Genomic DNA, 57,671 nt, shown 5'->3' with positions numbered 1-57,671 from the left:
TTTCTTTTTTATCCCTCACTGCCTTACACAATTCTTCAGCTGTATCCCAATTGGAAAACTTGTCTACAACTCTTTGAAATCTCCGTGTATTCATTAACTCTTAGGATTTATTCTCATGTTTTACCGAGCATGCAGGAAGAAGGAGTAAAAAATTTTGGTGAAAATATCTTTGGATAGCTAACGTTTGCAGAATGTTTGCATTTTATATCAAAAAGCCAAACAAATCTTGTATTAACAAGGTTTATTCACTTTAACATATGTTATCATGTATAATACATATGTTAAGTAAATTCAGAATAACGAGGCAAATATTATGGACTTTGTTTATATTAATCAAAACGTGTTAAATAATCTTCTATACATTCTATGTAGTATATTTGTTTTTTATTTCATATATGATAGCCGGCACTATTTAAAGAAATATAAAATACTACTGATTACCCTTTGTTCTAGTATTCCGCTTATTTTATGTATGCGATACCCTATCTATATGGATGAAAGTTGTATTCATGATTTAAGACAAATTCCGGTCATAATAGCTACGCTTTATGGTGGATTCCCTGTCGGTATCATATTGTTTACAATTTTATTAATTACAAGATTTATATTTTATGGATTTAATATGCTAACAGTCGTTGTTTACGGAATAATGTTCATCGTTACAGCACTCGCATCTTCAAAATTTAATACATATAATAGAAAACTTAAAGTAGCTTTTTCCATGTTTTTAACCTTTTTCCTAGCAATATTTACAACTTTAATTGTATTAACTTTATCAGATTTTGAAGTGAATAATTTGTATATTATTTATTTCATGGTATTACCGACTACTTTAATGTTATTTATTGTTTATATAAATGAAGTTATAAAGGATGCTGTATTAATGCGCTCTAAATTAATTAAAATGGAAAAAATGGAGATTGTTAGCCAACTCGCTGCAAGTATATCGCACGAAGTAAGGAATCCCTTAACGGTTGTAAAAGGATTTACACAGCTTTTAAAAACACAAAATTTAACTCCTGAATCAAGAGACGAATATATTAAACATATACTTGAAGAGTTAAATCGTGCCCAAGAAATTATCGATGATTACTTAACGTTTGCCAAACCTGCTCCAGAAAAATTAGATCAAATTTCAGTAAAACAAGAGTTAAATCGAGTTATTAATATGATATTGCCATTGTGTAATATGAATACGATACATATTACACAGGATTTTTCTGAGGCAACCATTGTTGGTAATAAACAGCACTTTCAACAATGTTTTTTAAACTTAATAAAAAACAGTATTGAAGCAATGCCTAATGGTGGTACCTTAAATATTTCCTCATCTATCAATAATAGTAAAGTTGAAATACGAATTGAAGATAGCGGAGTTGGAATGTCACAGGAGCAAATACATCGATTCGGTGAACCGTATTTTAGTACAAAAACAAAAGGAACTGGTTTAGGTACAATGGTTGCTGTTAAGATTATTGAGACGATGCATGGAAGTTTAAAAATCCGAAGTATCGTTAGTAAAGGAACGACTTTAACGATTACGTTCCCGAAATATAGTGAGAATACGCATTTAAACAAATAAAAAAGGAGCATAGTTGCTCCTTTTTTATTTGTTTCGATACATAAGTATCTTCAATGTTTTTTTAGTTTACATTTGTGAAGACTAATTAAAAATTAGTATCCTCCGCCCCAGCAGCTGCATCCTACAATTATTAATAGAATGAATAACACAACTAGTAAAGCGAAACCTCCACCAAAACCACAAGAACCACCGTAACTCATATTTTCTCCTCCTTTTGGTTTGAAAACTAATAGGTAGTTGATCATTTTAACTGGTTCGTATTATACATTATGTATATATCCCTTTTTTGAGCATGTCTACATAAAAATAAGTAAAAGCACTCGTTTAAAGAGTGCTTTAAAATGGATACCAAAAGTTTTGAAATACGTTTAATTTTAAATATACCGCAACAATAAATATGAAAATACCGGCAAATAAAGCGATGAAATCTTCACGTTTCGCCTTACTTGTATAAAACCATGTACGTTTATCCTTCTTTCCAAATCCTCTTAAATCCATTGCATTTGAAACCGTATCTATTCTTTCTAGAGAATGAATGATTAGTGGCCAGAAAATTAAAACACGGTTCTTCATACGAACCCATAAACTTGCTTCTCCTTTTTCAAAAGCCACTCCTCTCGCTTCTTGCGCGTGTTTAATAATTTTATACTCAGACTGGATGTCAGGAATATAACGTAGTGCAATATTTATTGCATATGTAATCTTATAATGAATACCAAGTTTACTTAAGCTACTTACAAATTCGCTTGGATCTGTCGTGTAAATAAAAAGAAGTGTAAATGGTAATAACGTAAAATACTTTAATGAAAGTGTAGCTGCATAAAATAATGTTTCATATGTAATCGTTGCATATCCAACATGTAAAAACGCGGTATATGATTCAGTTAATTCAGATCCATGAGTTGGTGTAATAAATAAAATCATGACAGAGTTTAATAAACTAAATGTAAATATGACACTAAAAACAATTAAAATTTTACGAAATGGAATTTTAGCAATGCTGAGTCCGATACACCCAATAATAAATAATATTAGCAACACCCGAAAATCAAAAAACAAAAAAGTAAGCGTCATACAAAAAATAAATAAAAACAATTTCACTACCCCATCCATACGATGAAAATATGTACTATGCACCTTCCTCCCTCCTATTACTGTCTAAATAAAGCTCCATAAATTTTTCTGGACATGCAATCCCACTAAATTTAATAAGCTTGGTTAAAGAACTCTCTCTTAAGTTGGCTCTTTGTAACGTTTCTTGATTGCCTAATACATCAAACACTGTATTATCCGCAATAATTTTCCCTTCATGTAGAACTACTGCACGGTCTGTATATTCTAGCGCGAGATTCATATCGTGAGTGATAACAACAAATGAAATTCCCTTTTTAGCTAGGTTTTTAATAAACGACATAAATTGTTTATAATGATAATAATCTTGTCCCGCTGTCGGTTCATCTAATATGATAAGCTTAGGATTTGTTGTTAATACAGATGCGATTGTTAGTCTCTTTTTTTGCCCATAGCTTAGTGCTTGAATTGGCCAATTACGAAATGGATATAAGCCACAAATTTTTAAAATCCCTTCTACTTTATTCTTAATTTCTTCCTTAGAAAAATTATGTAATGTTAATGTAAATGAAACTTCTTCAAAAACAGTAGGCTGTGTAATCATATGATTTGGATTTTGCATCACGTAAGATATGATTTCCCCACGTTTACGAATAGACCAAGAACTAATATCTTCACCTTTTAACGCAATTTTCCCATTTTTCATTTTGTTTATACCTATAAGACTATGAGCTAATGTTGATTTCCCTGCTCCATTATGTCCTAACAGTGCCACAATTTCTCCTTCATATATTAAAAGGTTTACATTTTCTAATACTTTTTGTTTATTAGGGTATGAAAATGATAAATTCTCCACTTTAAGTAATTCCTTGTTTTTAGCATTCCTTTCTAATATGACTTGTTTCTCCATCCACTCTTTTATAACGTTGCTTACCTTTTCTTTTTGAAGGTTTTCCATTGGATATATTACGTCATTATTACGATCAAAATGTAATCTCTTTAATGCTTCGATGTAAATAGGCTCTCTTAAGCCAATACGTGGTAATATATTTGACGCTAAGATTTCTTTTGGTGTTCCCATCGCAATGACTTTACCTTCATCAATTAATATAACTTTGTCTAAATCCAGTTTTAAAATTTCTTCTATCCTATGTTCGATAATAACAATCGTTTTATTATACTGCTCATGTATATCTTTCATAAGTTCTATCGTATGTATGGCGCTTAGTGGATCTAAGTTCGCTAATGGTTCATCGAACAATAATATATCCGCATTTGTTGTTAATAAACCAGCAAGAGAAACTGTTTGCTTTTGACCTCCTGATAATTCATGTGGACTTTGTTTATGAAACGTATGCATCTTCACCTTTCTTAATGAGTCCGAAACAATCTTTTTCATGTTATCTTGCTTTACACATTCATTTTCTAAATAAAAAGCTACATCTTCTTCTACTGTCAGACCAATAAATTGAGCATCTTGATCTTGTAAAATTGTTCCTACCTGTTTACTTTGTTCAAAAATACTTCCTTCCCTTGGGTCTTTACCGGCAATTAAAACGTTACCTGTGCTATTCCCTTCGTAAGAAAATGGGATTAGCCCATTTATACAATGAGCTAATGTCGACTTTCCTGAACCACTTCGTCCAGCAATTAGCACTTTTTCCCCAGGGTATATATGAAAGGTAATATCACTTAAAGTAGGCTGCGCAGCATGCCCATATTGAAAGGTGAATTGTTCAAACGAAATAATTGGTTGCATGTTAACATCCCTACTTTTCAATTTTTAAATGTGTATGTTTCTTATTGGATTTCGCCAAACCAATTGTAAGTGGCAATCCAAGTACTAAGAAAACAATGACATCGGAAATTGTTGCTCCTAATACTTGTATAACAATTTTGTCAAATGGTTCTCCCATCACAATAATATCGAATGCCCCAGCAAATATAATAGCAATGACAATACCAACTAGCCCAGTAATTGCTAAATAAGAAATATCCCCCTTGTTAAACGACCCGTTTTTCACACTAAAACCAACTCTTTTTTGAATAAGCCCCATTGAAAAACCAATAATTCCTGAACTAATAACCCATCCCCACCAAATACCCCATCCAGCAATCGTATCTGTTACGGTATGACCGATAAGTCCGATTAACAGTCCTGCCACTGGACCAAATAATGCTCCAAAAACAGTTAATATAGCTAATGCTGGTTTAATAAATGTATTCGGTGCAATAGAAAATCCCCAAAGTCCTAATATCCCGTATAATGCTGCTCCAATACCGATTGCTACTACTAACTTTGTTGATAATTTATTCATGACAATTCCCCTCTCATATTAGTCAACTTTTATTACTCTATATTTAATTTAAAAATGAATTATGCATCGACACTCCCTTTCCATACAACAAAAAAATGACCTCTTACATAAGAGGTCATTTTCTTTCACGTTCAAGAATCCTCTTATCTTTCAAAAAACACATCGTGTCCTCTGCGGAATTAGCACCTTCCTATAAAATTGCATAGGGGTTGCTGAGGTTTCTTAGGGCCGTTCCCTCCACCTCTCTGGATAAGTATTAATTTGTAATTCGTATTATGGCACTAAAGAATGTAAATTTCAACACTTTTCTTACTATTTTTATTTTTTATTAAATAGCACGTTTAAATCATTGTATTCTTATCGGAATTATGAAATAATGAATTCAAAATCGTTTCGGGAGGAATGCATTATGAAAGTTATTGGTTTGATTGGAGGATTAAGTTGGGAATCTACATCATTATACTATAAACATATTAATACACTTACACTCTCTCAATACGATCAAAATGCGAAGCTAATTTTATATAGTATGGACTTTGGTGAAGTAACTACTTTATTACAAAACCATCAATATGAAGAAGTGAAAAATGAACTAGTTACAGTTGCAAAGAAAGTTGAAAAATCTGGGGCTGAATGTTTATTAATGTGTTCAAATACTGTACATCTATTTGCCGAGGAGGTAGAACAAGCAATATCTATCCCGCTTCTTCACATTGGTGATGTAAGTGCTAAAGAAATGGTAGAACAGAATATAAAACGTATCGGACTATTAGGAACAAAACAAACGATGGAGCAAGATTTCTATAAATCACGATTAGCGAAATATAACATTGAGACAATTATCCCAAATGACGAGGAAAGAACTTTTATCCACCATGTCATATTAGATGAATTAAGTAGAGGGATCATTTCAGAAACATCTAAAAAAAGGTTATTACAAATTACAAAATCATTAATTCAAAACGGTGCTGAAGGTATATTATTAGGCTGCACTGAAATACCTTTACTCATCTCCCAAAATGATCTTACTGTTCCCGTTTTTGATACTGCTTTTTTACATGCAAATACTGCTGTACAATTTGCTGGATAAGAATACACAAGCATAAAGGTGAGAACCTCTATGCTTGTATACAGTTACGACTATTTATCCCGCTATTTGCAGGCAGTAAAGCCCCACCAATTAAAGTTTTACTTTATTTAAAAGAGATTCAATAACTGCAATCGCTTCTTTTGAACCACCACATTCTAAAAAGCTATCATTAAGTTTTCTTATACCATATTTATACTTTTCATTTGAAAGTACATCTGTTACGGCCTCTTTTAAAGTGTGTACATTAACATGTTCTTTCAATAGTCTATGTGCCGCTTCAAGCTCAGTTAATCTTTGCGCTATCATTGGCTGATCTTTATCATGCGGTATTATTACAAATGGGACATTATAATGAATGGCATCGTGTACACTATTCATACCACCATGTGTAATAAAAACATCTGCTTCATTTAATATTTCTGATTGAGGTACGTATGGAGCAATTATAAAATTATCTGGTGCTTCCTTAATTTTAGAAATATCATTTCTATCACCAATTGCCATTACAACTATCCCATCAAAATCTGAAAAAGTATCAATACAAGTATTAAAGAATGGTTCGAGTCCTTCAAGCAGTGTTCCCATTGAAATATAAATAACTTTCTTTTCTTTAAGTGATCCCAGTGGAAACTTTATATTTGTTTTACGCTTTGAAATACTCGGTCCAATAAAAATGTTATTTTCCCCGAACGATTCGCTATTAGGTTGGAAATAACGACTTGTGTATACGAGACAAACATCACCCTTATTATTCATAAATTGAAGATTATTCTTTGGTTTTACTCCAAATTTATGTTCCATCTGATTTAGTAATTTTTCAGAGATTTCCTCTGGTTGAAATGGCATATCTGCATTTGGATGAAAAGGTAATGTCTTCAAAAATTCTGGCGGAATTAAAAATATAGGTGAGGACACTACACCTGGAACTTGTAAATATTCCTTTACTAACTCTCCTGCGCCAAATATATCATAAATTACGAAATCAAAATTTATACTTTCATATAATTGTTTCGTAATTTCTAATATATATAAAGAAGTTTGAACATGCACATGAAAGAAAGCATTTAACCCAGATGAGGTTTCAGCATCAATAGAAATCTCTTTTAATAGATCCGGATGAGTATGTACAGTAGCTCCTAAATCTTCAATTCTATCCTTAAAGTTTGCCGTTGTAATATAATGTACGTTATCCCCTCGTTCAGTAAAGGCTTTTACTAAATTTAATGTAGGGTTTACATGCCCCTCTGCTGGAAAATTAACTACTAAAATATTTAGCACTTATTCCTCACTCCTTACATTTCACTGTTTTAATTAAGCATACTGTTATTTGTACAAGTAATCTTCCCCTAATAGTCCTAATATGCTTGCTACATTATATTGATAAATAATTTTCAGTCATCAACATAAAAAAAGCATCTACCTATGTAGATGCCTAACCGTGATAAGGAGTGTTCTGTGAGGTTAGAACAAGCGTTTCTGCTTGTCCTATGCTATCAATATATGATTTATTTTATAAAATGTGAATCGTTAATAGAATTATTTTATCCATTTTATATGATCAAATGGATAAAATACCATTTCTACTTTACCTATTATATTTGATTCATCAATAAGTCCAAGTGTATTCCTACTATCTTTACTATGATTACGATTATCACCTAACACAAATAATTTATGCGTAGGAACTTTTATTTCTCTAAAATTTGAAAAACGATTGGATACTTGTGACATATCTAAATGTATATACGACTCATCACGCTTTTTACCGTTAATAAATACCTCATCCTCTTTTAGTTGTATGTTATCCCCCGATAATCCAATAATTCGTTTCACATAGTAAGTAGGCGCGTCTTCTTTTTTTATAATGACAACATCTCCATGATGAAAAGACGATAAACAGACGTTTACCTTATTAACAAGTATATAATCTTTTTCATTCAAAGTAGGTTGCATCGAAATTCCTTCTACCATACAAAATAAAAAGGACTTATTAATAAAAATAACCCCTATTATAATGAATATGTAGCTACATATGTTCCTCCAATATTTTAGAATAAACAGCTTCATATATACCCCATTTCTAATCTATTCCCAGATAAAAACGCCTCTAGTTTACAGGAATGCTAGAGACGTTTCGTACATTTTAATTCTCTTTAGAGGCATCTGTTTTTGGCGCTTCACCAGTTAATCTCTTATTTTTCAAATCAAAATAAGCATCTAAAACTTCTTTTCCAATATCGGAGTTAATGCCCGATTTATCATTTTCAACCCATGGTACTACAACAGAAAATGCTACTTCTGGATCATCATATGGCGCATATCCAGCCAATGTTAAGTTATAACATTCTCTACGATCACCTTTCGCATTTCGCCCAATTTCATTTTCTCCACCATATACAGTTTGTGCGGTCCCTGTTTTACCAGCTGGTTTATATGGTGCTTTTTGGAATGCTCTTACTCCCGTTCCATCTCCCTCTTGAAATACTTTTCTAAATCCTTCTTTTACTTGATTAATATATTCTTGTTTCATATCGATTCTATTTAAAACAACGGGTTCTATTGATTGTACTACTTTACCAACCTCATCTTTTTGAACGGTTTGTTCTCTAATCTCTTGAACAATTTGTGGTTTCATTCGATACCCTCCATTTGCGATAGTCGAAATATATTGTGCAAGCTGAAGTGGTGTATACGTATCATATTGTCCAATAGAATAATCTAATAAGAAACCAGGCTGATTATCTTTTCTTCCAATTTGTCCTGCGGTTTCATTTGGTAAATCAATACCAGTTTGTACGCCTAGTCCAAATTGCCTGAAATAATACCTCATTTTATCAAAATATTCTTGTTTAATATCTAGTGAACTATTTTTCACATAACCCACGCCAGCAATTTTTAATGCTATATTAAACATATAAACGTTTGAAGAAACTTGTAACGCTCTTAGATCGTCTATATCACCAAAATTTTTCCAAGACTTCTTTTCCTTAGTTCCTTTAAATTTCATAGGTGCATCATAAAAATGTGTTCCAGGAGTTATTGCATTTGTTTCAAACCCTGTTAACACTGTCGCACCTTTAACCGTTGATCCAAGCTCATATGAACTTGTCAGCGTGCCTAAAGCATAATCTTCAACTTCCATTTTCCCGTCTTTTTCTACAAGCCTTTTCCCAGCCATTGATAATACTTGGCCATTTTTCGGATTCATCATCACTACGAAAGCACGGTCTAACATTGATTCTGATCCTTTATATTGTTTTAATATTTTTTCTATGCTCTCCTCTACTTTTTTTTGCAATTCCATATCTATTGTTAAAGTTAAATTTTTACCGCTTTTCCCTTCCGAAACCGTTTCCGTTCTAATAGTATTTCCTTGTTTATCAGCAATGCTTCTTACTTCTTTTTTTGTACCATGAAGTACATCTTCGTATTGCTGTTCGATATAACTTTTGCCCACCCTATCATTTCGGCTATAATCACGCACTAAATAATAATCTAATCGTTCACGTGGCAATCCTTCATCAGCATTTGAAACGTTACCAAGGACAGAACGGAATAATCCATCATTTACATAGATTCTCTCCCAATCAACTGATGCGTCTACTCCTGGAAGGTTCGCTAAATTTTCACTAATCACCGCATATTCCTGTTCACTAACGTCCTTTTTAATAATTTGAGGTGCCATTTGAAAACCTGAGGTCATTTTACTTTTAATAGCTAACACTTCTATATCTTTAGCCGTTAGTTCTTGAAGATTTTTATCTGTAACGCGTTTCCTTTTTAAATCTTCTATTTTTTTGTCTAGCTCTTTTCCGGTAATATCCTTATCTCGGAACTTATCTATTTCTGTTTTTGATACTAAGTCTTGAGCAAGTTCTGGATTTAATTGCATCCAAAAGTCTTTCTTATCAGTCTCAGTTAACTTATCTATATCTTCTTGTGGCATTTCAATAATATCTGCAAGTTGTCTTGCTGATTTTAATATTTCTTCTTGTTTTACACCTTTCACCTTTGTATATGTAATCGTACGTAAAGACTTATTATCAACTACTGGATTTCCTTCACGATCAAATATTTTCCCACGTGGTACAGAAAGGCCCACGGTTGCATTTTCTCTCTTCTCTACTTCATTTTTATATGTTTCTCCATCAAAAATTTGCACTTTCCCTAACTGAATAATAATGCCAGAAAATAATAAAAATACACAAAGGAATAAAATATTTAACCGGAGAGGTACTACTCTACCACTTTTCTTCTCTTGCTTTTTCACCTTGTCATAATCTCCTCCTTACAATATTTCAAATAATAATCACATTTCTATATTAAAAGTAATGTACAATTTCTATACATTGCTTTGTACAAATATTAATATAATGTTTAAAACTTAATAGAAATTAAAACAAAGGTAAAGAAAAGGTAAAGTTTACTAAATTAAATATAAAAAATACCCAATAACAAAAAGCTTAGTTTTCACTAATCGCTTTGTTATTGGGTATTAATTGATTTAAGAATTACTACTAGTGCGTATTGCTATACATTTGTCGTCACAATTAGAAAGAGATTGTTTACTTAGTACTTTCGGTAAGTAAATAGTTACTGTTGTCCCGACACCAACCTCGCTCATGATACTAATTGTCCCTCGATGACTTTCAATAATTTTATAACTTAACATTAATCCAATACCAGTCCCTTTTTCTTTCGTACTATAAAAAGGTTCACCTAATCTCTTAATTCTTTCTTCAGGTATTCCTATTCCTTCATCTATTACATGAATGATGACACCATCATCATTTATTTCTTTTATGTGAATTGAAATTTCCCCACCATTTGGCATAGCTTCGATTGAATTTTGCAAAATATTAATAAATACTTGTTTCAATTGATTTTCTGAGCATTCAATAATTATATCTTTGTCATCCGTAAATAGTTCAACTTGAATATTTTTCATAATTGCTTTTGTATTCATTAACGATACGACATTTTTAAAAATTCGATAAATATTTTTCTTTTCTGTATTTATCTCATCTGTTTTAGCGATTGATAGAAATTCTTGCAGGATTGCTTCTATCCTTTCAATTTCAGAAAGCATAAGATCAAAATATCTTTCTTGATCTTCTTTATTAATTTGGAATAACTGTATAAAACCTTTAATTACAGTTAAAGGATTTCTTACTTCATGAGCCACGCCAGCTGCTAATTGACCAATTGCTGCAAGCGTATCTGATTTATTTAGCAATTCTTCTGTTTTTTTTCGCTCTGTAATGTCGCGTACAATAATCATAATTTTATCATGTAATAATGGTAAGCACCTAGCCTCAAAGAAATCAATACTTCCATTAAGTGTGAGTGGATATTCTACAATTACATTCGTTCCTTTTTCCTTCACTTGATTAATGGCTTCCTGAAACTGCTGTGCTACTGACGTTGGTAATACTTCGTAAAACTTTTTTCCCATAAAAGCTTCTGCGGGTACGTAAAACTTTGTAGGAGATCCTGCCTTGTAATCTATAATTGTGCCATCATCTTCTGTTAAGAAACATAAATCTGGTAAAGCTTTAAAAATTAATTCCAGTTCAGATGTTTGTTGTTTTAACTGCTCTTCTATCGCTTTTAAATGTGTAATATCTACACCAACAGCCCAATAACTATATCCTGTTACAGGAAACTGTTCTGATATATTCGACCACATTATTGTTTTGATTTCACCATTTTTACATGTTAAGTGCATTTCCCAATCTCTGAAATTTTTTCCACAAGTTAAAAATTTCTTTTGTATTTGATGGCGATAATTATGATCAGGATACAATAATTGCAGTGCATTGGGATTTCCAATTATTTCTTCAGCGGTATAACCTGTTACAATTTCGCATTCTCGATTCCACAAAACAAAATCTCCATTATAATCAAGCGCATCGACCATAACAGGCATGTTTTGTAAAATCGTATGTAGTTCCTCTTCTTTCCGAGAAAGCAACGTTGTATTTTTACTTTGAAATACTTTTATTGCACCATCTAAAATTAAACTTGAGAGCATTTCAAAGTATTTTTGACAACTGAAAATTTCACTTTTTTTGGACCATACAACAAAAGATCCTAAATGTTGATTGTATAAGAAAATGGGGATTTCAATCTTTGGAAGTTTACTCTTTTTTATCTCATTCATTCCGAATGAAAAAACACACTCTTTTTCAGCATCAAGAAGTTGATGTGATATGTTAGTTAATTTATAAAATTGTTCTGCCATGGTTTCTATTGTACTCACATCAATAAGTTCCATTAGCCGCGAATTCATTCCTTTTTCACCTCAATATGTAAAATTAATACAAATCTAAAATTCATACTTCTCCATTATACGAAGAAAGCTAGTGTAGGTATATAGCTGTAGAATAATTATTCGAACAAATTTTATTTTTCAATTAAAACAAGAAAAGAATATATATACTGAATATACCTTTAATTAGTATATATTTCGTTGATTCCTCACTTATTATCTAGATAACTTGAATTCCTTCTTACATTCACTGAATTTTTACTCGAGAGTCATACACGTTACTAATAGCGATATAAACATGCAATAAGTATAAAGTTCATAAAATATTCACATTTTTTATGAAAAATATAAACATTTATTCCAATATATTCTATATAATAAAATGTAATAAGGCTTCTATGAATCTCATAGAATACCTTACCCCTAATAAAAAAGAAAAAAGAATCCATTTGGATTCTTTTTTCTTTTTTATTTACATTACATATTTATATAAAGCATGTGCCACACCATGTTCTTCATTTGATAACGTTTCGTATTTACACATTGCTTTTATTTCTTCAACTGCATTTCCCATTGCAATTGATATATTCGCTTTTTCCATCATAGAAACATCGTTTAGTCCATCACCTATCGCTACAGTGTTTTCAACCGGAATATTAAGATGTTCTGCTAAAGTATATAATCCATTCCCTTTTTGAGCATCTCGATGATTAATCTCTAAATTGTGCCAATATGAAGATGTAATTGCTAAATCTGTATTATGAAGAAATGTTTCTTTTAGTTTTTTTAATTTCTCAATATCATAAGAAAATGGTAATAGTTTATGCACATGTATATCTGTTTCTACAATTGGTTTACAACTTTCCGCACTATGAAACGCTGTATGCTCAAGATATAATGCTGCGATTGTTTCTAACTCTTTCAAGTCGAAATTTTCTTTTGAATTCTTCACATACTCAATTTCATTACGTACACTCTCTACTCCATAATCCGGTACATACACACCTTTATCAGTATAAAGCTGATAATATAAACCATTCTCTTCAAGATATTCTACAATTTCAAGTGCCTGCATATTTTGAATTGGATATCTCTTCATCATTTTTTTATCTTTATATATAAGAGCCCCATTTTCCGCAATGATTGGACACTCTAAATTAACTTCTAACAATAATCGCTCAATGTCAACAATAGAACGTCCTGTACAAATTGCTACAACATGGCCAGCTTCTTGACATGTTCGAATTGCTTCTGCATTTTCTTTACTTATCATTTTATTCCCCGAAAGAAGAGTTCCATCTAAATCAATTGCGATTAATTTCATTATTTCTTCACCACTTTCTATAAATACACGAGTTCTAATTAATTATTAGGTATCGTTTTCATACAATCCTCGTGAGGTACTTCTTATTTATAATTTATGAAAAGCGTTTCAGGTCAAGAAATAATTAAAAATAAAATCCAAAGCTTTTCTTTTTAAAAAAGCTTTGGATTTTAAACTATGAATTATAACTAATGTATTTTGTCTCACACATGTACACATTTTTTTCTTCAGTTGGGATATATACTTTAAACTTTTCTAGCCGTTTTCCATAGACATGAATCGTAATAACGCTTTCATTTTTGCTAATTTCAAGAATATGACAATCCGCTGGTGGAATTACTTTATCTGTTTCTCCTTCTCCCAAATAAAGATTTCCTGTATGTGTTAAATAAACAAGTGAATTTCCAAGTTGTTTCGTTTGTATAAAGTTCTTCACCATAATCCTTCCTGAAAAAACGCCTTCTACTCCCCATGTGCCGTCATGGTCATGTAAAGGTGTAGATTGTCCATCTTTCCATACGAGAGCTAGTACTTCAAAACGTTTGAGCGGATCTTCATACAATAAATGTCGTGCATATTGAGTCAAATTGGCCTTCTGTTTATCTAACGGAAGCCATGTTTTCTTTTCTAAAAGTTCTTCTAGTAACTTTTCAATGCCACACACTATTTCTTCTTCAAATAAACCGTTTTCCATAAGATTTGTAACACCTTTAATAAACTTTTGAAATGATTTACTTCCATTACAAGTCAACATAAGAATCCTCCTCTACGTTTTATACAATTCCATATTAAGGTAATTACCGAAAACTCACAATTGAGAAACAAAAAAACAAGATGCAAATGTATGCACCTTGTTAAGATTTTTATTTGGCTTTCAATCGAATAGGTAAGTATTTTAATGTTTGTTCATTTTCCAATATACATTTTTCTAAACAGAAAGATGGAGATAGCTCTATTTTTTCAAAAGCATTTATAAAGGTAGTTAATGCAATCTCAGCTTCTAAACGTGCAAGTGGTGCTCCTAAGCAAAAGTGAGGACCTTTCCCAAAGGTTAAATGCTTTTCATTTCCTGTTCGATGTACATTAAATTGAGAGGCTTGTGAAAATTTTTTCTCATCTAAATTCGCTGCACTAACCCACGCAACAATCATCTGATTCTTTTTCATGAAAGGACCAAATATATTTGTATCCTCTGTAATCCTCCGGGCCAATGTAACAGGAAAGCGATAGCGTAATACTTCCTCAATCGCTTTTAAAATTAAGTTAGGTTCTTTTCTTAACTCTTCATAAATTCCAGGTGAATCTACTAAAAAGCAATAAAAGCTATTAATAATTAAATTTGTAGTGGTTTCATTCCCAGCCGCTAGTAAACCTAATGAAAAGGTTACAATTTCTTCATCGGTTAATCTTTCGCCTTCATATTCAGCTCGAATTAAATCAGAAATGATATCATCGGTTAAATGATATCTCTTTTCCTGAACAATCGGTAGAAGGTATGCTTTGAATTCATGTAATGCTATCCCTTTCTCGGCATCCAGATCATTAAACTTTTCTTTACTATACGGCATAAATAAAATATCAGACCATTCTTTCATTTTTTTACGATCTGTTGTTGGGACTCCTAATAAATCGGAAATAACGGTAACAGGTAAAGGTGCAGCAAACTGTTCAACGATATTAACTTCACTACATTTTTCGATATGTTGTACAAGTTCATCTGCGATAGCCTGTATTCGAGGTTTCCACTGTTCTAAACTTCTTGGAGTAAATGCCTTAGAAACAATGGAACGTACATTGCGATGTTCTGGTGGATCTGTAGAGTTTATATTTATTCTAGTTTCTAAAGGAGGGATTGAGAATTGTCTGCGCTCCCTTCTACTTGAAAATAAGCGATAATCTGATAAAACACGATTTACATCATCATATAAAAAAACATTCCATACATCCTGCTCTTCATCATAATGAACTGGGTGATTATCCCTCATCAAACGATACCATTCATATGGATTCCATAATTCTTCTTTTGTTTTCAGCTTTGAAATTTCATGAACTAAAATAACATTTTCAGGTGAAGCCATAGTTCTTTCCTCCCTTTTCTTTTACAATAAAAGTGATAGGTCGGCAGTCCAAAGTTGTATAAACTATCATATGTTATTTTAACATATACCAAAGGGGATTTTTCATTAGAGAACTTGAGAAATATATAAGGGGGATTTTTATGTACGTTGACATTTTACTACTAGCAGAATTAACGACAGGACCAAAACATGGATATGAAATTAAAAAAAATGTTCAAAATCGTTTAGGTGAAAATTTCGAATTAAATCACAACATGCTTTATCCTGCCCTTCGGCGCTTTGAAAATATGGGTGCTATAACGAAAAAAATACATAAACAAATCGGAAAACCAAACCGAAATATGTACGATATAACAGAAACAGGAGAAGAAATTTTTTCTGAAATGTTACGAGAGTTTCCCGAAAAACTTGCGACAAACAATACAGAATTTCTTGTTCGTATTGCGCTATTTGAAAAACTTGACTATGAGGATAGAAAAGAGATTTTGACTGTACGTCAAAACGTACTATATAATCAGCTTACTGCTATTCAGTCTCTAGATGTTACCTCATCTTTTATTACTGAAGTCATTGAATTTAGTAAATCACGAATTGAACATGAATTGAGTTGGATTACATCACTTATGAAAAAAATATGAAAAAATAACAAGAAAAGTTAAAAACAATGAATGAAAATGATATTTATTATCAATACTATAATTAATAAAAGGGCAACCACGATTTGGCTACCCTTCAAACATTTATACTTCTGGATCGAAAGTTTTGCAATCTGTTTCTTCCGTTGTAGATGCATGTTTACCTTTATGACTTACTACGTAAATTGCCTCTGCACTACATTTATTACCGTTCGCCCAAAATTTACAGTTATTTACTTCACATAAAACGTCTTGTGCCATAGTATCACACCTCCTTGTTCTATTATCATTAACAAAATTCGGAGGTATGATACTCTTTGTCATGCATTTTTTATTCCCTTTTTAGCTTTCTTAATGGTTCAATATCTCCTCGTACAATCACATCTATATTTTCAGTTATTTTTTCAATGTCAAAATGCCACCATTGAATTTGTAATAATTCTTCTATTATTTCATTTGAAAATCTCTCTTTTATTTTATTTGCTGGATTTCCACCAACAATTGTATATGGTGCGACGTCTCTAGTCACAACAGATTTAGCTGCAATGATTGCACCATCTCCTATTTTTATTCCGGGCATAATAGTTGTGTCCATACCAATCCAAACGTCATTTCCTATAACTGTATCGCCTTTGTAAGGTAAATCAGACAAACTAGGTGTATACTTCTCCCATCCATTTCCAAAGATATTAAATGGATATGCCGAAAATCCATCCATCCGATGATTCGCTCCGTTCATAATAAAGTTAACTCCAGATGCAATACAACAAAACTTTCCAATAGTAAGGCGATCCCCAAGAAATTCATAATGATGTAATACTCGATTTTCAAATGTTTCTCCATCTTTCGCATCATAATAAGAATAGTCACCAACAAGTATATTAGGTTTTGTTATTGTATTTTTTATAAATTGAACGTTTTGATTTCCTTCAATAGGGTATTTAATATTTGGATTAGGATTCATTTTGTACAGCACTTCCTTTACCACTTATTTCACTTTCTACCGCTATTACTGGCTTTAAATTGTATATAGGTAAAATAAACAATAATCCAATTATAAAAAGTAAAGCCGTCCCTTCATACATCATACTTAATGAAAACATCTCTTTTAATGAGCCAGCTATACTCATCGTTACTACCATTGAACCGGTAAATAGCGGACTTAAAATACCATTTACACGACCTATAAAATCGGTATCGCTATTTTGAATAATAAGCGTATTAATACCAATTTGGATACAAGGAAGAGCTAAGCCACTAAAAAGCTGAGCTGTAAGTGTCACCCATAAATTTGTAGAATATCCTATAATGCCAATACCAATTGCTTGACCAAGCATACCGATAATTAACATCTTTTGCGGAGCAACGTTTTTCGCAAATACCATTGCTAATGCTCCGCCAACAATCATTCCCGCACCATTTACTGTTAGTAGCCACTGTAAACTCTCTTTTGATAATCCTAGCTGCTCAGTCACAATAAATATACCTAATGGTTGAATTAATCCTATACCTAGTCCTGCAGCCATAAAGCAAAGCCCTAGCAAAGTTAATGCTTTTTTCTTTTTGACATACTTAATACCATCCTTCATCTCCTGCAGCAGAGTGATATCTTTCTTTTCTACGTCGTTTTCAAGATCTTTCGGAAGAAATAACAATACAACTGCCGCAAGTAAAAACGAGATACCTGTTATGATGATTGAAATATAAATTCCAAAACTATGAAAGATAAATGTCCCTAGGATTGGTCCTAATACCATAAATATTGCAAATATCGTTTGATATATAGACATCGCTAATTGAATTTGTTCCGTTGATAAATGTTGTTTAAACAACTTCATTCCAGATGGTTGTGAAAACTGTGAAAGGATTGCAGAGATGAGTGTCACAAAAAACACAATTTTCCACGTTCCAAACATAAGCGTAATTAATACAGCGAATACTGAAATGGAACTTAACGTTTCACACCATATCATTGTCTTCTTTGGCTTCCACCTATCAGCAAAGGTACCGCCAATAAATGAAAAAATAAAAATTGGAGCGAATTCAGCAACTGAAATCATAGAAATAGCAAAAGCATCACCTTTTGTCATTTCCATTACATATAGTAATACCGCAAAGTTTCGAACCCATATTCCTATTTGTAAAAATAATGCTGATGCTAAAATCCCTTGAACAAACCGATTTTTTAATACTTGTGATACCCCATTGTTTTGTTTCGTTACTACATTTGTCGACATAAAAAAGCCTCCTATTTCATGTTCTGAACAGGAGGCAGCACAAATCATATAAAAAGACAATATATTCGCAGAGCGAAATACATCCCTTTTCTATAAATGTACAGACTAACCCTATTCAGAAGAATATTTCGTTTTTTAACGAAGATCTCTTACAAATAGAATTAGTTGATCATTGGGATGTCTTCACCCTTCCGTTTCAAATTTAAATAACACATACATACTCTATGTAAATCATTTTCGATGTATGCATGTCTCCTTTTAACTATTCTAGAAAGTTAAAGGCAATTCCTCTAAAGAACGCATTAAATAGTTACCTTGCCATTTAATTTCTTCACGATTCCCTTTTATTTGTAGTTCAGGCATTCGATTAAACAAAGTAGTAATAGCAATCTTTGCTTCTAACCTCGCAAGTGGAGCTCCTAAGCAGAAATGACTACCATGACCAAAGGCAATGTGACGGTTGTTCTCCCGTGTAATATCAAATATTTCTGGATTTTCAAATACTGTTTCATCACGGTTCGCTGAAGCCAATGCAATAATAACCATATCTCCTTTCTGTATTGTTTGATGGTGAATTTGAAAAGGTTCCGCTGCCCATCTTGCAGTTGTAACCTCAACTGGAGAATAATAACGCAATCCTTCCTCAATAGCCGAATCAATTAGTTTTGGATTATCTTTTAATAACTGTAATTGATTTGGATTTTCAAGAAGTGCTAATACCGTATTTGTAATTAAATTCACTGTCGTCTCATGTCCTGCGACAATTAATAGCATTATCATTGAATATAGTTCCCGAGCGCTAAGTTTATGCCCTTCACTCTCTGCAAGTATTAAAGCACTCACCAAGTCTTCTTTTGGCTCTTTTCTTTTAATATCAACTAAATATTGAAGATATGTAATAAATTCAGATAGTTGTTTTTCAGTCTCTTTTATTTCTTCAGGTGTTTCTGGTGATGCAATAACAGCATGAGACCAAATCCTAAATTTCGCTTGATCTTCTTTTGGAATACCGAGCATCTCGCTTATCACAATAATTGGTAATGGAAATGAATAATCATCCACAAGATTTAATATACCTTTTCGCTCTATATCACTTATCAAATCATCTGCTATTCTCTGAATTCTTCCGTCTAATTGTGCAATCATCTTCGGTGTAAAAGCTTTTTGAACTAAAGATCGTAAACGACTGTGGTTAGGTGGATCTGAATTTAGCATATGTGTTGTTAAGTGGTCACTATTATCAACGGAAAGATACATGTTCTTTATATCTTGAGAAAACACATTTGTCCAATCTTTTTTTAAACGATTATCTTTTAAAAGTGGCAGAGCATCTTCATATCTAGTAATGAGCCATTCTTTACCGATTTCAACTTGGTTTACAAATAATATAGGTTGTTTTTTTCGCGATTCTTTATAAATTTCATACGCATCTTCTTTAAACTGAGCTGAAGCTAAATTAATGCCATCCTCTATGCTTAACCCAACTTTGTTTTTCATTGACATTGTATTCCCTCACTCTCATTTGTTTTTGAAAACCAACCAACATATGCATTATACTCTAATAAAAACGTGAAAATTGTAAATTTTTAATCAAAATCTTACTTCGTATATTGAAAAATAAAAAAGTGAGAGAGTACAATCGTTTTACTCTCCCACCTCTCTTTATGCGAAGCACATAAAATTACTAATTTGTTGATAGCGATAACTTACTTTACGACGACGACCACCTTGCCAAGTGTAACCTGATACTCCGTTTCTTCTCACTTCAGTCGGAAAGAACCATAAATCCCTTCCAAAAGGTCCAGGACGATGTAAACGTAAATAGCCCCATCTTCCTAAACAGTTACACATCCATGATTTCATATTGCCTGGTTGTGCCGGAGAAGCAAATGTAGACGGTAACGATGGCGCTTGTGACGGTGGTGGTGACGTTGGAGCATCCTCCGCATCATCTGGTCTGTAATCTTCTTGTTCAATATCTCTCACTTCATTTGTAGGTTCATACCCGTAGTTTTGTGGATTATAATACATCGCTTGATCATATGGATAATTTTGTTGGTTATACATATTAACAAATCACCTTCTTTTCATTCATTACCTTTATCATTCATATGTGATATGCCCTCTCTAGGAAGCTTATGTATAGCCCAAATTCAACTTAAAAAGCTCGTATTATTAAAAATACGAGCCTTTCAAAAATAGAATGTGTTTATTATTTCCTTAACTTCACACTATAAAAACGCATTTCATCTAACGAACCTTCAAATTCAAATACTTCTTGTTTAATTAATTGTTTCAAGCGATATTCTAAGAAGGTATCTCCAACCAATTGTTCAACAAGACCAAGTGCTTCACCAATCACTCTAGGAGCTTTGAGGAACTCTCGATCAGCACCCACACTTTTCGCGCATTCAATTATAAATTGATCAAAATAATCTTCTTGTACAAAATGCACTTCATTTTCTTTCCACACTCTTAAACATTCTATGCTTTCCGATAATCTATCCCACTCATGTTCAAACTTCATGCGCTTCTCTTCAGTTAAATAAGGTAACTTTATAAAACTTTTTTGGAATAGAGCTAAACTTTCAGGTGGTAATTCTCCCGTTCCACGAATATCATACTCTTGTTTTAATATTTCTCTACTTGCTTCAGACGTATTAATAACTCGAATGTTTTTCTTATCCTTTAATTGTGCTATTACAAAACTTAGGCCTACATGTTCATGTGCATTATCAGCCTTCCAAATTGTAATAGGTGTTTCAACAGGAATAGTATGTAGTTCTTCTATAGTTGCTATAAATCTTGATAAATATTCTTCTTCAAAATAACTATCATAAGCAGTTAAGTTATTTATTAACCACTCCTGTCTTGCTAGTTGCCCCTCATTCGTATGCAACCTATATATCGGTCCAATTGAAAAAAATTCCGAAAAAGCAACAACACTCTCTTCAAATAATTCTTCTTGACTTAACATATATTTTAAGCAACCAGCCGTTGAATCATCAAAAGCAATATGTACGTGCGTACTGTCTTTTACATTCCTTTTATAAGTAGGATTACTTGTTAATTGTTTCGGAATATCCATCAAATTTTTAATTGTATCTTCACTATAGTTTTCTTCTAATAAGTTTAACTGTATGAGAATACTTTGAAGTAAATCTTTAGCCTCATCTTCGTACATATCCTCTACAGCATTTTTAATTTTATCTATCACACAAATCCCTCTATTCATTTCAAAAATAACGTAGATTATAGTGTATCATTTTAGTATAGTTCTTTAAAGTCAAATCCAGATTACTACAGCAATCTGGATTTTCAACAAAAGCTCTCCTTATATTTTTGAATTGCTAAATATTTTTACTTTGAAAATCCTTGTATCTAAATGTATAATTATATAAAAACAAAAATATAGGAGCTATATTTATGGATAAAGTACTTACAAATTATAAACATTACTTAAAAAATTGGAGATTTATATTTATTTGCATACTACCTGCTATTGCCTTATTCGTTACTTTCGATGTCATCTTTGAACTACTGTTTCATCAAAATTTCTACTTATCTAACTTAATTTCTGCTATCATATTATTTTTAATATTTATTAACGTTAAAGATAAATTTAAAATTAAAGGCTAAAAAACACTATTTCAAAATAGCCCTTTATTATTGCATCCTACTATAAAATAAGGCTCATAGTAGATTTTCATAAAAAATAAGAGCACCCTGCAATTAGCTGCTCTTATGTGATTAGAGGTTTTTTCTGAGTATTAAGTAGGACACGAAGATCTTGTCCTACTACATAATATATGCTTGTGCTTATTATTTCGTGCATGTATTAAGCAACATGTTCAGGTACTTAATATATGCACAGTCATTGCTAAAAAATCTACTCAAAATTTCACTGCACAATTTCATATTTATAAATTAAAAAACATCCTCAATGGATGTTTTTTATCTAAAGATTTTAAGCTTCCATAAACTTAGCCGGTACACCAATTTTTTCAACTACAGAAGATATATTAGTAGGATTAATCATTACATTTTCAATACATACTAATTTATTTTCTAATATCCCATTCTCTGTAGTAATAAGTTCTTCAAACCGATCTAAAGTCATTGAGAATTTATGTTCACTTCCACCATTCATACTAACTTTTACATACTTCATAGTGTCACCGCCTTTCATAATAATTTACATTTCGACAAGAAGGCGCTTACATCCTTTTTATTTACCTCTTAGATTTCTCACGTTTATATATATTTTGAGAACGGAAACTACTATTATTCACTCACAAAATTATTGCTAATAAGAAAGATAAAGATAAAAATGCACAAAGTGGAATATATAAACCGGTATCCATTCTTGCAAAGTGCGTATCTTTTTGTCGTTTAAAGATACCAAAATAGTTAAATTCACCAATTACTCTAATAGAAAAGACGATCATACAAATCCAGGAACCGACTTGAATAATAACATTAGGAACTGCAAAATGAACAATATTTGCTTGTTGCAACAAAATTATTGCTGCCATACTTAATAATAATGCAATGACCAATGTCATTCCGGCACGAGGTGTAAACGCCTTTTCCCCTGCTTTAGTTGGAATAACACTATTTGTCCCCCAATTACCTCCGAAAGCCCAATATACATGTAAAAAACTAACTAAGAATAATATACAAGCAGATATATATGTAATGATAAGCATTTTATCCTCCCCTTATTTCATTTTGGTTCCCACCTATAAAATATGCTGTTCCCCCCACATTAGCAACCTTCATTTCATTACATAAAAAAACCGTAATGATTTATCAATATTAAGATAAGTCATTACGGGGTTATTAAACCTCATTATGCATTATACCTATTTCTTCGGCGTTCCATCCTTGTTTGACCTTGAACTGCATTTTCTTTGTATGGATCTATTTGCTCTGTCATTTCATATGTTGCAACTGGTTCTTCGTACTTATACTCATGGATCTTTTCTGGCATTTTACTTTTAGATTCTTTCCCACCAAACTTAAATAGTTTCATCTTTAATTTCGGCAATCTTGGAAGTCGAATCTTAATTGATAATCTTTTGCGTTTCTTTTTTGGTCCAAGTAGATTTATATTTTCTTGATTATCTTTCTCTTTGCGGTGAATGAACATCGCAAGTAATCCTCCTAATACAAGTCCTCCAATTAATAGTAATATATATACATAATGGCTTGTCATTAAACTCGTTATGCGTTCAAGTATGACTAACGACTGTACTTCTTTTATATCCCATAGTAAAGCGGCCCATAATGAGAATAAGCCCAAAGTAAGTCCATATGTACGAAAACGGAATAAACATGGAATTAACGCGACACATGCAGCAATTTTCGCATTTGCTATGATTGAGCTTGTTGCAATATCTTGATGCCAAATAACTAACAGTAGTGTTATAAATGGCGCATACGCTATCCAACTGCATATACGTGAATACATCTTTTTAGCAAAATAACTACCGAAACTAGTAAAAAATAAAAGCCCTCCAATATATATAGATTGTTCTAGAGGGATTTGCTTTGTAAGTCCTGCAATTGGAAAGAGGCCGCTCAATAGCATTAAGAGCACATCTAATTTCTTCACAATTCCCCATTCCTTTCAAATTTTTTCAATTAATAAAAATCGTTTTTCCATATGAAATAGTTTTTGTATTTCTAAAAAACATATTAATCCTGTCTGCACATAAAGTAAATATGTAAACGAAAAGATACTTGACAAAGGATATCCTTATTTACATAAAAAAATGACAAATCCTGATCGATATAACGAGCAGGATTTGTTTACTAGTATTTAAAGTAGAATAATTGAATCTTTCTTTTCTACTTTTACTACATCTACATCCAATTCATCATCAAATTCTTTAAACTCTCTTGCATCTATGTCAGTAATATAACTCTTTATTACATTTTCCATATGCATGGAATATGTAATGTGTACATTCTTTTTCGAAAGCATACTAGAATTACAGCACATGTAATGTATCATTTTAGCGATATAATCCCTTTCTACAGGTTTTACACCCAATGGTAAAATTTCAAGTATATATCGCTGAAAAATCCCACTACAATTAAGTGAATATTCACCAGTGCTATAATACATCCCTTTTTGATCTGTATATAAGCCAATGCTATCTAGAGCATCATCAGATTCTATTACACCGTAACTTGGTACATCAAAACCTGTATTTATTCTAATAATATTTAAATTTGGAACCTTTAACACCTCTGGAACAATATCAGGTAAAATATCTGTATTAATTTCTTTATTTTGTAACTCTTTTATCCAATACCTTCTCAAATTTGCATCTACAATGAAATAAACTTGTTCATTTTGTTCTTTTGCATATTGTACAATTTCCATTAATGTTTCGGAAACATATTGTTTAAAAAGAGCTCCCATATCATTTCTCTTTGATGGTTGTGGTAAAAATGCATTATGTTTATTTATATTTAATAATACGTAATCAATCGTTTGCCATTCTGTATTCCCATATAATTTATATAAAATTTCTTTTCCTTTTATTTTTGAAAGAATAGGTAAGAAATCAAATTTCGATATTCGTTCAATTGATAAATTAACATATATACAAGGTAAATTTATCTTATTCCAACTACGCTTCAAAAATCCTTTTTGCTCTAATAAACTAAAAACACTATTTACAATTGTTTTACGAGATACACTTTGGCCTATAAATAAATTAATAAATGTTGAAATACGGTTTGCTCGTGCAAATCCCTCTCTAATGATTTGTTTTGGATCAATTTTTTCTCGTCCATCACAATTTTTCAATGCGATTAATGCTAATGTCGCATCACTGCGCTCGCCCGCGGTAGCATAGACAGCTTTCGTAACATCATCTACAAGATTTGTTTTATATTTTTGGCAATATTGCATTTTATATGGATTTTGTAACACCTTTTCAATATTGTATCTCACAATCTTTAATAACACTGGAAAATCTGTATTCAATACATAAGAATTTTCACCAACTTTAGTCAAAACAATTTGACTCTCAAGTAATGTTTGTTCTATTTCCAGCACTATATCTTCAGACCAAACTTCTAATGTTAATGTCTCTAATCCTTTTGGGGCAAATAAAGGAAATAATTCATTTTTGTTATTTGTAGCTACCTTTTTACATTCTGGAAGTATTGTGAAATAAGAGAATTTACGCTGAAATTCTTTAAATAAATACTCTCTTTCCTTTACTGTTATACCCGGTTCTATTTTAGTACCTTGAACTTTATAAATTCTCTCATTGTATGGAAATAACACCCTTTTATTTTCTCCTACAATATAATCTTTCGGATATTGGAGAATATGGTCTAAATCCACCTCTCCCCCTATTTGAAAATCATCTTTTAAATTTCTAAATATCTTAATCCATTTCATGCCGGTTGTAGCTTGTTGTATTTTTAGTTTTACAAACCGTATTTTTTTATTATTTGACGCAAACTCTGAGGTAGAAATCAATATCATGCCTCGTTTCCGTCTTAAAAGTAAAGGAATATCTGGGTGATTATATTCTTGATATTAAGACTGTTTTTATGAGCATTTTGTATAAGTATGATGTAACTGATTAAAGCTATTTTCAAAGACGACATATCGGCGATAATTTATGTCTATTCTGTATAAGTGTTAGCAAGTTCGTTTGCAAACTTGTTAGCACTTTTTTATTTAAATAACTCATACATTTCTTTTTACTTTACTGATTATATTTACAATTGCGTACTAATATGTAGGTCCGTCTACCTACCATATTTCAGACAAATTAGACGGTACGGATTGACGCCAACAGGGTAATGGCAATATAAATCTTCTTTCTTCTATTATTTTATTTCTAAGTATGTATATCATATTTTTCATTAATAGAATAAGAGAATTTAATGGTAATAACGATGAATTCACATATCTTATTTATATATTTTATGTTATAGTTTCATATGTTAATTAATTACAATGTTTTTCAAAAAGAGTATACATAGTCATATCAATCATGTTATTTGGGATAGGTTTTTCTTTAAATTAGGAATTAAATAAAGAATTATAAAAACGCGCTAGGTACAACTAAGAAAGAAACGGGATAAAGAATAAGTTATTGGGGGAACTAGTAATGAAACATAAAGTGTTATCGGTAGCATTACCAATTTTGCTAATTAGTGGAGTAGGTTGTTCAAAAGAAGATACAGAAAAGAAAAAGACTGATAGTTTACAAGTAGCTGAAGCGGAATCTAATAAAAAGGCCTTAGAGACTGTAAACAAAGAAGTAGATAAACTACGCAAAGAAAAAGATGAATTAGAGAAGAAAGTAGCTGAAGCGGAATCTGATAAAAGGGCTTTAGAGACCGCAAACAAAGAAGTAGATAAACTACGCAAAGAAAAAGATGAATTAGAGAAGAAAATAGTTAAAGAACCAGGAATCAAAGAACAAGAAAGTAAAGAGAAAGACCCCATAACAGATGTCCATAGCCCTATAACGATAAAACAGTATCAAGAAAAGATAGAGACACTTGTTAATCAGTTTTCAAGAGAGCTGCAAGCTACAAAACCGATATTTGCAAAGGATCAAACATTAAAAACAAATCAAGTGGAGTTAAAGAAACAATTTGAAGTAGTCAAGGGAGAACTTAGGAAGTTAAAAGAAGTTGACCCACCTAAGGCTTATGATTATTTCAAAGTGCAACTAAGAGACGATGTTAAAATAATTGAAATATGCATAGAACAAATATTTGTAGGTTTAGATGAAAAAGATAATGAAAAGGTTGATTCAAGTTTAAAAGCTATGTATGGACATATAGATGATATGGGTTTGACACTAAACGAAATAAGAAAATTAGAAGGCTAATCCTTAGAAAAGAGTTATTTGTTAATGAAATATAAATTACTAAATTTATCTACCCCTGTATTTCTTGTACCAGAGGTAGATTTGAGAATGATGATAGCATAAGGTAAGGTATTAAATTTCGTTGAAGTTAAAAAATAATAAATACTATAAAAAAAGAGAGTTACCTATTGGTAACTCTCTTTTTTTATTAGATAAGATTATTTTTCAATACTGTCTAAAATTCAAATTATTATTACTTAAATATCTTTATATAAAACACATGGAAATATTTACTTCGTTTCAAAAACGTTATATTATTATATTTATTAATTATGTATTTTAAATTCAAAAAAGGAGATGAAGTTTTGATTAAAACTAGAACTGTCATATTAGTTGTCTTTATAGCTATAATTTTTTGTTTCTCTATTAAAGTAATATTCGGTGATAAACCGGCATCGAATACAGAGTCATCTACTAAAGTTAAAGATGCTACCTCTGAACCACAAAAAGAAAAACTGTCCGCACAACTAGATACGTTAGATTATAATAAGGAGACAAACAAACTCAAATTATCTTTAACTACCAATATTCCTGATTCTACAAAAGCAACCATAAAAGTATATAGTTCAAAAAAATCAGATGAATACAATTATACTGCTACAAGTAGTGAGGTATTTAAAGATGGCAAATTACAAACAACTATTTCCCCGTCACAAATTGTCGAAAACGGACAATACTATGTGAAAATACTAATTGATGTTTCAACTGCAGAATATACTTCTACAAATAAACATCTCATTGATAAACTTGGAAGTAAATATGAAGTAGAAAAACAATATAGCGGAGATACATTAGTAAAAATTCACAATATTTCTTACGATAAATATAAAATTGATATTGACACAAAAAATATAATATCTATTGAAAACGGCTTTTCTGAACAAGAAGCGCAACAAGAACGAGCTAAAATAAAAAAAGAACAAGAACAACGCGAACAACAAGCAGTACAACAGCCTAAACAAAATGAAGTTCAGACTTCAACTGTTGATGCAAACAGTAAGGGTGAAGCGTGGCTAAAGTTATCCGAAGCAGAGAAACGAACATTAACAAACCGACTAATCAGTAACTGGAAGTCTAATGGCTACACAGTTACAGTTGATGCTGATTGGTTTATCGGAGCTTTAGATGCATTCTATGGAACCCCAGAAACAAACGTAAATACAATCGCGGATGCTATGACTCTATCTGGTGTCGCTGGTGGAGTAGTAAAAAAATAAAAAAATCCGACCGCCTGTAATAGGCGGTCTTTTCTACGTTCATTAAGCGCACATGTTACTTCACATTCACATACGTTGGACTAGCCGTAATATAGTACGTATGCCCTTTCGAATTGTGTGCCTTATACTGCGGATAGCCATTTACATCAACTTTAGCATCGATAGTAAAGCCGAGTCCTGCGTCAACAGTGCCTGCTAGGTATGATCTATTCCATGTAGCTTTCGTATAAAAGTTTAAATCGTTTACTTTCGATACGACACGTTTACCTAATACGTTATTATTTACCGATACATTACCTTTATTATAATGAATATAGGACGAATCATATTTAACCCATTGCTCGCCACCTAAGTTTAACCAATTACCGTTAGGTCCGTTAGACTCAGCGAATACTTTGTACGCTTCGCCTTGTTTTAATTTACGAATCACACTGTAATTAATACCAGGACCTTTTCTTAAATTAACGTTAGTGCCATCGATGTATGCTACACCGTTAGAAGGCGTTACAGTAACGGTAGGTTTCTCGACCTCTGGCTTAGTAGGTTTTTCCGGTACTACAACGGATACTTGACCGTTTTCGTACGCTTTCTTTACATCAGCACGGAATTGAGCGATAGAGATACCGTATGAAGCTAAGTATGCACGTGGGTCTTCGTGATCAGTACCACCTAATTTACGTGTTACATCTTCGTGAGTCCATAAGCCTTGTTCGACTGTTAATTCGTTGTCTTTCAGGATTTTCGCTAGTAACTTAACATAACGCTCATACGAAGATTTAAATTTCGCTGGATTACTAGATTCAGAAAGCTCAACGTGGACAAATCGTTTATTTGCCGCTGGCCCCGCGCCATAAGCGATATAATTCGTATCTGCGATTTGAATCGTTTCGTTCCAATCTACCGCAAAATGAACGAATGCATTTCGCCAAGTCCTAGCTTCATAGTTTCGAATATTAATAGCAGGTGCTTCCGGAGTGGCGGTCGAATGAGCTACAACCCCCTCATAAGCACCTACACCATAACGGTATGGTTGTTTCGGTAAATCAGGAATAATAAGCGTTCTATCAGCAAAAGCACTTGTAGCAAAAGAAATAGCAAGTACTAGAATCATAAGTGACGAGGTAATATGTTTCATTGTCTTTTTCATTTAGCATCAACATCCTTTTTCATAATTTTTGTGTGGTCAAATAATCCACTTGCTGACAGTCCAATGATGATTCCTTGAAATACATTTGTTTTGATATCTCCGTCCAAAAATAAAACGCCTAGCACAATGCCAAGCGTTAAATTTAATAACGGAACATATTTTGTTTGTAATCCAATTGTTTTTCCAATTTGCGAAAGACCAACTACAATTCCAATCATTACAGTAATTTCAAACATTACATACCACCTCCTTTCATTAAGAAAGTGAGAATGCCACCAACAATTCCGCCAACTATAAGTCGCAAAATCCAGGTAGTATTGGCGCTGATTTTATCTAGTTGTTTGTTGATATTGATAATGTCTTTTTCGTTACCTGTTGTCCGCATTTCTAAACTTTTAATCTCTAAGCGAATGTCCTTAATATCTTGCTTGATTTCTTGAACATCACTTCTTACTTCTTGTAACCCTTCCACTTTGACCACCTCATTTCAAAATAAAAAAAGACCAGCTATTGCTGCTCCTGCTCTGTTTGTGTGTTATTTTCAGTTATTACTGGTTCTTGTGGAGGATTTTTGCCTGTAAGTTTAAAATAATCATTTGCACAAATGCGCCTTTTAGCAACTCCTAAATCTAATTCATATAGTCTGGAACCACGACTACATAACTCACATTTTGTTAACACTCTAAAACAAATAGTTCCTCCGTCATCCATTTGCCTCCATACCTCGACTTTACTAGTGTCATTGGCAATTCCAGCATTATCTAACATGTCAGCGGGTATTTGAACAAAAACTCCATTTTCTGTTCGTTTTATGTCTACTATTCTTCCCATATAAGGAAGAGTTGCTCCTTCTTGAAAAGGCATCATATAGTTAATATCGTTCATTTGTATCTTTCCTTTCTATCCAAGTGCGTTAAATTTCCAACCATTTGGAGTATTTACATAAAATCCTGGTCCAAGATTACCATCTGCAAAACGGATATGACCCCAGCCTTGGAACTGATTGCCTCCCATATTTACTCCTTGGACTGCTCGTATATTGGTAAAAAATTTAAACTCTTTGTTGGTAGTGAAATCTACTGTGTATCCATCATCAGATATGCCTATATTCGTATTGGCATCACCTAGCGCAATCCTACGAAACGGCTGAATACCGTCTGCTCTTTCCGCTGCCGTACGATCCCAGTTATACATGCAAGCGTAGTTACCACTAACCAATGTTATCCCGCTCACACAAACAGCTCTGCCCGCAGAAATTTGCGCATTTGCAGCTGTAACTTTAATTACAATCATGTGTTCTTGTGGATTGTAATTGTTAGGAACGGTAAATGTGAAATTATATCTTCTAATGTCACCGTAAAATGTAGATGGCTCTGGAAAATCTTTGTATATTTCGTGCCAAATTTTATAACTTACTTCATCCAATGGCGTAACAAAGCATACATGCAAGCGTGGCTTTGCCGTTACACGTACACCATTAACCTGTGCGGTTCTATAATGGGCTGACAATGTATAAGAGTTTCCTGGATGTATGCCGTTTTGAACTTTTGTTTCTGGGTAATTATACGTGTCGACACGGACTGCATTTACCATTTGTTCATAGTTAAATATAAAAGTGTTATTTTCTATCACTACACCGTTTCCTTGTACTTTCCAAGATAGACCATATCCAGCGCCAAACCCCTGATAATTGGGGTTACCTATGTTCAATTTCGGAACACTAGAAAAATCATGATCGGCTATTAAATTTCGTTTTGGCATAACGGTTGTTTTCGTTCCCCATTCATCTTCAAAAAGGAAGTCTAGCATTTTAACAGTTACACCATTTTTATCGATGGTAATTTTATCGCCATTAACTTTGATGATATTCGTATCAATGCCCTTCGCTGTTAACCATTGCACCATTGTATCAGCATTAATAGCAAGCTTTGAAACACTAATAGTAATCTTTTCAGCTGTCTGGTTGATAGATGAAATAATATCATCTTTTTTAACTGTTGAATTAATTTCATTAGACATTAATGTAATAGAGCTTTCGTGCTTTTCCACCATTGCCTTACTTCCAAATTGACCGTTCGCTTCTGTTTTGGTGTATACATCCGTTTTCTCTGCTTTTAGGTCAATACGATTAGACTGCTGATTGATTGTAGTTTCCATTTTAGAAACTTTACTATCAAAGTCAGCAGTCGCTACTTTCTTGGCAATCTCACCAATAAGTTGGTCATAGTTGGCATAGTCTTTCGGATTCTCCATGAATGTAGAACGAGTAGATCCTTGTTGTAATTGTGGTTGAGATACCCAAATTGTACCGTTCTGCCTAACCCATATATCACCTTGTAAATGCGTTATCGCTACGTTAGGAGAAGTAATTTTAACAGATACTAGTACCCAAGAATTGTTTACTAATAAATCCTTAAACTCTGTTTGTGCAAATGTTGAAACTGCATTTGCACCATTAAAGAATTGAAGTTTAATTGCTCCACCATTATTAAGCGTATTCTTATCCTGGACGTATACCCAAGCCGAGAATACATAATCACCGCCATTTTGTACAGCTGGGACACGTTGCATGATACCAGACCACTTACTAGAAGTTTGACCTGTAGCTGTAATTTTGACAGAATTGTAACCTTCATGATGCCTAGCACATTCAGGAACTATCGTAATACCTGAACCTGTACCTGCAAGGCTCCATTTCGTGGTACTTGGAGTTTTACTTGTTACAACTCCTGTAGAAGCGTTTATTACTCGATCTTCAAATGCAGTATTAAATAGTAAGTTAGTACTTCCTAATCCACCCACATACTCTTGCATTTGAGTATCTGTTACTTTGGATTTGATTTGATTATTCAATTGTGTAATATCACTCGTGTTTTGTTGAATAACCCCTCCTTGTTTACCTTGTGTTTGAGATAGAGTTGTAATGGTCTGTGAATTAGAATCCGTTGTTTGTTTAACTTGATTCAAGGTAGTTTGCATTGTACCTTGATTTTTTTGAACGGTTGATACAGTAGAGGTAACGCCCTCCACACTTTTTTCAATCTCGGTTGTTTTCTTGGTGAATTCATCGGTTGTTACTTGATCTTCTGGCGCTGGTGTCCATCCAGTAGCTTTATTCCCCTTTTCAAGTTTGAAATTTCGAATAATGATTTTTGTTGTTTTAGCATCTATCCCCCAAAATTCCAATCTCGCTTGTCCTGTGTTATTAAGCTGTTCTGTAATTTTTGTAGTGTACGTAACCCGTTGAAATTCGTCCGTAATCCCTGTGAATATTTGTCTAACGAATGTATATTTAGGTGAACCGTTTTCGCCATAGAACTGAACGCGACCTGCCGTTTTATCCGTTGTTGTAATTTTTACATCGAAGCTAAATGTTACAATTTCACCAACTAATTCACTAAATATTTGATTTAAGTTATTCTTAAATACTCCATAAGCTGAATTTGAAGATATTTGCGTCGTTTCCCAATATTTCGTATCTGATATTAAATTACGTACTCCTATTTCTTGCTCATTGAAGTTCTTTTCTACACTTGTTAACTTTTCACTAATCTTTCCTGCTTGTTCTTTAATTTCAGTTGTTGTCTGTTTAAGTGACGTCGTATCAGATTGTATATCAGATATCGTTTTTTTCGTACCTTCCACAGTGGATTCAACCGTATTTAACTTATTACTAATTTCAGTATCTTTTTTTGTTAACGATTCAATAGAAGTTTTAAATCCATTAGAATCCTGTTCAAACTTAGTTACTTTCTTATCAATTTCACCTTGTTTATTTTCGATATTAGAAATTGTACGGCTCACACCTTGTAAACTTTCCTTTACTTCGTTGAATTGTCCTGTGGCCTGATTTTGTGCCTCTTGAACCTTTTGATTTAATTCTGTTTTTGTTGATTCAATATCTTTCTCAACATCTTTAATACTTTGCTGCAATGGTCCTGTATCTGGAACAACAAGTTCCCAAGCTGTACCTGTCCATATTTTCAAAACACCAGGCTTACCATTACTAATATCACGCCATAGTGTTTTATTTGGTTTAAGATTAGTAGTAGGTGGATTAGCTCCTTCTATAATATCTACAAGGTTTTGATCCATATAATTTTTAGTCTCTTTTGCTATATCCTTTGCCGCTTTACTTTCTTTTTGAGCTTGTTCGGCTGTCTCTTTCGCTTCTTCTGCTAACTTTTCTAGTTGTTCTAATAGTTCTTTATTGGCTTTATTACCTAAAGAAGCAAGCACTCTATTGTATAATTTTCGCATTTCTTCATTCGGATCAGTAATTTCACGATAGTCGCCAAATATATATTTATCTTGTGAAGGGTCTGTAAATGATTCATCACCAGCGATTGCCCGTGCTTCTAAATAAAGTTTCGGTGTAAATCCAGTATCTTTAATTCGGATTGTATCACCTTCATTAATTAGCTCGTGAGCTAATCCGAATACACGACCTATACTTTGTGCTTGAACATCGTAAGAAATAGAGGAATTTATCCGTTTTGCTAATTCTGTTTTCATAAGAGTCATTAAACGTTTCGGTGTTATATCACCTTCTGTTTCTGGTGTATAAAAGCCAAATTTATGTTGACCACGTTCGTTCCATCGTTGGAAAGCATCGCTGTCCACAAGATAAGGAATACCATCATTTATGTCGGTGATTGTAATAAATCCTTCCCCTTCTTTTTTGGAGAAACCAAGTAATGCTGTACAAATGTTTTGTGAGTTCTCAACACGTTTAATTCCCACTAAATCTTTGCCAAGTGTTACTTCTTTCCTTGTTTCTTGACCGCGTTTCTTTACCATGTCCACATAGCGACTGACAATTTGAGAACCAACTACTTCAGCACGATATTGGATTTCTAATTCAAATAGAGAAGCAATATCTTTTAGTAATTTCAACGGACTTATAAATTCATCAATTGTCATTGTGTGGAAACCAGCGTATTCTGTTCTTCCTCTTTTCCATTTCGTACCTAAAAGAGCCATATCAATAAACTCATTTACTGTTTTACCTTCCACCTTCTGTGGAGTAATAATGCCAGCTTTCGCAAGTTGAATCCATTCACCAGATGCATAAGCAATGACTGATTTATCATTAGAATCCTTTTCGGTTTCAGTAATAACATACGGAACAATACGCCCGTCACGCACTTCTTTTAATACTAAATTTTGCTGCATGAGTGTAGCTGCATGTTCCGTATTATCAAACACTTTAAATTCTAATGTATCTATGTTGTTCTTAATTTCCCAATGTCGTTTATCATCCCAATAATCTTTTGTTTGTATATTAGAAACGATTTGACTCGTTTTAAAATCAACAACATGTAATGTTCCGCTTGGTGTTCTCATCTAAATCGCTCCCTATACGTTATTTTGGCTATTCCTACATCAGGAGGCATAATCTCAAGTTTGTTCGTTCCTTTTTGAATAACGGGATAATCGCTGAATATATCTTTTAAGTTTATAGCTTTTTTACCATTGATTGATACAAGGCTTCTCTCGGTATCGATAATTACTTTATCTCCAACATCAAAAATATAAGGTGGATTATCTTGGGTATTCATATTGATTTTCCAAATTTTCAAATCATCGATGCTCATGTCTTTACAGAACATGTTATCCGAAAATTGACTGATGCTAATTTGAACTTGTGCTACTTTATCCATATTCACATTGTTTTCATCTTCCCACACGACAAAGCGTTCCGAATCATCCTTTTCGGTATTCCATAAAAACTTAGAAATATAAGCTTCCCATCTATTTCCCGTACGTGCTAACCATAATCGACCACGATATTGATTCCATGTAGTAGGATGATCTCCAGGTTCATTTATAAGCACTCGCTCGCCGTTTGGTTTCTTTTTGTTACCCAGCTTAGCGAACCCTGTATTCTGTTCTGCTTGCCAATGAACATCATTCATAGAAATACGAGCTACATAGTCGCTGTTTTCATCCAATAAACCTATTTCAACACGCCCCATTTGATCGGGGTGAGAGCTTCTTACCCCAACATACGCCTGCATAATAAAATCTTGTAGTGGGCCTTGTGGGATGTTCTTTTTCGCTATGCAACCATGCCATCCTTTTATATTTGTTTCACCTAAATAAACCGGAACTAGGCGTGAGCCTGCATCTACTTTAAAAGCCCCGCCCCCAACCATATCTTCTGCATTCGGAACATCCGTCCAACCTACAGTTGTAGACATTTCATCCCACATTACCCGCTGATTTCTTTCGACAGGTATCTGATTTACGCTAAGTGGCCATCCGATACGAAAATAATTGTCTCCATTCCATACATCAAGAAATGTGGAAGGATTCGTCACGTCAACCTCTATAATTGGATTGGATTCTACACTTCCTTTGTTTTGAACATTTGCTATTAACCCACGCCCATCCATTTCAAATTCTACTGTTTTAGTAGGTCCTAACTTATATGGCATCGGACAAACAAAATTCAAAGTACCTTTACCTAAATTAACAAAATCCTCGGGATCAAAATCTTCATCAATAACCGCCAGGTATGTCCTATCAGGTGTTACATCAAAGACTAATTCAACAGGTTTTTCTGTAATTAACCACTCTGCTATTTCTTCTTTTAATGTTTCTAGGTCAGATCCATCAGGAATAATAATTCCGACTGGAACAGGCAAAACTCGCATTTCAGTTTCTGTCGTTAATAATCTTGCACCTGGATAACCTGGAACACTTAGAAATTTCCGTTTTAACGGCGCCCACGCTGGTTTTTTCCATCCTTTTTCGATTTGAATAAAATCCTTACGTATATTGTTAAATGTAAAAGAGCTCATACTGTCACCCCGTTTCTTTATAAAATAAAAGAAACCCAAACCTAAAAGTCTGAGTTTCTTTTTGCTTCTCTATCCTGATACTCGGTTGTATATCGATAAGTACCCCGTGCAACTTCTCTTCCTTCTAAAATTACAGGCACTTCAATTGCTAGTCCACCACCTGGGATCGCAAATTCAGCATTTCCCCCTTGACCTTGATATAATCCGTTAGCTTGTAATCCTATATTGCCAACATTAACTGTCGGTACTGCTGCTTCGCTCATTGCTTGAGATGCACGGTTTATTATGCCGATTGAGTTTTCCATACCAATCGCAAGACCAGCTCCAATATGCTTACCAACTTGATCTCTCATTAATCTTGATGGACTGTGAATGTCAAAGAATCCAGTAAAACCATCTAAAATACTGCTACCGATGGATTTCACCTTATCTAACACTTTTCCAGCCATACTTCCTAAACCGTCTATCAATCCACTTATTATATCTTTACCTATCTTAAATAAGTCGATCTTTCTTAAAGTATCAACAATCTTCGGTATAATATCAGTCACAATTGTAGAACCCAATTGTCCCACCATACTTACAATACCTTTTATTAATGCCCAAATTAATTGCACACCAGCTTCAAGTATCTTTGGCAAGTTTCTAATTAATTCCCCTGCTAACGTGATAATAAGATTAAGTGCTGCCCCAACTAACTGTGGTAAGACTTGGACAATCCCTGCAATTAACATAAGTAAAATTTTGATACCTGCTTCAAGTATCTTTGGTAAATTCGCAATTAATGTGGATGCAATTTTAACAATCAGATCTAATGCTGCGTTAATAAGCTGTGGCAATACTTGTACTATACCATTAATGATAGCTAACAGTATTTTAACCCCAGCATCAATTATTTTAGGTAAATTTGTAATCAAAGTATCTGCTACTTTTGTAATTAGATTTATTGCTAAATCTATTAATTGAGGTAGCATTTTTATAATTCCATCTATTAAGCTTGTTAAGACTTTAACACCTGCTTCAATAATCATAGGTAAATTTGCAGTAATGGCTTCAATCAAAGTCGTAATGACTGTGATAATCGCTAAAGCAATTATTGGTAAAGCTTGTGTAATCCCTGTAATTAGTGAAACTAATAAATTTATCCCCATTTCAATTAGTTGCGGTAAAAATGACATGATTCCATTAATAATGGTTTGAATAATAGTTACAGCTATTGGGATTAGTTGTGGAATCATCAACATAATTCCATTAATTAAAGTCATAATTAATTGAAGCCCAGTTTCTAAAAGAGTAGGCAATACTTGTACAATTCCAGAAATTAAGGTTTGAATAATTTGGATTCCTGTTTGAACAATCATAGGAAGATAAGTTACAATCATTTGTGAAATCGTATTAATGATTCCAACAATGGCTTCAAGAATAATTGGAGCCGCTACAACCAAACCATTCGCAAAATTTGAAATCATTTGAGATCCCACTTCAAGAAATTGTGGTAAAGCTGTTGTTACAAAATTAGCTATATTAGTAAAGATGTTTGTAATTGTTTCAAGAATAATTCCTGAGTTTGCATTCAAATACTCTGCTATCGCTGGCAAATAACGTGATACCGAGATAAGTACACCGGGAAGCCCACCAATAATCGCCCCTGCTATAGAAGGACCAATTGTCTTAAAAATCTCTCCTAATTGGCTAAAATCTCCCGAAAAAACAGCTTTTACAGCATCAAAAAGTTGAAGACACGCTTCACGTATTTTACTTACTGCCAATCCTATCATTTCAGCTGCATCTTGAAACCCTTTTGGTAAGTGTGTAATCCAATCATTTAAATAATCCCCATCAACAGCCGTATAGAATAGATATTTACCTAATGATACTAAGCTATCGATAAAACTTTGTATTCCACTTATCACACCAGTAATACTATTTTTAAAACCTTCATTTGTTTGCCACAAATTTTTTATTCCGATTACCAATCCTACTATCGCTGCGATGGCGGCTATAAATCCTCCTACCACTAATGCAACTGGACCAGCAACAGCCCCAATACTTACACCTACTATTCCAGCTATACTGGATAAGGTGACAAATACCGGGGCTAAAGCCATGCAAGCTCCGATTAATATTCCTAATGCAACCGTAATCGTGGTTAATGCTGCGGCTAATGCCGGATGTGCTGAAACCCAACTTGCAAATGCTCCAATAATGTTGGCTACTATGCCTAAAAGTGGCTCAAGTGCCATTTTCAAATCTCCCATTGCTTTTTGGAACTTCACAGCTGGACTCGCATCCATTTTTTTGATCATTTCGTTGAGTTGTTCTTGGCTTACATTTAGATCAACAACTTTATCTTTAGCGCCTAGTAAAGTATTTATAATGTTTTGCCCTTGATCTTCGTACATTGTCCCAAAAATTTGAGCGCCAATTAGATTTTTCTTTGTCGCATCGTCTACACCATCTAAAGCTTTAGCGATCTCCACCATAGCTTGCGAGCCGCCTTTACCACCTTCAGCTACAGCTTTACCCCATTTTTGCATTTGATCAGCAGAAATCTTTGTTCCTTCAAGTAAATCTTTAAGAGCTTTAGGAACTTCATTACCAAACTCAGCCGCTTTAATACGGCCTTCTTTCAAACCATCTAAGAGATTATCAATATTCCATGTTCCTGTATCAACACCCGCTGCCATAATTGCTTGTACTTCTTCAGCTGTATAACCAGCTCGCGTTAATTGCCCACCATATTCAGCGATAATATCTAATTGCTCAGGTGGGAATCCCATTTTTAAAAGAGAATTTGTTAATGCTAGAGCACTTTCGTTAGTTACTCCTAACTCATTCCCAATCTCATTTGATTCTTGAATTAATTCTGTAAAATCAATACCAGCATAAGCCGTTGAAATAGCCGCTGCACCTTTTACAATCGAAGTGTTAGCTGTATCGCTTACGGTTTTATTTAAAGCCCATTGTCTACGTGTCCCCTCAAGTGCTTCTTCCACATCTACACCATATGCTTCGATTCCTCGAACTGCTTGTTCAACTGATTTCTTAGATGATGCCGGGACTTCAAAAGATACATCGATTTTTGTTTTTAATTTCGATGTATCAAGCGCTTTTTCAATTACACCTGAGATACCACCAGCCGCCATTGCTCCACCTAACATATTTTCTAAACCGATATCTAACTCTTTGAAGCTTTTACCTGCTCTTTCAGCTTCTCGTGATAGGTCCCTTAAATCATTTCTAACTTGTTGTATTGAATTACCATCATCTACAGAACGAAGCGCACGTTGTAATTTTTCAATATCAGCTTCTGCTCCTAATGCTTCACGACCGATAAGACCAATTGCTTGATCTAACTGCCTACTGGTAGCCGTACCACTTTTAATTGCATTCACAAGACGATTTCCTAACGCTCCTGCAAAATCATCAACACTTTTCCCTGTAGCTCTAAATAATATTTCTAATTGCCTTGTTGAACTTGCTACGCTGTCTTGTTCAGCTTTCATATTTCCAAGCTTATTTTTCAGACCATTAAGTGACCCTTCTGTAAATTCAATTTCACGCCTAAACGCACGATATTGTTCCTCAGAAATCTTTCCATTTTGAAACTGAGCTTGCACTTGTTGTTCTGCTGCTTTCAATTTATCTAGCTTTTGAGTTGTATTTTCAATTGCTTGTGTAAGTAATTGTTGCTTTTGAGCCAACGCTTCGACATTACCAGGGTTGAATTTTAAAAGACGCTCAACATCTTTTAATTCTTTGGTTAAATCATTACTTCGTTTATTTACATCTTTTAAAGCATTTTGTAACGGTTCTGTATTCCCGCCAATTTCTATCGTAATTCCTTTAATTTTCCCTGCCATTTTCTCACCTCTCTTCTTTAGAAACTATTAAAGTCTGCTTGCGTTGCTTTACGTGTTTTTTCTTGTGGTGGTTTCTGCATTTCTAAATATTCATCGATATAATCAAGGCACATACCGATCGTCATATCTTCTAGATCAGCCTTTGTAAGTTTGCATTTATAACACAAAACAAGGAACGTCTCAGTTGTGAATACATCACCCTGATTCGCTCCTTGTTGACTATTATTACTATCTACAACTTTTTTTTAGATTGAATTGTGGAAGCTATCATATCTTGAATATCTTCTAAGATTTCAATGATTGGAAATTCATCAAATGAATCTAACCATACCATCGGTTCTGGTATCTTTGGATCAGCCGTTTTCGCCATAGTCCACACAAGATTATAAAATACTTCAAAATCCACACTATCTAACTTACTTGGATCTAGATTCTCCATATCAATTTTCCCAAGTGGTGCTAACTTGAGAAGTTGTGCAAAATAATCCTTTCCAAATTGTGCTTTAAATCGGACTGGTGTCCCTCCTGTACTTTTTAAACGAATATCTTGACCATCTACTGTAATTGTCTTTTCCATTTACTATTACGCTCCTTTTGGTGCTGCTGTTTTTTTAACGTATACTTCTTTGTACCAATTATCATAAATTGCTTGAGTTGTTTTAGATGTTGTTTTTGTTTTAACCATTGGTCTTCCACCAGGAGCTAAAACCATTGGACTAGAAACAAACTTCAGTTCATTTGTATTTGGTTCGGCTGAATTTGTTTTTGTTTTAGATGCAATTGTTGGACGACTCGCTGCACAGTTATACATAACATGTCGAGTAGCGTTTACATCGCCATCGAATTCAAATAGTAATGCAAATGGTTTCCCTTTAGCATCAGCTAATTCATTTAATACACCATCTGTCTCATCTAATTGTTCGCCTAACGCATCAATAGCAAATTGTTCTGGGATAGTAGCGATGTTCAATGTTCCATCGTAACCTTGGTTATTACTTGCTGCGTAATAAAGCATGTCATCTGCATAGAATTCAATTAAATCACCACGTGGTTCAAATGTTAGTTCAACCCCACCAGGTAATGGAATCGGTGTCGCAAACTTTACTAAAAAATCTTGAATATCAAATGGGACATAATGTACATTCTTCAAACCAAACGTAACTTTATTTTCTTTACTCATTTATATCAACCTCATTTCGTATATTTTCTGGTACATATTTTCAGATTCAATAATCCCTTCAATCGGTGAGTCATAAGGAATCTCATGATCGTCTAGGACTTTTTCGAGTTTAGCTTCTGCAACTAAGTTTTTTCTTGTTGTATAAAGTTCTATATTTACATCATTTATTTTGTGATACACTTTGTTATCTGCCATTAGGTTTGCTGATCCATCAGCAAGAAAACAAATATACGGTGGACTTGGTACATGATTACCTGGCGTTGCTGTGAAATGCGAATAAGCCACAGGATAACCTGTAGCTTCAATAATTTTTGTTAATTCACCTAACGTCATTGTTGAATCGCCCTTTCGATACGTCTTGGCAATTCATCAATTACATACTCTTCAACTGGACGGATATGCACCTGAGCCGGAACACGCCCCCCGCCAACTTTCGCATGTCCTTTTTCTAAAAGATGTGTTAATTGTCCTTGAGTATTATGGATAACAACACCATTGCCTTCTTTTTTCTTACGCCAACCTTTACGGTATGCACCTGTTTTTTTAGGACTTTTCTGCTTTAATTTTTCTACAGCAACATCAGAAACTTCTTCTTGCGCTGTCAGTAATTCTTCTTCCACAACAATCGCATATCTTTGCAATTCTCTAGCAATCTCACTCGCAAAATCATTCATATTAAGTATGCTCCTTTGCGATAATAGTCAATGTTTGAAACATTTCATCATCATTCATTGGCGGTTCGATAATATCAAAGATACGACCTTTCAAATTGATTCGCATTAATTCTGTAATACCTGTTGTATAAGGCATCACAAACCGATAAATTCGTGTAGATTGTGAAGCTGAAGCTGCAATGTACTCCGAACCTTTTACCGTTTTTATCATTGCCCATGCTTTTTTTACTTCTTGCCAATTACCTGTTTCAACTTCTTGATTTAATTCATCTTTTATTACTTCAGGTTGTTCAATGATAATTCGATTTCTACAATCACCTGTATTCAGTGGTTTTTTATACTGAAAAAGACGCATATTAATCACCGTCCAATTTAATTTCTTCTAATGCTTTTGTAATACCAAAACTATTAATTTCAGTTAGAAAATTCTTACTAAAATACTCAAGCGCATCATTATAAACATAACGAGAACGCTCAAAAACTAATTCTTTGAACGTCTCATCTTTGCTTATGTCATACGATCCACACAATTTTATTAAAGCTTCATTGGATGCAAATAGGATGCGCCTTAGGTTATCGTCTTCATCATCATCTAATCGCATCCTATCTTTAAATTGCTGTAATACTTCATTCGAAATTACTGTATTCATTCACATCATCCTTGTGTTGGTGGAGTTACTTCTTCAAGCTTTAATGTGTAAACTTGTGAAGTGTATTTATCCTTCGGTTTACCTGTAGCATATTGTTTAGCAATATAAACAGTTGCATCTTCTAAAGCTAATGTTTCTTCATACTTTTTGATTGGCTCTGTTCCACCCATCGCTGCAATGTATTCCCCTTTAACAAAGAAAACCACTTGTCCTTGAGGTACAAATACAGATTCTGTTGGGATTGGATTAAAAGGTAAGCTCGTTACATATACACCTGCCGCATTTTGAATCGTAGCATTTGCTTGAATATCAAAAGTATCGAATGGATTTGTTACCATAACTACTTTACCAGCAATATTTTTTGGACGATCTGCATCTGTTTTACCATCAGGATTTAATTTTTTAGCCAATAATTTGACCACGCCTTTTAATTCATTAATTGTTTTGCGACCAGGCTCAAAAGTTAAAGTTCCAGCAACTTTTTTATCTGGATATACTCCATTCGTGACACTTCCGCTAGGGTCTTTTAATAATCCAATAGGTTCGTTTTTACCTGTACCAGCTACAAAACCACGTTCTAAACCTACTGACATCGCTTCTGTAATCATAGTACGAACATATCGTTCCACCCATACTGGACCAAGTTTTAACATGTCGTTTGCTAATGGAATAAACGCAGTTAATTTAAGTTGAGTAATAGATTCTTTTCGGAATGTAGCATTTAATTGTCCTTTAATATCACCAAATAACGGTCCCCATACAGCTGCACCCTCTGGATCTCCATAAATAAATTCTGTCACGGCTCCTAAATTCTCTAAACCGATATGCTCTAGTAACGGATGACCTTGAACTAAATCATCAAAAATTCTCTCTTGTGTTGTTTTAGGTAAAGTTTCAGTAGATTTAAAACCACCATCTTCAACAACAGCATTAAAGAACTTCATTTCTTCACTTGTTAGTACATTAGCACCGCGAGATTGCATAATAGAACGATCTACCATTGATTCATTCACTTGATTTAAAATATCTGAACGAACATCTGTAGCAAGTGCTTCAATCATGGAATTTAACGCTGCTGATTGTTCTTCCGCTGTACCTTCTTGTGTTGCTTTCGCGAAAGCTAGTTTCTTCTCTTCAAAATTATTAAACTTAATAACCATATTTTATTTTCCTCCTAAAGTTAAAAAGAGCGTACTCAGATTCTGTTTTGTATTAACAGGCTCTTGAATAGGCTCTTTGGGATTTTGATTATTTGGTTGTTTCATATACTTAGCTACTAAATCTTCTTTAAAATTTTCTACAACTTCCACTTCTTCATCTTCTTGCGTATCATCAATTTCAATTTCATCTGCAATTTCATCAGCTAAACCAAGAGCAACCGCTTCTTCTGCTGTTAGCCAAGTTTCATCTTTTAAAAGTTGTTTTAATTCTTCGTCTGTCCCAACAAAACGTTTTTTATAAGATGCTACTAAAGCTGAATCAATCTTTCGTAAATCTCGTGCTGTTTTTTCAAATAAATCTGCATTTCCATATTCAAAGGTACTTGCTTGATGAATCATTATCATAGTATTACTAGGCATAATGATTTTATCACCTGCCATTGCAATTACAGACGCGGCACTAGCTGCCCAACCATCAATATGAACTATAATTTCTGCACTATGCTGCTTTAATTGATTACAAATTGCTACACCATCAAAAGCGGAACCTCCACCCGAATTAATATGAACGTGAATTTTTTCTGCTTTAACATCTTGAATTTTTCTTCTTACTGCCTCAGCATTGTTTTCACTAAACCATCCACCAATTGACCCATAAACAGTTAATTTGTATTCATTTTCACCTTTAGCTTCAAAACGAATATCTCGTTTTAAGTTCAAAAGCTTATTCATATTCACATGCTCCATCATTTCTCACCCCCTTCAGATTCATTTAATTTTGTATAGTTCTTCGTAATATGATGGATATTTAGATTTGGATCATCCGACTCCTCATAATCTACTTCTGAACGAATTTCATTTCCTGTAAATGCACTTGAAGAAATGAGTTTATCAATACTTGTCGCAAGATCAAATATACTTTGATAGGAAACAACCTTAACCTCAATTTTTCGTCCTAAAAGATATTCACTCATTTCAAAGAATTTAACGTTCGCTTCATCAGATAGCTTTTTTAATAATGGTCGTACTGTGAAAAGCATATAATTTTTCGTTTGCTTTTCTACATCAGCCATTTCTCCATATATCAGAGCTATAGGAATACCAATTGCCATAGCTACTTGATTCAAGAAACCATTTGTTACTTTATTGATTTCTTCCACACTTGGACCATTTGCAACACCATTGTATATCTCGTTATAATTAATACCTTTTTGCTGTGGAACAATAGCTATATCTTTTGAACCGATTGACTTATACATATTGTCTATAAACTCTTGTAGCTTTGCTATTTGTTCCTCTGTTTTAGCACCAATCATATCCATATCAACCGTGCCACGAACTTGATTTTTACGTTTCTGTGAGTTTAGTATCCTACCAAATAAATCACCGTAATCTGCAAACAATCCATCAATAAGTGGAGATAATTTATCATTCCGATACTTCAAATGAATAACTTCGCTTTGCTTAAAACTTCTCTTAAACGTATAATCTTTTACCCTTACATCAGTAAAGATATCTTCAAACACAGCATACTCATTATGTTGGAATCCATCTGCAATAAGTAAATCACCATCATCTGCTTGTATGACTAAACACTCATTATCATAAATAAGTTTGCGAACAAACCTTTCCCAAAAGGTACTTGCGGTCATATTCTTGTTTGGTCTTACATTTAATCGATAATAAAGCTCATCCTTCTTAAATGCTTTACCATTTCTTACTCTAAATTCAGATTGACTAATTGTCCTTCCTAAAAATGAAACGCATGTATCAATCGCCAATCGTTTCATATGAAGCCTGTTTGCTGTATCAGTTATTATGTCCAGATCCAGCATGAATTCTAATTCTTTATTTCTTTTAAATACTGAACCTAACCATCCAATGATTATCACCCCCTTTATTAGAATTTAATGTTACCTATAACAAAGTTAGTTGCTTCTTGTATCTCATCTGCCCGATAAAGAGCATGAACAAAACATTGGAACCCATCTGTTTTTCTACGAACAGGCTCTTTTTTTTCGTATATTTTATTTCCATCACTTTTGATAACAACCAATACATTTTGTGTATACCAACGCATTAGCGGATTATCATCAAAAACAATTTGTTTATTTGCAAACGCCATTTCAATACGTGGAGCTAACAAACTATGAATTGCTTTCGGGTTTCGTATAACCTCTATTTCAAATCCTTCTGCTACCAATAATGGTCTTATTGCTTCCATTCTGAAGTTATCAGCTATAATCTTTTTAATCCCATATTGTTCACGCATTTCTACAAACCAATCAACAATGTGCTGAGGATTAATAGTCGGTTCATCCACAACTGTTAGTAGTCCTTGCTCTTCCCACTCTTTAATTGGAGCAAATTTTTGTTTCTTGAACTCGCCTGCTTTTTTAGAATATCCGTAATAGATATCAACAAATTCTTTTCGTACAAAAGAATGAGTTTTAAAGATATATTCACCATTTTGTCTAAATAAAAGACCACATGCCGCAAAGTCCCGAATACTCGCAAAGTCTAACGCTCCTATGCATTCTTGGGCATATAAATCAGGGAAAGAACGATTTGTAGCAAGGATTTCTGACCATTTCGCAACAGATCTTTCTAAATTTGTAACAGGTAAGTTCATTCGCTTTGTCATGAACTCTTCACGGTTACTTGGATCGTCCTCTAAATCCTCATACTCTTCTTTTATTGTTTCGAGCAAACCTTCAGCATACTCACTTAACGGCTGAGATAACATTGGGTTTGCCATTTCCCAATTATCCGGATCATCAACTTCTTTTTCATCATTCAATTTGCAAATGAACGGAAAGATAGCATTCGGACGTGCTTCACCATTTAATACCTTCATTGCTTTTTCTTTTTGTTTATCTAAGAAACCATCACGAACATATCCATCTGTACCAATGTAAAACTCACGTGGATTTTTCTTTTTCCCTAAACCACTAATGTGGACTCGAACATCTTTATTACTTTCATATTGATGTATTTCATCAAATACGACTGCACCATCACGTAATCCATCTTTTGTATCTCCGTTAGATGTTCTAAACTTTAAAACACTTCCAGTAGCTTTAGAAACCGTTTGAGTTAATGTTGTTTTAAATGCTCTTTGCAATATTTCATTTCGTTTGACGCATTTATGAACTTCATCTGGACTTGTTTTTGCCTGCTCTTCACTGTTTGCAACAACAGAAATGTTATACTCCGGAATACCATGCATTTCACTAATTAAAAAATGAATAATGACTGATATTAATCCGTTTTTACCGCCACCACGTCCAAGCATCCATAGGAACTTCCGATAAAATACACGTCCGTTTTTCTTATAAAATAAAAAAACGAATGCTATTAAGAATTTCTGAAATGATTGTAACGGAAAGTACCATTTCTCTCCAAAGCGAATACACTTCTCAATCATTTCATCATCAAAATACAAATCGTCTCTGTTCAAAACATATTTTTCTAGATAGTCAATTAACAGTTCTCTTTCCTTATTGAACTTTATTTTTCCACTTCTATAAAGTTCAATGTATTCATCTACATACTTTTGCCTAATCATATTAAATCACTTGGACTGTATCCCGTATTAGAAGCACCAACTTTAGGAACAAATTTTATATCTCTTCCTAAAGCAATTAAAGAACTGTTAATTTTGTTTCTCTCACTTATAAGAGGGTGGGCTTTAACAAAAACTTGGGAACCATTTTTTACTGTTACAGACTCGCCTTCTTTATTAATGGTTTTATTTATTTTTCTAAACGCTTTGACCAGATCAATATATCTTTCTACTTTTTCAACTTCGACTAAATCTGTAATATCAATACTATTCATGAGCTGTTCTTTTAACCTTACAATACTAACAGCCATCTACCCACCCCCCTAACGTGCGTAATTTCGAAAAAAACCTGACAGTTAACCCCCTCCTCCGGTGCCCCTTAGAGCATTTTTCGCTGAAATATTTTAAGGGGGGGGATTGTTTCTGATTCATTTTTACCACTTTTCATCATGTTCCCATTTATTTTGTTTCTTTTTAAATGTTCTTCCGTGTTCTTTGTTGTGGCAATCCACACATACTGTTTCTAGATTATCTGTTTCTAATGCAAGTTCTGGATGATGTTCTAGTTCTTTTATATGATGGACGACGAGTTGAATCTTCTTACGCTTTGCACTCTCACTGTACTCATTCGTATCAGTTTGAACGCGACCGTTTCGCTTACACACTTGACATTCATAGTTGTCGCGCTTCTTTACTTGTTCACGTAACTGTTTCCATTCACCACTATCATAGAATTTACGCTTCTGTTGTTTGGATTTGTATTCCTTCATCATTTTCCACCAATCGTTTCTCTTCTAATAAATCATCAAGCAGTTTATTGATTATACTTGCTGTAGCTTCTTTCTTTTCTTTTAGTGTCGTATTATTGCGTAATTCATTTAGCACTTCAATTAATGTTGGCAATTTTTCTAGACTCACGCAATTCTGCATCCCTATTAACGATATGCAGCATTGTGTCAAAGGTAATATTCTTCTCAAGTTTAACTAGTCTTCCATTTATCCTCACTCCTTTTCTCTTCAAAATAAACAGCACCCAAATGGATGCTGTTTATTTTGAATCATGCAATTTTTTTGGAATCAATTTAAGAGTAAACGCACGAAGTACACATATGACCTTAAAAAATTAATAACAACTATATCATTCATAAACTATTCTCCTAAAGTAAAGATATAGCAGAAGGAAATCCCACATTTTTAAATCCCTATTATATTAATATTAAAATTAAAGGTGAAAATATTTTTTTGTCGAATTATAACATATTTAGGAGAACCTTCTTTTAGGAGGTGATTAATAAACCTCAATAATTATTGTACCATCCGTTTTTATCATTATATTGCCAACACAATAAGACTTATTGTGAATTTGTAACACAGTTCCAACAGCTACAACACCATCTTCACGACAAATACTTTGAATTGGATGTTCTCCTAAAAAAGTTGTATTACTAAAAACTTGAGGACACATGTTCTCACCACCTTATGAAAGGAAGATATTATGAACGAAAAGCAACTAGATACATTAGAAAAAATATTACTTTTTTATCCTTACTTGAAAAAGAATACAGTTTCAGAACAACTTAATGAATGTAATAAATTCCCTAACTTCAACTCAACATATGTTAGTATACGAAAAGAAAATAAAGATGATTCAACAGCTGATATTATAGCTAAGACATTGGTTCACGGAATAAAAGAGAAAATTATTGACGAATTAGATTTAGATGATCTCCTCTTTGCGCTTTTAGAAGATTCACTTTTAAATTCTTATTTATTTAAGCTTAATACAAGTGCATTTAATTTAGATGATGTTAATTTTTCCAAACAACTTTTAAAATCTTGGGGTATACCACAGCAACATAAAATTCTAAGTAACATCAATAATCTATCTGTTGATAAAGATTTTGTTATTTGTGGATATAGAGAGTTGAATGATGGAAAGTTAGACACTCTTCGAATTCTTCTATTAGACTCAAAGATAGTTAGTACGAAATTCAAAAACGGTGATTCTAAACAAATTATTTTCCCAACTATTGTAGACATTGATTTTAGAAGAGAATTACTACACATTCGTTTAAGAGATGTAGATAATATAGTAAGTGAGTCCTCCGAACTTAGTACAATGTCCGGACGAGTTGAAAATACCTTGAATTTTTTAGATCATTTTAAGCCAGCAATTAATTATTCAAGAGTTGAAAGCTTCCGAAACAATCTCTTTTCTTTAGAAGAAGCACTATTAAGTAACAAAAGAAAAAAAGCATATGAAAAATTAGAAATACTTGATACAGAAATTGAGAAATTCACAAATATAGTTTGCGAAGAATTTACTCCACCCGATAACACGGATATATCTCCTAAAGATTATATTTCAAATGGCGTGTTATCAATTATCGCAACAACTCTGGATGTTAGTGATTTAGGTGATGTAGTAGGGATAAGATTTCGAAATGCAAAAAGTGATAGAGATTTAAACTATGCTGAGATAAAAATCACTGACAATGGTGATAAATGTATATCTTCTAACAATCTTTATTGGCTAAACCTACCTGTCCTCTTAAACAGAAGGGCAATTGAATATTTAAAAATTATAAAAAGATTAGAGTCTGGAACAGCTATAGTGAACTTAGAATTTTCTCTTAATACCGCAAATATAAGAATTTTGCATAAAAACAAGTCAGAAGAAATTGAAAATAAACAACCAACTCAAGAAAAATATGACGATTTTATCAACTTTATCATGCCCTTTATTAAATAATACCTATTCGTAGGATTATAAAAAAAAGTACAACCTCTTATAAAATAAAGGGGTTGTACTTTTTTATTTTTGATAAATGTACTAATTATAGAACAAAATTGTTTTCCACCACTTCTCACAATACAAATATAACATGATAATTCCAAAACAACCGGCATATTTACTGCCAAAAAGCGGTCACGGCTCTGCCACTATTTTTTTAATTTATTGTTGCCCTAATTCTATTAAATAATTTCTCTTTTAAATCCTCTTCTGTTTCCCAAACGATATGACTATATTGTCTTGTATCAAAGTGGACTTTATCTAAATGGTCATGCCTACATGTCCATATTACGGGTTTACCTAAACCCATCGCATATCCTGCTTCAAAATAAACCCCACCTCTTTGTCCTGTGAAGTCCGCTATTACAAACTTACTTCTTTGAATCTTCGCGATAATTTCATCACATATTTTATTATTATGATCTACCTTATCGATTCGAATAGGATTATATCCAGCCTCTTTTATCGCTACCACAATTGCTTCCTCATAAGCATTTTCAACTTCTGTATCAAACCACATCGCTACAAATGCGTCTTCATTATTTTTAATAGTGTTTCTCTCTAATTCAGCAACTCTATTCCACCCTTTAACTGTAAGTTTCAAAGAAGTAGGCAGTCCAGCTACAGAGCCAGTAATATAGCCATCGTCTTTTAACTGCTGCATTAGAAATTCCACCTCCCCTAAATTTTCACTTTGTACAAAAAATAAAGTTGAATCTGAAATCCCTATATAAATTTCATGTCCTGGATACTCAGAAAGTTTCGCAAGATTAACTAAAGACTGATCAATTCTATCAGATACTTTGTTAGGAAATGCACTCAATAATTCATCTAAAGAGACCATTGGATATCTTTCTTGTAGCCCCTCTTTACTATTACCTTCAACAAATATGCATATCTCCATCCTATTGTTCATACTTCTTTTTCTTAATACAGAGGCTAATTTTATATATTTACTTTTATCCACATTTAACTTCAACTCTGTTCTTATTGGCAGCATAACAAGACCACAGCTTGGGCAATCTATTTCTTTACCTCTGTCTGTAGGATAAATCATTGCATTTTTATTTGAACATATTGGACATTCCTTATTCATTTCTCTTTCACCACTTTCATTATAATAATTAAATATTACCATATCACTGATTAAGTTACCCATATCTTATATTGTGTTTAACTAATCTAAACGCTACAGCCCTTGATATCAATAGCTTCATAGCACTTTCTCTTTTGAGTTACACAACACAATAAAAATGAGTAACTGTATAGAATAGGGTAGCACCACACATCCATCAACTTAAGGAGAATAAACGCTACCAAAACAAAAAAAGCCCCAAATTTTTCTTGAAAATAAGTTGGGGCTTTTGAAACAGAAAAGTATATTTTTAACTATGAAAAATACGATAAATTTTTCCTTTTTTCCTACTTGCTAAATTCAGCAAGTAAAATTTTTTTAAAAGGATTAGGACTGTCAGTTCTACCCAAACTATTCCAATTGACGACCAACGTATGCTTGCCTCCAAGTTTACCTCCAACAAGAGTTGTAAACCCTAGAATGCCACCTGTGTGTCCCCATATCGAGACACCGCTTGGAAGCTTAGTTTCATAGATTCCAAGACCATATCCATCGATTCCTTCTTTTCCTGTAGGAACTGTAGTAAGCATTTGTTTTAGTTGCTGTTCTTTCAGTAATTTGCCACCGAGCAAGTAAGAGAAAAATTTGTTTAAGTCGTCAGCAGTAGAAATCATATCTCCAGCAGAGCTACCTGCACTTGGGTTATAATAAGTAACGTCTTTTAGCTCACTTGCTCCGTCTGGTTGGACATATCCACGTGCATGGTTAGTGCCTGGAATAACGCTTGAATTGCCTGGTAGGAATGTATTCGACAATTCAAGTGGTTCAATAATTCGATTTTCAACTTCTTCCGCATAGCTGTTTCCAGTTACTTTTTCAATAAGGATACCCAGTAATACGTATCCTGTGTTTGAATAAGACCAGCCCTTTCCTGGAGCAAAGTCTGGGGGAAAAGAAATCCCCATCTTCACTAACTCTTCAGCCGTATACGATTTTTTTGTATCCGTAAAATCAACGTCTTTTGACCTTGAGTATTCAGCGATACCACTTGTATGGTTCAATATCTCCCGGATAGTAATCTTGTTACCATCATATCCATTTCCTTGAATGACACCAGGCAACCAGTCTTCGATGTGGTCGTCTAGCTTCAGGCGATTCTCTCCAACTAATTGAAGTACAACTGTTGCGGTGAACGTCTTCGTCACACTCCCAATGCGAAAGCGAAAATCTGTTTTCATTGGTTTCTTGGTTCTCAGATCCGCTATTCCAGCGGCATACCCCCACGTTTTTCCACCCTCAGAAGTTTTAGCAAGTATCCCCGGGTATCCAAATTGCAATGTATCTCGCATTGCTTGCTTGACGGAAGTACGATCTCGTTGAGTATTTGTTTGTAACGAACTAGATACATTTTGAGTAGGCTCTGCTTTTACAATTGAGGTTGGTGTTGTATATAACAGGGAACTTCCAGCTATTAAAAGGGCCAGACTTGCACATGTAATTTGACTACGTATTTTCATAAGGCATTCCTCTCCTCTATTCATATTGTATAAGTGTTTGCTTACGGATCCTTACTTCCTGAAAAGACTTAGGGAAAGGCCCTCACGCATATAGATTAAAGCCCCAGTACAAAGGTATCTATCAATACCAACAATTTGAGCCAGTTAAATCTCCATCCCTTCTATAACAAAATTATTCAAAGGTATAAAAGCATATTATGTACCCTTAGTTATTGTTAGGATTAACACAACATGAGACATAGCCCCAACCCATATTTTACTTTATTTATCCATGATATGTATTGAGAAAGAATGTAAATTCGAATCCTTTCCGTATCCCAACTATTAATCGTTTTTTTCATCTATTATAATTAGTTATTTTGAATTTCATAATAAAAAACTGTAAAAAAATAACGAGTCCCTTAACGTACAGGAAGCGGTTGAAAAATATGTCTAAACGCACAATTTTCTTTTTTGATATGGTGACCCCATCGCAATCAAGCTAAGGTTTTGAAGTACCCACTAAATGAAATTTCTCTTTCTCTATAGTTAGTTATTTTGAGAAGTCAGCTCATTTTTTGTTTTTTGGGTGTTTACTTTTCTTAAGTTGATGGATGTGGGGGAGCACCACATGGTCATCAACTTAAAGTTTTAATATACCAGAAATCAGGAATATTTTATTCTGTTAGCTTGATAGCGATAGGGTACAGCCAACATTTCGGAAGCTATGTATGTTAGACGAATTTTAACCTAAAAAAGTCGAATTCTTGTACGTGAAGTGCAGTGATATTTCATTCATATAATCCGTATTATCTGAAGTTAATAAAGTCTTTTACACTCTCTTCTTTAAGAACGTTTCCATAATATCCTTCCTGAATCTTTCATAATCAAACTGAAAAGCTACATTATGCGTTTTATAACCTGGATTAGTAACAAAACGAAAGTCTGCAATGCTTTGACCAAACCCTTCCCCTTGATCAGGAATTACTTTAATGGGTACTCTCGAAAGGCTAACAGCCTCTCTATTTAGCAAATACCACACTGTTACAAAATCATGCATAGGACTTCCACTTATACCTGGATTAGACTTGGAGTAAAAATTATAATAATAATCTAACATAGGTTTAATGATGAGTCCTGCAAGATCCTGTGTATTCCGATGAAATGCATCGATTTGCTCGACCATTTCGGGTGTAACAATCGCATGTTGGGTCACATTTAAAGGGATAATTGTCAAGTTCTTTGCATGTTGCAGAATTAAGTTTGCTGCATAAGGGTCTGCGTGAAAATTAGCTTCAGCCACAGCAGTTACGTTACCTGGATAGAAAAAAGCTCCCCCCATGCAAATGCATTCTCTTACATTTCGCATTGTTTCTAAATTTAATACAAAAGTCGTAGCTAGCGAAGAAAGTCTTCCTAAATTAATAATGGTAAGATCTTCTAAATTCGATTCTATAATTTGATAAATATCATTTAAAGGATAAACTGGATATGAAATTTCAGGTGGAATAATAGGTCCTAATCCAACTTTTCCATGTACCTCAGGGAAATACTGAATTAATATACCTGTCAACGGTACAGAAGCACCAAGGAATACAGGTATTTCTTCTCTTCCCGCAATGTACTTTAAATAGTTAATATTTCTTATTACATTTTCTCTTGATACATTTCCATAATCGGCCACAATTCCTACAAGTTGAATGTCTTTACGAAAAAAGGTGTACAGTATAGCAAACGCATCATCAATCCCCAAATCTGTAAACAGGAGAACCTTTTTTTGCATATCTCTTCCTCCAAAATTTATAGAATTCTACTTTCGCCAATGATGTAGTGATTAGACTACGCTTGTATATATATTTTTTATGTATTCTTAAAGAGTGGATTCTATTCACTTGAAATAGCTTTGCTCATCTAAATTTGATTTTATGTTCAAACGTAAGTTTCAGTTCTTAAGTCGATAAGCATGTGTTGCTATCCTTGAACAAAAAAGCAATGATTAGATTTTAAACCTAGTCATTGCTTTATCCATTGCATCTTGGTTTACTCCTATATATCTTAACGTTACTCGCTCACTTGAATGATTGAATATCTCCATCAGCAAAGCTATGTTCTTTGTTTGCATGTACATATGATATCCAAATGTCTTACGTAATGTATGTGTCCCAATCTCTTCTAAACCAAACTTTGCTGCTGTGGTACTAAGTATTTTATATGCCATGCTTCTTCCGATTGGTCGATTCTTTCCTTGTCTGCTCTTAATTATATACTCATAGTCTTCCATATCTTCAATGTACCACTTTAACTCTCTTCTTAATGCTGCAGTAATGTGAATACGTTTCTGCTTACCTGTCTTCATTTCACGCATTGATATATGGCTGCCATTTAAATCTCCAACCTTCAGTTTTAAAATATCACTAATACGTAGCCCTGTATTAATTCCTATTACAAACAAAATATAATTGCGTTCATTCTTTTCTTTTAGATATTCTTTAATTTGTTGTATTTGCTCTGAATCACGTATCGGTTGAACAAAATTCATTATTTATTACCTCCAGTTTCTTCTGTCTCATAAACTTCTAATCCTAGTGCAAAAGCAAGTTTATAAAACGCTTTAGACTTCCAACGTCGATAAGTGCGCTCTGACATCCCTATCTCGTTATAAACCATGTAGTCACACACATCCTCTTCTTCTAAATAACGTTTATAAATAATATCTCTTTGAATACTTCCTGCACGTCCGTTTCCTAATCGATTTAGAAACTGATCAATACTTAATGACATTTTTTCAAGCCACTCTTCTCGTTTGCTTTGTTGAATATTTGCTATAGCAACATCTTCCAATGGTTTTCCAACTGTATGTGTAGGACCATGCTCACGTATTTCATAAGAAGGAGTGACTTTCATTTCTTTACGCATCATCCCAAATTGTCTATGTATACGTACACTTTCCAACACACGTTCTAATTCCTCTTGTGTTGCTGTTCTATCAATTTTTGGTAAGAAAGATAATTGTTTAGTCATGTAAGACCACTCCCTTTTATTTTTAATTATTTTTGTCTTAACGCTCCACGTCTGCGTTCATAACGTGGTCCATGAACTCCCATTAACTCTTCAATTTCACGAGTGCAAAATTTCTCTTTTCTTTTTTTCTTCTTTTTCTTCTTTACGTGATTTGATTGCTTTTTCCATTCACGTAACTGATTCTTTAATCCCTTCATTTCCCCATCTCCCTTTTCAAAATAAAAAGGACACCTATTCCTAAAACAGCTTGAATTGCTGCTTTAATGAATTGGTGTCCTCTAGTTTTCTAGCCGGACTATATTTATTTCATGATAATTGTCTGTATAAACAGATTCCTCCAAGCTTTATCTATTCTATCTTTCTCATATTTTTGTATAACCTTTGTACGACGAGCAATTGCTTTTTTTAGTTTCTTTTTCTTTAAATTATTCAACCCTCTCACTCCTTCTTGTAAAACAGTTTTGTCCATTTTGGGGCGTTTTCATTACTTTAATACCTTATTACATTCAAAAAACTACTCAAATGGAAGTTGTACCTATATAATTTCAAAAGGATTATTTTGTTTAAATTTATACTACATCTTATAAACACATACGAATTATACTTTTTTACTAGTATACAAGCCGTATCTTTTAAAAGAATCACAACATAGAATACAATACAGGACAAGACTTTCAAAAAACTTGTCTAAGTTTATTCTCAAAAAGGGGTGAACATAAATGCCTATCGTTAAGCCTTTTATAGCTGGAAGACGATTTGTAAGTACAGCAGCTACAGGGACTGTCGCTGGAGCAGATTTAACTTTTGCTAACACAGACTTCACCGATGATACTGGTGCTGTAACAACCTTCCCTGCTTCTTATGCTTTTTTAACGCTTTATATTAATGGTGTTATTCAAACAGGTGATACTATTACTGGTGTGACTACTACAGCTGCTACTATTGTAGGAGGTGCCGTACTAGATGGAGGTACTCCTATCGCAATTGAATTTACAATAACGTAAATTTAGTTGTCTTTTTAGGGGTTTCATTAAAAGAAACCCCTAATTTTAAAAAACTGATATTAATTTTAGTAGCAACTACATAACACAGTGCATATACTAGTTTTGAATGATAGGAATTTATACTCACTCTCGAAAAGAGCACCTATAGATAGTGCTCTTTTTTAGCTTCCTCTTTTCTACAAAATAAAATTTTTATATACATAAATACCGGACTAAATGCCTAAAATAATTAAAAATTTAGGCGGTATTCAATGAAAACAGTACTCACAACCCTTAAATATTTATTAATTACACTTGGAATTTCTTGCTTAATTATTTTAGGTTACATATGGTATTTTCCACATTAATTTAAAATGCCTAACGTTCTTTCTGGTGCGTAATACCCAAACATAACGCCCCATGCATCTTTTTCAATACCAAGCCTGATTTTCAGCATTCTTTTTCTCCATTCCGATCCCAATTACAACATTACCTAACATATCCGCTAAATTATGA

56 protein-coding genes, 1 pseudogene and 1 riboswitch are annotated in these 57,671 nt (G+C 33.3%); of the genes and pseudogenes, 8 read left to right on the top strand and 49 right to left on the bottom strand.

The annotated features are described in order from the left end of the window. Positions 1-313 precede the first annotated feature (313 nt). A complete protein-coding gene (locus tag ACTL4X_RS13030) occupies positions 314-1,582 on the top strand; it encodes a LytS/YhcK type 5TM receptor domain-containing protein (RefSeq protein WP_000348330.1) in 1,269 nt (422 codons plus the stop codon). 92 nt (positions 1,583-1,674) lie between these two features. Here ACTL4X_RS13030 and ACTL4X_RS13025 read toward each other — a convergent pair whose 3' ends face one another. The 4 genes from ACTL4X_RS13025 to ACTL4X_RS13010 all read right to left on the bottom strand — a co-directional run bounded on the left by ACTL4X_RS13025 (position 1,675) and on the right by ACTL4X_RS13010 (position 4,971). Continuing rightward, positions 1,675-1,782 carry a YjcZ family sporulation protein gene (locus ACTL4X_RS13025; protein WP_000120182.1) on the bottom strand — a complete coding sequence of 36 codons (108 nt, stop codon included), beginning with the start codon at positions 1,780-1,782 and terminating at the stop codon, positions 1,675-1,677. Between the two features lie 136 nt (positions 1,783-1,918). Continuing rightward, entirely contained in the window at positions 1,919-2,719 is an 801-nt protein-coding gene (locus ACTL4X_RS13020) for an energy-coupling factor transporter transmembrane component T family protein (protein WP_000556372.1), read from the bottom strand. Further along, positions 2,712-4,412 (bottom strand): ABC transporter ATP-binding protein, encoded by a 1,701-nt coding sequence (locus tag ACTL4X_RS13015; RefSeq protein WP_420729251.1) that lies wholly within the window; start codon positions 4,410-4,412, stop codon positions 2,712-2,714. The genes ACTL4X_RS13020 and ACTL4X_RS13015 overlap by 8 nt, the downstream gene beginning before the upstream one ends. 10 nt (positions 4,413-4,422) lie before the next feature. After that, positions 4,423-4,971 (bottom strand): ECF-type riboflavin transporter substrate-binding protein, encoded by a 549-nt coding sequence (locus ACTL4X_RS13010; protein WP_001038210.1) that lies wholly within the window; start codon positions 4,969-4,971, stop codon positions 4,423-4,425. Positions 4,972-5,111: 140 nt separating this feature from the next. After that, positions 5,112-5,227, bottom strand: a riboswitch (SAM riboswitch). 153 nt (positions 5,228-5,380) lie between these two features. On the opposite strand from ACTL4X_RS13010, the gene ACTL4X_RS13005 reads away from it, so the two are divergent. After that, positions 5,381-6,061: an aspartate/glutamate racemase family protein gene (locus tag ACTL4X_RS13005; protein WP_000864372.1), complete on the top strand. Its 681-nt coding sequence runs from the start codon at positions 5,381-5,383 to the stop codon at positions 6,059-6,061. Between the two features lie 90 nt (positions 6,062-6,151). Here the strand turns inward: ACTL4X_RS13005 and ACTL4X_RS13000 are convergent, their stop codons facing one another. The 7 genes from ACTL4X_RS13000 to ACTL4X_RS12970 form a co-directional block, all read right to left on the bottom strand. Continuing rightward, a complete protein-coding gene (locus ACTL4X_RS13000; protein WP_440044062.1) occupies positions 6,152-7,339 on the bottom strand; it encodes a macrolide family glycosyltransferase in 1,188 nt (395 codons plus the stop codon). 258 nt (positions 7,340-7,597) lie between these two features. Continuing rightward, positions 7,598-8,128, bottom strand: a complete 531-nt coding sequence (gene lepB, locus ACTL4X_RS12995) for a signal peptidase I (protein WP_033666239.1) — start codon at positions 8,126-8,128, stop codon at positions 7,598-7,600. Between the two features lie 76 nt (positions 8,129-8,204). Further along, positions 8,205-10,331: a peptidoglycan D,D-transpeptidase FtsI family protein gene (locus ACTL4X_RS12990; RefSeq protein WP_000743775.1), complete on the bottom strand. Its 2,127-nt coding sequence runs from the start codon at positions 10,329-10,331 to the stop codon at positions 8,205-8,207. Positions 10,332-10,565: 234 nt separating this feature from the next. After that, on the bottom strand, positions 10,566-12,353 hold the full coding sequence (locus ACTL4X_RS12985; RefSeq protein WP_001088553.1) for a PAS domain-containing sensor histidine kinase: 1,788 nt from the start codon (positions 12,351-12,353) through the stop codon (positions 10,566-10,568). Between the two features lie 451 nt (positions 12,354-12,804). Next, positions 12,805-13,656: a Cof-type HAD-IIB family hydrolase gene (locus ACTL4X_RS12980; RefSeq protein ID WP_000766393.1), complete on the bottom strand. Its 852-nt coding sequence runs from the start codon at positions 13,654-13,656 to the stop codon at positions 12,805-12,807. 175 nt (positions 13,657-13,831) lie between these two features. Then, positions 13,832-14,410 (bottom strand): cysteine dioxygenase family protein, encoded by a 579-nt coding sequence (locus ACTL4X_RS12975; RefSeq protein ID WP_000954442.1) that lies wholly within the window; start codon positions 14,408-14,410, stop codon positions 13,832-13,834. A gap of 109 nt (positions 14,411-14,519) precedes the next feature. Beyond that, positions 14,520-15,734, bottom strand: coding sequence for a cytochrome P450 (locus ACTL4X_RS12970; protein ID WP_000168020.1), 1,215 nt, complete (start codon positions 15,732-15,734; stop codon positions 14,520-14,522). A gap of 140 nt (positions 15,735-15,874) precedes the next feature. Here ACTL4X_RS12970 and ACTL4X_RS12965 point away from each other — a divergent pair, with 140 nt between their 5' ends. Continuing rightward, complete coding sequence (locus ACTL4X_RS12965; RefSeq protein ID WP_137396771.1) at positions 15,875-16,372, top strand: PadR family transcriptional regulator; 498 nt, start codon at positions 15,875-15,877, stop codon at positions 16,370-16,372. 102 nt (positions 16,373-16,474) lie between these two features. Here ACTL4X_RS12965 and ACTL4X_RS12960 read toward each other — a convergent pair whose 3' ends face one another. The 6 genes from ACTL4X_RS12960 to ACTL4X_RS12935 form a co-directional block, all read right to left on the bottom strand. Further along, positions 16,475-16,630, bottom strand: a complete 156-nt coding sequence (locus ACTL4X_RS12960) for a DUF1540 domain-containing protein (protein ID WP_000046095.1) — start codon at positions 16,628-16,630, stop codon at positions 16,475-16,477. A 70-nt stretch (positions 16,631-16,700) separates the two neighbouring features. Beyond that, complete coding sequence (locus tag ACTL4X_RS12955; protein WP_001069204.1) at positions 16,701-17,333, bottom strand: Vat family streptogramin A O-acetyltransferase; 633 nt, start codon at positions 17,331-17,333, stop codon at positions 16,701-16,703. Next, positions 17,323-18,606 carry an MFS transporter gene (locus ACTL4X_RS12950; RefSeq protein WP_000106396.1) on the bottom strand — a complete coding sequence of 428 codons (1,284 nt, stop codon included), beginning with the start codon at positions 18,604-18,606 and terminating at the stop codon, positions 17,323-17,325. Before ACTL4X_RS12950 ends, ACTL4X_RS12955 begins: the two co-directional genes overlap by 11 nt. Before the next feature lie 267 nt (positions 18,607-18,873). Next, positions 18,874-20,109, bottom strand: coding sequence for a cytochrome P450 family protein (locus ACTL4X_RS12945; protein ID WP_086404447.1), 1,236 nt, complete (start codon positions 20,107-20,109; stop codon positions 18,874-18,876). A gap of 159 nt (positions 20,110-20,268) precedes the next feature. Then, the gene (locus tag ACTL4X_RS12940) at positions 20,269-20,673 is read right to left on the bottom strand and encodes a hypothetical protein (protein WP_000282687.1); all 405 of its coding nucleotides are present in this window, start codon (positions 20,671-20,673) and stop codon (positions 20,269-20,271) included. A 145-nt stretch (positions 20,674-20,818) separates the two neighbouring features. After that, positions 20,819-21,823: a DUF1835 domain-containing protein gene (locus ACTL4X_RS12935; protein ID WP_000565681.1), complete on the bottom strand. Its 1,005-nt coding sequence runs from the start codon at positions 21,821-21,823 to the stop codon at positions 20,819-20,821. Positions 21,824-22,032: 209 nt separating this feature from the next. Here ACTL4X_RS12935 and ACTL4X_RS12930 point away from each other — a divergent pair, with 209 nt between their 5' ends. After that, entirely contained in the window at positions 22,033-22,245 is a 213-nt protein-coding gene (locus tag ACTL4X_RS12930; RefSeq protein WP_000362067.1) for a hypothetical protein, read from the top strand. 328 nt (positions 22,246-22,573) lie between these two features. Here the strand turns inward: ACTL4X_RS12930 and ACTL4X_RS12925 are convergent, their stop codons facing one another. The 4 genes from ACTL4X_RS12925 to ACTL4X_RS12910 form a co-directional block, all read right to left on the bottom strand. Then, positions 22,574-22,777: a hypothetical protein gene (locus ACTL4X_RS12925; protein WP_000878369.1), complete on the bottom strand. Its 204-nt coding sequence runs from the start codon at positions 22,775-22,777 to the stop codon at positions 22,574-22,576. Between the two features lie 121 nt (positions 22,778-22,898). Then, positions 22,899-23,315: a DUF3995 domain-containing protein gene (locus ACTL4X_RS12920; protein WP_000905568.1), complete on the bottom strand. Its 417-nt coding sequence runs from the start codon at positions 23,313-23,315 to the stop codon at positions 22,899-22,901. 143 nt (positions 23,316-23,458) lie between these two features. Next, positions 23,459-24,223: a DUF3959 family protein gene (locus ACTL4X_RS12915; protein ID WP_000732180.1), complete on the bottom strand. Its 765-nt coding sequence runs from the start codon at positions 24,221-24,223 to the stop codon at positions 23,459-23,461. Positions 24,224-24,430: 207 nt separating this feature from the next. Continuing rightward, positions 24,431-26,113: an RNaseH domain-containing protein gene (locus tag ACTL4X_RS12910; protein ID WP_441395060.1), complete on the bottom strand. Its 1,683-nt coding sequence runs from the start codon at positions 26,111-26,113 to the stop codon at positions 24,431-24,433. A gap of 640 nt (positions 26,114-26,753) precedes the next feature. Between ACTL4X_RS12910 and ACTL4X_RS12905 the strand changes: the two genes are divergently transcribed. Then, positions 26,754-27,485, top strand: a complete 732-nt coding sequence (locus ACTL4X_RS12905; protein WP_441395059.1) for a coiled-coil domain-containing protein — start codon at positions 26,754-26,756, stop codon at positions 27,483-27,485. 344 nt (positions 27,486-27,829) lie between these two features. Further along, on the top strand, positions 27,830-28,741 hold the full coding sequence (locus ACTL4X_RS12900; RefSeq protein ID WP_086401925.1) for a hypothetical protein: 912 nt from the start codon (positions 27,830-27,832) through the stop codon (positions 28,739-28,741). A gap of 55 nt (positions 28,742-28,796) precedes the next feature. On the opposite strand, the gene ACTL4X_RS12895 is transcribed toward ACTL4X_RS12900, so the two are convergent. From ACTL4X_RS12895 to ACTL4X_RS12795, 21 genes and pseudogenes are all read right to left on the bottom strand, one after another. Further along, the gene (locus ACTL4X_RS12895; protein ID WP_322373557.1) at positions 28,797-29,888 is read right to left on the bottom strand and encodes an N-acetylmuramoyl-L-alanine amidase; all 1,092 of its coding nucleotides are present in this window, start codon (positions 29,886-29,888) and stop codon (positions 28,797-28,799) included. After that, the gene (locus ACTL4X_RS12890; RefSeq protein ID WP_016108980.1) at positions 29,885-30,124 is read right to left on the bottom strand and encodes a hypothetical protein; all 240 of its coding nucleotides are present in this window, start codon (positions 30,122-30,124) and stop codon (positions 29,885-29,887) included. Before ACTL4X_RS12890 ends, ACTL4X_RS12895 begins: the two co-directional genes overlap by 4 nt. After that, the gene (locus ACTL4X_RS12885; protein ID WP_000398738.1) at positions 30,124-30,360 is read right to left on the bottom strand and encodes a hemolysin XhlA family protein; all 237 of its coding nucleotides are present in this window, start codon (positions 30,358-30,360) and stop codon (positions 30,124-30,126) included. Before ACTL4X_RS12885 ends, ACTL4X_RS12890 begins: the two co-directional genes overlap by 1 nt. Positions 30,361-30,395: 35 nt before the next feature. Then, positions 30,396-30,773: a hypothetical protein gene (locus tag ACTL4X_RS12880; protein ID WP_137396774.1), complete on the bottom strand. Its 378-nt coding sequence runs from the start codon at positions 30,771-30,773 to the stop codon at positions 30,396-30,398. Between the two features lie 15 nt (positions 30,774-30,788). Then, entirely contained in the window at positions 30,789-35,234 is a 4,446-nt protein-coding gene (locus tag ACTL4X_RS12875; RefSeq protein ID WP_441395058.1) for a phage tail spike protein, read from the bottom strand. Beyond that, positions 35,231-36,694 (bottom strand): distal tail protein Dit, encoded by a 1,464-nt coding sequence (locus ACTL4X_RS12870; protein WP_137396776.1) that lies wholly within the window; start codon positions 36,692-36,694, stop codon positions 35,231-35,233. Before ACTL4X_RS12870 ends, ACTL4X_RS12875 begins: the two co-directional genes overlap by 4 nt. 41 nt (positions 36,695-36,735) lie before the next feature. Next, positions 36,736-40,557 carry a hypothetical protein gene (locus ACTL4X_RS12865; protein WP_441395057.1) on the bottom strand — a complete coding sequence of 1,274 codons (3,822 nt, stop codon included), beginning with the start codon at positions 40,555-40,557 and terminating at the stop codon, positions 36,736-36,738. Positions 40,558-40,789: 232 nt separating this feature from the next. Beyond that, positions 40,790-41,141, bottom strand: a pseudogene (locus tag ACTL4X_RS12860) (hypothetical protein). Beyond that, positions 41,141-41,737, bottom strand: a complete 597-nt coding sequence (locus tag ACTL4X_RS12855) for a major tail protein (RefSeq protein WP_322373554.1) — start codon at positions 41,735-41,737, stop codon at positions 41,141-41,143. The pseudogene ACTL4X_RS12860 and the gene ACTL4X_RS12855 overlap by 1 nt, the downstream one beginning before the upstream one ends. Then, positions 41,738-42,070, bottom strand: a complete 333-nt coding sequence (locus tag ACTL4X_RS12850; protein WP_322373553.1) for a hypothetical protein — start codon at positions 42,068-42,070, stop codon at positions 41,738-41,740. Next, positions 42,067-42,411 (bottom strand): HK97 gp10 family phage protein, encoded by a 345-nt coding sequence (locus tag ACTL4X_RS12845; RefSeq protein ID WP_137396778.1) that lies wholly within the window; start codon positions 42,409-42,411, stop codon positions 42,067-42,069. Before ACTL4X_RS12845 ends, ACTL4X_RS12850 begins: the two co-directional genes overlap by 4 nt. A 1-nt stretch (position 42,412) precedes the next feature. After that, the gene (locus ACTL4X_RS12840; protein ID WP_441395056.1) at positions 42,413-42,766 is read right to left on the bottom strand and encodes a phage head closure protein; all 354 of its coding nucleotides are present in this window, start codon (positions 42,764-42,766) and stop codon (positions 42,413-42,415) included. 1 nt (position 42,767) lies between these two features. Continuing rightward, entirely contained in the window at positions 42,768-43,061 is a 294-nt protein-coding gene (locus tag ACTL4X_RS12835) for a hypothetical protein (protein ID WP_137396780.1), read from the bottom strand. Positions 43,062-43,066: 5 nt separating this feature from the next. Further along, on the bottom strand, positions 43,067-44,221 hold the full coding sequence (locus tag ACTL4X_RS12830; protein ID WP_000234872.1) for a phage major capsid protein: 1,155 nt from the start codon (positions 44,219-44,221) through the stop codon (positions 43,067-43,069). Between the two features lie 3 nt (positions 44,222-44,224). Then, complete coding sequence (locus ACTL4X_RS12825) at positions 44,225-44,968, bottom strand: head maturation protease, ClpP-related (RefSeq protein WP_441395055.1); 744 nt, start codon at positions 44,966-44,968, stop codon at positions 44,225-44,227. Further along, a complete protein-coding gene (locus tag ACTL4X_RS12820; RefSeq protein ID WP_137396781.1) occupies positions 44,968-46,113 on the bottom strand; it encodes a phage portal protein in 1,146 nt (381 codons plus the stop codon). Before ACTL4X_RS12820 ends, ACTL4X_RS12825 begins: the two co-directional genes overlap by 1 nt. Before the next feature lie 8 nt (positions 46,114-46,121). Further along, a complete protein-coding gene (locus tag ACTL4X_RS12815; protein ID WP_137396782.1) occupies positions 46,122-47,789 on the bottom strand; it encodes a terminase TerL endonuclease subunit in 1,668 nt (555 codons plus the stop codon). Further along, entirely contained in the window at positions 47,786-48,097 is a 312-nt protein-coding gene (locus ACTL4X_RS12810; RefSeq protein ID WP_000301149.1) for a P27 family phage terminase small subunit, read from the bottom strand. Before ACTL4X_RS12810 ends, ACTL4X_RS12815 begins: the two co-directional genes overlap by 4 nt. Positions 48,098-48,220: 123 nt before the next feature. Beyond that, complete coding sequence (locus tag ACTL4X_RS12805; protein ID WP_441395054.1) at positions 48,221-48,556, bottom strand: HNH endonuclease; 336 nt, start codon at positions 48,554-48,556, stop codon at positions 48,221-48,223. Continuing rightward, positions 48,522-48,704 (bottom strand): hypothetical protein, encoded by a 183-nt coding sequence (locus tag ACTL4X_RS12800; protein WP_349917164.1) that lies wholly within the window; start codon positions 48,702-48,704, stop codon positions 48,522-48,524. Before ACTL4X_RS12800 ends, ACTL4X_RS12805 begins: the two co-directional genes overlap by 35 nt. Before the next feature lie 370 nt (positions 48,705-49,074). After that, positions 49,075-49,251: a hypothetical protein gene (locus ACTL4X_RS12795; RefSeq protein ID WP_167320414.1), complete on the bottom strand. Its 177-nt coding sequence runs from the start codon at positions 49,249-49,251 to the stop codon at positions 49,075-49,077. 30 nt (positions 49,252-49,281) lie between these two features. Between ACTL4X_RS12795 and ACTL4X_RS12790 the strand changes: the two genes are divergently transcribed. Next, a complete protein-coding gene (locus ACTL4X_RS12790) occupies positions 49,282-50,538 on the top strand; it encodes a hypothetical protein (RefSeq protein WP_441395053.1) in 1,257 nt (418 codons plus the stop codon). Between the two features lie 199 nt (positions 50,539-50,737). Here the strand turns inward: ACTL4X_RS12790 and ACTL4X_RS12785 are convergent, their stop codons facing one another. The 7 genes from ACTL4X_RS12785 to ACTL4X_RS12755 all read right to left on the bottom strand — a co-directional run bounded on the left by ACTL4X_RS12785 (position 50,738) and on the right by ACTL4X_RS12755 (position 56,605). Next, a complete protein-coding gene (locus ACTL4X_RS12785; RefSeq protein ID WP_441395052.1) occupies positions 50,738-51,739 on the bottom strand; it encodes a hypothetical protein in 1,002 nt (333 codons plus the stop codon). Positions 51,740-52,002: 263 nt separating this feature from the next. Further along, on the bottom strand, positions 52,003-53,172 hold the full coding sequence (locus tag ACTL4X_RS12780; protein ID WP_016081850.1) for a serine hydrolase domain-containing protein: 1,170 nt from the start codon (positions 53,170-53,172) through the stop codon (positions 52,003-52,005). Between the two features lie 811 nt (positions 53,173-53,983). After that, a complete protein-coding gene (locus ACTL4X_RS12775) occupies positions 53,984-54,934 on the bottom strand; it encodes a nucleoside hydrolase (protein ID WP_061139243.1) in 951 nt (316 codons plus the stop codon). Positions 54,935-55,147: 213 nt separating this feature from the next. Then, the gene (locus ACTL4X_RS12770; RefSeq protein WP_053564381.1) at positions 55,148-55,690 is read right to left on the bottom strand and encodes a site-specific integrase; all 543 of its coding nucleotides are present in this window, start codon (positions 55,688-55,690) and stop codon (positions 55,148-55,150) included. Beyond that, positions 55,690-56,172 (bottom strand): ArpU family phage packaging/lysis transcriptional regulator, encoded by a 483-nt coding sequence (locus tag ACTL4X_RS12765; RefSeq protein ID WP_063547394.1) that lies wholly within the window; start codon positions 56,170-56,172, stop codon positions 55,690-55,692. Before ACTL4X_RS12765 ends, ACTL4X_RS12770 begins: the two co-directional genes overlap by 1 nt. Positions 56,173-56,198: 26 nt before the next feature. Further along, positions 56,199-56,369, bottom strand: coding sequence for a hypothetical protein (locus ACTL4X_RS12760; protein ID WP_089171106.1), 171 nt, complete (start codon positions 56,367-56,369; stop codon positions 56,199-56,201). Between the two features lie 104 nt (positions 56,370-56,473). Further along, positions 56,474-56,605: a DUF3983 domain-containing protein gene (locus ACTL4X_RS12755; protein ID WP_441395070.1), complete on the bottom strand. Its 132-nt coding sequence runs from the start codon at positions 56,603-56,605 to the stop codon at positions 56,474-56,476. Positions 56,606-56,891: 286 nt separating this feature from the next. Here ACTL4X_RS12755 and ACTL4X_RS12750 point away from each other — a divergent pair, with 286 nt between their 5' ends. Further along, positions 56,892-57,176, top strand: a complete 285-nt coding sequence (locus ACTL4X_RS12750) for a DUF4183 domain-containing protein (RefSeq protein WP_001123250.1) — start codon at positions 56,892-56,894, stop codon at positions 57,174-57,176. Positions 57,177-57,671: the final 495 nt, after the last annotated feature.

Origin of the sequence: Bacillus sp. RE35 (genome assembly GCF_052146655.1) — a bacterium.
Lineage (GTDB): Bacteria > Bacillota > Bacilli > Bacillales > Bacillaceae_G > Bacillus_A > Bacillus_A cereus.
Note: the sequence above shows the minus strand (reverse complement) of the source record. Positions and strands in the feature narration are given on the sequence as shown.

Excerpts from the sequence above, each read along its gene's own strand:
- ACTL4X_RS12770 (WP_053564381.1), bottom strand. The coding sequence starts at position 55,690 with ATGAATTTTGTTCAACCGATACGTGATTCAGAGCAAATACAACAAATT.
- lepB (WP_033666239.1), bottom strand. The coding sequence starts at position 8,128 with ATGAAGCTGTTTATTCTAAAATATTGGAGGAACATATGTAGCTACATA.
- ACTL4X_RS12980 (WP_000766393.1), bottom strand. The coding sequence starts at position 13,656 with ATGAAATTAATCGCAATTGATTTAGATGGAACTCTTCTTTCGGGGAAT.
- ACTL4X_RS12985 (WP_001088553.1), bottom strand. The coding sequence starts at position 12,353 with ATGAATTCGCGGCTAATGGAACTTATTGATGTGAGTACAATAGAAACC.
- ACTL4X_RS12795 (WP_167320414.1), bottom strand. The coding sequence starts at position 49,251 with ATGTGTCCTCAAGTTTTTAGTAATACAACTTTTTTAGGAGAACATCCA.
- ACTL4X_RS12750 (WP_001123250.1), top strand. The coding sequence starts at position 56,892 with ATGCCTATCGTTAAGCCTTTTATAGCTGGAAGACGATTTGTAAGTACA.
- ACTL4X_RS12815 (WP_137396782.1), bottom strand. The coding sequence starts at position 47,789 with ATGATTAGGCAAAAGTATGTAGATGAATACATTGAACTTTATAGAAGT.
- ACTL4X_RS12805 (WP_441395054.1), bottom strand. The coding sequence starts at position 48,556 with ATGAAGGAATACAAATCCAAACAACAGAAGCGTAAATTCTATGATAGT.
- ACTL4X_RS12965 (WP_137396771.1), top strand. The coding sequence starts at position 15,875 with ATGTACGTTGACATTTTACTACTAGCAGAATTAACGACAGGACCAAAA.
- ACTL4X_RS12920 (WP_000905568.1), bottom strand. The coding sequence starts at position 23,315 with ATGCTTATCATTACATATATATCTGCTTGTATATTATTCTTAGTTAGT.
- ACTL4X_RS12765 (WP_063547394.1), bottom strand. The coding sequence starts at position 56,172 with ATGACTAAACAATTATCTTTCTTACCAAAAATTGATAGAACAGCAACA.
- ACTL4X_RS13025 (WP_000120182.1), bottom strand. The coding sequence starts at position 1,782 with ATGAGTTACGGTGGTTCTTGTGGTTTTGGTGGAGGTTTCGCTTTACTA.
- ACTL4X_RS12955 (WP_001069204.1), bottom strand. The coding sequence starts at position 17,333 with ATGAATCCTAATCCAAATATTAAATACCCTATTGAAGGAAATCAAAAC.
- ACTL4X_RS12810 (WP_000301149.1), bottom strand. The coding sequence starts at position 48,097 with ATGGCTGTTAGTATTGTAAGGTTAAAAGAACAGCTCATGAATAGTATT.
- ACTL4X_RS12790 (WP_441395053.1), top strand. The coding sequence starts at position 49,282 with ATGAACGAAAAGCAACTAGATACATTAGAAAAAATATTACTTTTTTAT.
- ACTL4X_RS12870 (WP_137396776.1), bottom strand. The coding sequence starts at position 36,694 with ATGAGCTCTTTTACATTTAACAATATACGTAAGGATTTTATTCAAATC.
- ACTL4X_RS13015 (WP_420729251.1), bottom strand. The coding sequence starts at position 4,412 with ATGCAACCAATTATTTCGTTTGAACAATTCACCTTTCAATATGGGCAT.
- ACTL4X_RS12890 (WP_016108980.1), bottom strand. The coding sequence starts at position 30,124 with ATGTTTGAAATTACTGTAATGATTGGAATTGTAGTTGGTCTTTCGCAA.
- ACTL4X_RS13010 (WP_001038210.1), bottom strand. The coding sequence starts at position 4,971 with ATGAATAAATTATCAACAAAGTTAGTAGTAGCAATCGGTATTGGAGCA.
- ACTL4X_RS12945 (WP_086404447.1), bottom strand. The coding sequence starts at position 20,109 with ATGTCAATGAAAAACAAAGTTGGGTTAAGCATAGAGGATGGCATTAAT.
- ACTL4X_RS12785 (WP_441395052.1), bottom strand. The coding sequence starts at position 51,739 with ATGGGTAACTTAATCAGTGATATGGTAATATTTAATTATTATAATGAA.
- ACTL4X_RS12925 (WP_000878369.1), bottom strand. The coding sequence starts at position 22,777 with ATGAAGTATGTAAAAGTTAGTATGAATGGTGGAAGTGAACATAAATTC.
- ACTL4X_RS12875 (WP_441395058.1), bottom strand. The coding sequence starts at position 35,234 with ATGAGAACACCAAGCGGAACATTACATGTTGTTGATTTTAAAACGAGT.
- ACTL4X_RS13030 (WP_000348330.1), top strand. The coding sequence starts at position 314 with ATGGACTTTGTTTATATTAATCAAAACGTGTTAAATAATCTTCTATAC.
- ACTL4X_RS12825 (WP_441395055.1), bottom strand. The coding sequence starts at position 44,968 with ATGGAGCATGTGAATATGAATAAGCTTTTGAACTTAAAACGAGATATT.
- ACTL4X_RS12865 (WP_441395057.1), bottom strand. The coding sequence starts at position 40,557 with ATGGCAGGGAAAATTAAAGGAATTACGATAGAAATTGGCGGGAATACA.
- ACTL4X_RS12780 (WP_016081850.1), bottom strand. The coding sequence starts at position 53,172 with ATGAAAATACGTAGTCAAATTACATGTGCAAGTCTGGCCCTTTTAATA.
- ACTL4X_RS12880 (WP_137396774.1), bottom strand. The coding sequence starts at position 30,773 with ATGAACGATATTAACTATATGATGCCTTTTCAAGAAGGAGCAACTCTT.
- ACTL4X_RS12830 (WP_000234872.1), bottom strand. The coding sequence starts at position 44,221 with ATGGTTATTAAGTTTAATAATTTTGAAGAGAAGAAACTAGCTTTCGCG.
- ACTL4X_RS12840 (WP_441395056.1), bottom strand. The coding sequence starts at position 42,766 with ATGCGTCTTTTTCAGTATAAAAAACCACTGAATACAGGTGATTGTAGA.
- ACTL4X_RS12855 (WP_322373554.1), bottom strand. The coding sequence starts at position 41,737 with ATGAGTAAAGAAAATAAAGTTACGTTTGGTTTGAAGAATGTACATTAT.
- ACTL4X_RS12845 (WP_137396778.1), bottom strand. The coding sequence starts at position 42,411 with ATGAATGATTTTGCGAGTGAGATTGCTAGAGAATTGCAAAGATATGCG.
- ACTL4X_RS12905 (WP_441395059.1), top strand. The coding sequence starts at position 26,754 with ATGAAACATAAAGTGTTATCGGTAGCATTACCAATTTTGCTAATTAGT.
- ACTL4X_RS12960 (WP_000046095.1), bottom strand. The coding sequence starts at position 16,630 with ATGGCACAAGACGTTTTATGTGAAGTAAATAACTGTAAATTTTGGGCG.
- ACTL4X_RS12930 (WP_000362067.1), top strand. The coding sequence starts at position 22,033 with ATGGATAAAGTACTTACAAATTATAAACATTACTTAAAAAATTGGAGA.
- ACTL4X_RS12950 (WP_000106396.1), bottom strand. The coding sequence starts at position 18,606 with ATGTCGACAAATGTAGTAACGAAACAAAACAATGGGGTATCACAAGTA.
- ACTL4X_RS12970 (WP_000168020.1), bottom strand. The coding sequence starts at position 15,734 with ATGGCTTCACCTGAAAATGTTATTTTAGTTCATGAAATTTCAAAGCTG.
- ACTL4X_RS12850 (WP_322373553.1), bottom strand. The coding sequence starts at position 42,070 with ATGACGTTAGGTGAATTAACAAAAATTATTGAAGCTACAGGTTATCCT.
- ACTL4X_RS12775 (WP_061139243.1), bottom strand. The coding sequence starts at position 54,934 with ATGCAAAAAAAGGTTCTCCTGTTTACAGATTTGGGGATTGATGATGCG.
- ACTL4X_RS12895 (WP_322373557.1), bottom strand. The coding sequence starts at position 29,888 with ATGAAAAAGACAATGAAACATATTACCTCGTCACTTATGATTCTAGTA.
- ACTL4X_RS12975 (WP_000954442.1), bottom strand. The coding sequence starts at position 14,410 with ATGTTGACTTGTAATGGAAGTAAATCATTTCAAAAGTTTATTAAAGGT.
- ACTL4X_RS13005 (WP_000864372.1), top strand. The coding sequence starts at position 5,381 with ATGAAAGTTATTGGTTTGATTGGAGGATTAAGTTGGGAATCTACATCA.
- ACTL4X_RS12940 (WP_000282687.1), bottom strand. The coding sequence starts at position 20,673 with ATGTATAACCAACAAAATTATCCATATGATCAAGCGATGTATTATAAT.
- ACTL4X_RS12760 (WP_089171106.1), bottom strand. The coding sequence starts at position 56,369 with ATGAAGGGATTAAAGAATCAGTTACGTGAATGGAAAAAGCAATCAAAT.
- ACTL4X_RS12835 (WP_137396780.1), bottom strand. The coding sequence starts at position 43,061 with ATGAATACAGTAATTTCGAATGAAGTATTACAGCAATTTAAAGATAGG.